Source organism: Enterobacter sichuanensis, assembly GCF_002939185.1.
GTDB lineage: Bacteria > Pseudomonadota > Gammaproteobacteria > Enterobacterales > Enterobacteriaceae > Enterobacter > Enterobacter sichuanensis.
In genome coordinates this window covers 1-49,503 of record NZ_POVL01000039.1, presented here as the reverse complement: position 1 = coordinate 49,503, position 49,503 = coordinate 1, and the positions used below count along the sequence as shown (strand labels likewise).

Sequence of the window (49,503 nt, the reverse complement as noted above, 5' to 3'; positions counted from 1 at the left end):
ATTTTGAACCCCGCTTCGGCGGGGTTTTTTGTTTTCTGCCACTTTTCTTCCCTGTAGTGATTCCCCGACAGCACTCCATCTTATTGTCGCGATTCAGCGACATTCAACATATTGAAAATAAAGTGTTTTCCAGGATATGTGTTTTGCTGTCTCCTCCTGGCGACATATTTCTGTATTGAACGATATGTTGTCGGGCTTAAGACGACGCTCAACAGCATAATTTCCTTTTATCTTAAAATGTTGCGCCATGTAAAACTTCCTGGTGTCATGTTGGCACGTTACATGCAATAATATGCGTGTAGATGCTCATTCCATCTCTTATGTTCGCCTTAGTGCCTCATAAACTCAGGAATGACGCAGAGCCATTTACGGTGCTTATCGTCCACTGACAGATGTCGCTTCGGCCTCATCAAACACCATGGACACAACGTTGAGTGAAGCACCAAATATGTTGTCTTACAGACCTGTTTTAACGCCTGCTTTTATAGCAGGCGTTTTTTTATGCCTTATTCCCGATACCGGCGCATGATCAGGGCCACCAACAGCAGGGCGGCTGACGAGACCATATAAAGCGCCTGCACTGAGCCAAACCCAACTGCCACCATTGCGGCAATGCCGGTGAAAAGAGAGGCGCTGAGCGTTTGCCAGCGCCAGGCTTTACCGCTGGCTGAAGCGGTTTGTGCAAAATGAAAACTACTGAGAATGCCGAACGTGCCAGCCGCGAAGAGAACATTCGAGGCCAGATGTGCGATAAAGATCATCCCCGGCGCATATACCACCCACCCGGACAACAACGGCAGTATTCCATAAGCGGCCAAAAAGATGCCGAGACAAACGATGAGTCGCGGTGTGTGAACCACAAAGCGGGTAAGACTCTCTTTTTTTAACAGCAGGGGGCCGCAAAGTTGCCCCATGCTCCTCGCGAAAAGCAGAGGCAGGGCAAGGCCCGCCGCATCCTGAGGGTGGAGTTGCTGCGCCAGTGCCGGAAGAAGCGCCATGGCCGGTGAGCCGACGGCTGCCAGCGCCGGCAGAATGAGCAGGCTGCGTTTTTGTCGAACGGTCAATGTCCCCCAGCGTAACGCCACCGGTACCTCCTTTTTGCCGGAGATCGGCAGCGCTGGCGCAGATAACCGGCGTCCAGCTAGCCACAGCAAAAACAGGGACCCGACAAAGCTGGCGGCATCAATCGCCAGCAAGGTAAACACGGATATCTTCTGGAACAACACTACGCCGAGTCCGGTGCCTAACAACACCTGCGAGGCAAAAATCACATTTTCCAGACAGGTTGCCGCAGGCAGTTCCGCTTCACTAAGGCCGCGCTTAAAAAGCAACGTCAACGCGGGCCAGCTCATCCCGCTGAGCAGCGCTTCGGTGGACTGCACGGCGAGTAGCGCGGCAATGCTGTGATAACCCACGCCAAGCAAGGGAAAGAGCAGGGCGAGCAAGCCCAGTGCTTCGGTCAGTATCAGCAGGGACAGGGGAGAATAGCGTGAGCATAGCTTTTCGCCGATCAGGCTGCCGATAAATCCCGGGATCGTAGCAAAAAGAAAAGCGAGGGTGAGCAGAGCGGGCGGGGCTGACCACGCTAACAGCAACCCGAAGACCACCACCTGGGTTAACCCATTCCCCAGCGAAGAAAAAATAAAGGCACAGGCAAGCAGGCGCAGCCAGCGATGGCAGCGTAGCGCTTCAATAAGCGCATACATAAGCGAGTTCATGACGATTTCCTTTCAAAAACGATTTAATCCACGCTGCAGAAAATGCGCGTGTGTGAAAAAAGGTTAATGAAAAGACATCGTTACATTGGCGGGTTCGTTTGCGGATTAGGGTGTAAAGAATGTAGCAGGAGAAAGGCGATAAAAAAAGGAGGCCGTCTGGCCTCCTTTTTATTTATTGCTGGCTGCCGTTATTTCGCAGCGTCAGCAATAACCCATCGCGGCGCATCGCTGCCGCCTCTTCCGGCTTATGCTGCTTGTCCAGCGTATCGGCAAGCCACGCATAGTCGAAGGCATCCGGACGCTGTTTCAGCGCCGCGCGGAAGGCAAGGCTCGCCTCCTGCCATTCGCCGTGCTTCATCAACGACTGACCGAGCGTACTCCACAGCAGCGGGCGATCGCCGACGGTTTTAATCTGCTGACGCAGCACTTTCTCGACTTGCTCAGGATTGTTGGTTTTCAGGCGCGGGATCACCATCACCAGACGATCGTCGTACTGACGCTTAAGACCGTCGAGGAGGATCTCCTGGGCGGTGTCATGATCGTCACATTCAATCAGATGTTCCGCCATTGCCACCTGCAGTGGAACCTGCTGGCGCGTTTTACGGCTCTGGTTCTTCCACCACGTTTTCAGACCGTCGCTGCCGAGATCGGCGCGCGCCTGGTCCATCAGGCCAATCCACGCCAGACGCTGAAGCTCATCACGGTGCTCATCATCGCCAACATCGGCCTTCGCCATCGACGGAATGATGTCCAGCAGCGAGCCCCACGCACCGGTACGGATATAGGCCTGCTCGGCAAGACGCAGCACTTCCGGATGACGTGGCGCGACTTCCAGCAGGCGGTCGATACCGTGGCGGGCCGCGTGGTTCTCATTGCGTGCCAGCTGCAGACGTACGCGCGTAATTTCCACCGGAATCGGGTCGCCATGCGCCAGCTCAGCCGCCCGTTCCAGGTGCTGATTGGCGCGGGCTTCATCACCGCGCTGCTGCGCCGCTTCGGCAGCAAGCAGGTAGTTCACCACCGGCTGCTCGGCATGGTCGGCATTTTTCGACATCAGCTTTTCAACCTGCTGATAGTCACCTTCTGCGAGCTTAAGCAGCGCCTGTTCGGTCTGCTTACGGGCGCGGCGGCGCTTACGGCCAACGAACCAGCCGCGCGTGTGGGCACCGGTGCGGAAAAGACGGCGCAGGATCCATTCGAGCGCAAACAGCACCACTACGCCGAGGATCAGAATGATCGTCAGGCCCGTTACGCTGGTTTCGATGTTGTAGTTATCGGTCTGGATCAGGACGTAGCCCTGATGGCCGGCAAGCATCGGCCCCAGCACGATCCCGGCGATCAGCAGAACGAAGAGTAAGAGGACTTTTAGCATCATTACTCTCCTTGCGGCGCGCTTTCAGGCGCCGGTGCGGAAGCAGGAGCGGGTGCCGCTCCGCCCGTCTGCTCTGCCGGTACGCCCGGCTGCGCCAGAAGATTGCGTACGCGCGTCTGCATCAGTTTTTCCAGAATCGGCTGGCTGGCCAGCTTGTCCGGCACGTTCATGGTGATGTTCTGCTGGCTCAGTTTATCAATGTCTTCAAGGAAGGCGGTGGTCGTCGCATCATCGGTGTTGTAGTAAGCGCGTACCCACGTTGAGACGTTATCCAGCGCCTGTTTGTAAGTCTCTTCCTGATGACGCGGCACGGCCTGAGCGGCCACCAGCAGGCGGGAACGAATATTTTCGCGCAGATAGACATCCTGGTTCGGCGCCAGCAGCGGGACCGCGGTTTCGTCGCGGCGGCGAATCGTGATAAAGCTGTCCATAAAGTTCTGCCAGCTTTTTTGCAGGTTCACGCGCCATTCGCTCAGGGAGCTGGAAAGCTCGGTCCCGTCGGAATCCATCGGGGAGTCGTCGTCGTTGTTATCCGCCAGCTGCAGGTTATCAATCTGATTCGAAAGCTGATTCACTTTAAGGATAATGCCGTCATAATCCACCTGCGAGACGGCAGAGAGGCTGGCGATGTCTTCGGTGATCGCGCGACGTGCGGTGATAAGGCTTGGATCGTTCATGTCTGCCAGGCTTGCATCGGCGCTTTTCAGCAGCGCAGCGGCAGTGGTGACGTCCTGATCGCTCCAGAGCTTACGTCCGGCGAGCTTCACCAGGAAGTCAGCCTGCGAGAGCAACCAGGTTTTGGCATCGGTACCGGAGATCGTGGCGACCTTCTGCTGCACTTCGCCCAGCTGTTTGGTCAGTTCTTCCTGTTTGCTGTTCGCTTCGGCAAGCGCGGCGGCCTGCTGTTTAATCACCGATTCCAGTTCAGTTTTCTGTGTCTCCTGCGCTTTTTGCAGGGCGCTGAGCTGATTCACCAGCGCATCGCTGGTAGAAGTCTGGTTAGCGCTCTGTTGTTTTACCAGACCGTACAGACCCACCCCGGCTGCCAGCGCAATGGCGATGGCAATCGCGCTCAGCGTGAGGCTCGTTTTGTTGCTGCCGTTTTTCTTCTCAGCGGTTTTCTCAGTCGTCTCTGGCTGTGGTGTTGTCTCCACAGTCTCCCTGGTCTCTTCAACCACGGCGGAGGATTTATCGTGTTCCGTCATTATGGCTTCCCATTTGAGAGTTATTGTAATGCGCGCAGCAGCGCATCGTTGTCGGCGTTATCAGCGATCCGAATATCATGCCAGCCCAGCTCCCGGGCCTGGTTCGCCAGACGCTCACTGACGACCAGAAGCCGACAGTGGAGTAACCAGTTTTCACGATACCATTGCGGCACAAGTGACCAGAGCTGCTGCAGCATTTCACCGCTGGTCACGACCAGTGTATTAATGCCGCGCGTATGCCAGCGCATCGCCTCTTCTGCACCGTCATAATGTTTTGCACAACGCTGGTAGCATTCGCAGAACGTCACGTTAGCCCCGCGCTCCTGCAACGTTTCACCTATCAGTTCGCGTCCGCCGTTACCGCGTAATATCAGCGCACGTTTTCCAGCAATAGTTTGTAATTCAGGTAATTGTAGCAAGACTTCACTGATTTCCCGATCTAACGGGTAACGAACGTCCGCGCCGCTTACGGTATGCAGCGCCAGTGCTGTTGTGCGGCCAATCGCGAAATAGCGGGGGGCAGTTGGCCAGGGCAGACCCTGCTGTTGCAGCTGCGCGTGGGCAAATTCCACGGCATGTTGCGATAACGCAAACAGCAGGTCACCGTCCTGAAGGGTATTCATCTGGTCGGCGAGCGCAGAGAGCTCCCGACCCGGGGAGAATTCAATCAGCGGAAAACTCCAGGCCACCTGCCCCAGTGCGCGCAGACGGCTCACTAATTGCTCTCCTGCGGGAGAAGGGCGGGTGACAAGAATACTCATGCAGGGGGTTCTCCATTATAAACGTCAGCCAGGATTTCGCGGGCGCCGTTATCCAGTAACTCTTCTGCCAGCGAGACGCCAAGCTGTTCGGCATCCTGCGCGTTGCCACGACGTTCACCGCGCACCATCTGCGAACCGTCCGGCGCGCCGACCAGCGCGCGCAGCCACAGTTCACCATTCGTCAATTCAGCATAGCTGCCAATCGGCACCTGACACCCCCCTTCGAGGCGGGTATTCATCGCACGCTCGGCTTTTACGCGGATAGCGGTCTCGTCATGGTTCAGCGGGGCAAGGAACTCGCGGGTACGCGCATCGTCCAGACGGCACTCAATGCCGACGGCACCCTGGCCAACAGCCGGCAGCGACAGTTCTGGCGGCAGTGCCACGCGAATGCGTTCTTCCAGCCCCAGACGCTTCAGCCCGGCAACGGCGAGAATAATGGCATCGTAATCACCGTTATCCAGTTTGCCCAGACGCGTGCCGACGTTACCGCGCAGCGAGCGAATGATCAGATCGGGACGACGCGCCGCCAGCTGACACTGGCGACGTAAACTGGACGTGCCAACCACGCTTCCCTCAGGCAGCGCATCGAGCGAGTCGTAGCGGTTAGAGACAAACGCATCACGCGGATCTTCGCGCTCGCAGATGGTCACCAGCCCCAGCCCTTCCGGGAACTCGACGGGCACGTCTTTCATCGAATGTACGGCGATATCGGCGCGGTTCTCAAGCAATGCCAGTTCCAGTTCTTTGACAAACAGGCCCTTGCCGCCCACTTTCGCCAGTGGCGTATCCAGGATCACATCACCGCGCGTGACCATCGGCACCAGCTCGACGCGCAATCCACTGTGGCAGGCTTCAAGGCGCTGCTTAACATAATGTGCCTGCCAGAGCGCGAGAGGGCTTTGGCGTGTGGCAATTCTCAAAACATTGTCTAACATGCTTGTTACCGTCATTATCAATCGCCAACCATCCTAACATTGTTGACTCTGGGATGGCAGTTTTACGGTTGATGAAGAGTGAGAGGGACAAGGCGGCGTATTCGTCAGCCACAGCCGTATTAAGGAATTTACACGTACAGAACGGTGCTACACTTTGTATGTAGCGCAACTTTCTTTACGGTCAATCGGCAAGGTGTTAAATTGATCACGTTTTAGACCATTTTTTCGTCGGTACCAGCATAATGATAAGGCGAAAAAGGGTAACGGTTATCTTTTTGAAATACTGCGGGGCCCGCTGTTATTCGTGTTTTGAATAGCATGCGATACCCGGAAACATCAGGCGATACGTCTTGTACCTCTATATTGAGACTCTGAAACAGAGACTGGATGCCATAAATCAACTGCGTGTGGATCGCGCGCTTGCTGCTATGGGACCTGCTTTCCAGCAGGTTTACAGTCTGCTGCCGACATTATTGCACTATCACCATCCGCTAATGCCTGGCTACCTTGACGGTAACGTTCCCAAGGGCATTTGCCTCTTCACGCCTGATGAAACCCAACAGCATTATCTCAACGAACTGGAACTCTACCGCGGCATGCCGCCACAGGAGTCTCCGAAGGGTGAACTGCCGATTACCGGGGTTTACTCGATGGGGAGTACCTCATCGGTAGGGCAAAGCTGTTCGTCAGACCTCGACATCTGGGTCTGTCATCAATCCTGGCTCGATAACGAAGAGCGTCAGCTGCTGCAGCGTAAATGCAGCCTGCTGGAGAGCTGGGCGGCGTCGCTCGGCGTGGAAGTGAGCTTCTTCCTGATTGATGAAAACCGTTTCCGCCATAACGAAAGCGGCAGTTTGGGTGGTGAGGACTGCGGCTCGACCCAGCACATCCTGTTGCTGGATGAATTTTACCGTACTGCTGTGCGCCTGGCCGGGAAGCGTATTCTGTGGAATATGGTCCCGTGCGAAGAAGAAGAGCATTACGACGATTACGTCATGTCGCTTTATGCGCAGGGCGTACTGACGCCAAACGAATGGCTGGACCTCGGCGGCCTGAGCTCGCTGTCAGCCGAAGAGTACTTTGGCGCAAGCCTCTGGCAGCTCTATAAGAGCATCGACTCACCGTACAAAGCGGTGCTGAAAACGCTGCTGCTTGAAGCCTATTCCTGGGAATACCCCACGCCACGCCTGCTGGCGAAAGATATCAAGCAGCGTCTGCACGACGGGGAAATTGTCTCCTTCGGGCTGGACGCTTACTGCATGATGCTGGAGCGCGTGACCGAATACCTGAAAGCTATTGATGACACCACGCGTCTCGACCTGGTGCGTCGATGTTTCTATCTCAAAGTGTGTGAGAAATTGAGCCGCGAGCGCGCCTGCGTCGGCTGGCGTCGTGAAGTGGTCACGCAGTTAGTGAAAGAGTGGGGATGGGGCGAAGAGCGTCTCTCCATGCTCGACAACCGGGCCAACTGGAAAATCGATCAGGTGCGTGAAGCGCACAACGAACTGCTCGATGCGATGATGCAAAGCTACCGTAATCTGATCCGCTTTGCGCGCCGTAACAACCTCAGCGTTTCCGCCAGCCCGCAGGACATCGGGGTATTGACCCGTAAACTGTACGCCGCGTTTGAAGCGCTGCCGGGTAAAGTGACCCTGGTTAACCCACAGATTTCGCCTGACCTGTCAGAACCGAACCTGACCTTTATCTATGTTCCGCCGGGCCGCGCGAACCGCACCGGGTGGTATCTGTATAACCGTGCCCCCAGCATGGACTCGATCATCAGCCATCAGCCGCTGGAGTATAACCGCTACCTGAACAAGCTGGTGGCCTGGGCCTGGTTTAACGGCCTGTTGACCTCACGCACGCGCCTGTTCATCAAAGGCAACGAGGTGGTCGATCTCGCTAAACTGCAGGAGATGGTGGCGGATGTCTCCCACCACTTCCCGCTGCGCCTGCCGGCACCCACGCCGAAAGCGCTCTACAGCCCGTGCGAGATCCGCCATCTGGCGATCATCGTTAACCTGGAATACGACCCGACGGCGGCCTTCCGCAATCAGGTGGTTCATTTCGACTTCCGCAAGCTGGACGTCTTTAGCTTTGGCGAGCAGCAAAACTGCCTGGTGGGTAGCGTGGATCTGCTGTACCGCAACTCGTGGAACGAAGTGCGTACCCTGCACTTCAACGGCGAGCAGGCGATGATCGAAGCGCTGAAAACCATTCTCGGCAAGATGCACCAGGATGCCGCGCCGCCGGACAGCGTGGAAGTGTTCTGCTACAGCCAGCATCTGCGTGGGTTGATTCGTACCCGCGTGCAGCAGCTGGTCTCGGAATGTATTGAGCTGCGTCTCTCCAGTACCCGTCAGGAAACCGGCCGCTTTAAAGCGCTGCGCGTTTCCGGCCAGACCTGGGGCCTGTTCTTCGAACGTCTCAATGTGTCAGTACAGAAGCTGGAAAACGCCATCGAGTTCTATGGGGCGATTTCGCACAACAAACTGCATGGTCTGTCGGTGCAGGTGGAAACCAACCACGTTAAGCTGCCGCAGGTGGTGGATGGTTTTGCCAGTGAAGGGATTATTCAGTTCTTCTTTGAAGAGTCGGGCGATGATGCCGGTTTCAACATCTACATTCTGGATGAGACCAACCGCGCCGAGGTTTATCACCACTGTGAAGGCAGTAAAGAGGAGCTGGTGCGCGACGTCAGCCGCTTCTACTCCTCTTCGCATGACCGGTTCACCTACGGCTCAAGCTTTATCAACTTTAACCTGCCGCAGTTCTACCAGATTGTGAACGTTGATGGCCGTGCGCAGGTGATTCCGTTCCGGACTCAGACCGTAACGCCTGCTGCCCCTGCCAATCAGGACACCGCGCCGCTGTTGCAGCAGTACTTCTCTTGACTCTTTTCGCCGGGTGGCGCTGCGCTTACCCGGCCTACAGTTCTAGTTGTTGTAGGCCCGGTAAGGCGTAGCCGCCACCGGGCAACAAAATTATCTGAAACTGACTTCCTCGCCCGCCTGCGCGGTCGCCGCCTGTTCCAGCAGATCCCAGAACGGTACGCCGCTGCGGTCGCAAACCCACTCCCCGTCTTTCAGATCGAAATGATAGCCGCCCTGTCTGGCCGCCAGCCATACCTGGTGAAGCGGCTCCTGGCGGTTAATAATAATTTTGCTGCCATTTTCGAAGCTCAGGGTCAGAATACCGCCGTTGATTTCACAATCGATATCGCTGTCGCCGTCCCAGTCGTCAAGACGCTCTTCAATGGTCATCCACAGGGTGTCGGCAAGGCGATGGAATTCACTGTCGTTCATGGTTTTGTTCCTGTTTTTCGTGATGCCGGCAGTATAACCCTAAATAAATCCCGTTGCAGGAAAGCGGCAAACTCTTGCTTTTGTGTCTTCTCCTGCGATGATAGAAACAGATTTGAACTTACGGGCAACTTTATAATGAAAAACGCTTTCCGAACGCTTGCCGTTCTCATCACGCTGTTTAGCCTGACTGGCTGCGGACTGAAGGGACCGCTGTACTTCCCGCCAGCGGATAAAACCGCACCACCGCCGACGAAACCGGTCAACAGCGGTATTGAGTCTTCTACGCCAGATACTAACGATCGTGGCAACAACGGCGGCCCGACTCAGGTTAATCTCTGACGACAACGTTCTGTACCCGCGCAATGGAGCAAATGATGCAGTTCTCTAAAATGCATGGCCTTGGCAACGATTTTATGGTCGTCGACGCGGTAACGCAGAATGTGTTTTTCTCCCCGGAATTGATCCGCCGCCTGGCGGATCGGCATCTGGGCGTGGGGTTCGATCAGCTGCTGGTGGTTGAACCACCGTACGATCCCGACCTCGATTTCCACTACCGTATTTTTAACGCGGATGGCAGCGAAGTGAATCAGTGCGGCAACGGCGCGCGCTGTTTTGCCCGCTTTGTCCGCCTGAAAGGGCTGACCAACAAGCGTGATATTCGCGTCAGTACGGCCAATGGTCGTATGGTGCTCAGCGTCACCGATGATGAGCTGGTGCGGGTGAACATGGGCGAGCCAAACTTCGAGCCTTCCGTCGTGCCGTTTCGCGCAAACAAAGCGGAAAAGACCTATATTATGCGTGCGGCCGAGCAGACAGTATTGTGCGGCGTCGTCTCAATGGGTAACCCGCACTGCGTGATTCAGGTTGATGATGTGGAAACGGCCGCCGTCGAAACCCTCGGCCCGGTGCTGGAGAGCCACGAACGTTTCCCGGAGCGCGCGAACATCGGTTTTATGCAGGTGGTGAAACGCGAGCACATCCGTCTGCGGGTTTACGAGCGCGGCGCGGGCGAGACGCAGGCCTGTGGAAGCGGCGCCTGTGCGGCGGTGGCCGTGGGCATCTCTCAGGGGTTACTGGCAGAAGAGGTGCGCGTGGAGTTACCAGGCGGTCGGCTTGATATCGCCTGGAAAGGACCGGGTCATCCACTGTATATGACTGGCCCGGCGGCACATGTCTATGACGGGTTTATCCATCTATGAAACAACCAGGGGAAGAACTGCAGGAAACAGTGACGGAACTGGACGACAGGGCTGTTGTTGATTATCTGCTGCGCAATCCTGAGTTTTTTATTCGCAATGCACGCGTCGTCGAAGAGATGCGCGTGCCACATCCGGTTCGCGGAACCGTGTCGCTGGTCGAATGGCATATGGCGCGCTCGCGCAACCACATCAGTCAGCTTGAAGAGAACATGACGCTGCTGATGGAACAGGCGAGTACAAACGAAAGTCTGTTCTACCGTCTGCTCCATCTGCAGGCGCGTCTGGCGTCGGCGCACAGCCTCGAAGAGTTCCTCAGCCGCTTTCATCGTTGGGCGCGCGAGCTTGGGCTGGCGGGCGCAACGATCCGTCTTTTCCCTGACCGCTGGCGCATTGGCGCGCCGTCGGGATTTACCCATCTGGCACTTAGCCGTCAGGCGTTTGAACCGCTGCGCATTCAGCGTCTGGGCCATGAGCATCACTATCTGGGACCGCTGAACGGACCCGAACTGCTGGTGGTATTGCCGGAGGCCAAAGCGATTGGTTCGGTAGCGATGTCTCTGATGGGGCGCGATGGCGATCTGGGGGTCATCTTATTTACCAGCCGCGACGCGCATCACTACGAGCGCGGGCAGGCCACGCACCTGCTGCAGGAGATTGCCCTGATGCTGCCTGAGCTGCTGGAGCGCTGGATTGAGCGCGTATGATGGACGGATTGCTCGCCACAGACGTCTCCCGCTTTCTGCGCTATCTGGGCGTGGAGCGTCAGCTTAGCCCTATTACCCTGCTCAACTATCAGCGTCAGCTTGATGCCATCATGCAGATTGCCGACGAAATCGGCCTGAAAAGCTGGCAACAATGTGATGCTGCGACGGTACGCGGGTTCGTTGTGCGTAGCCGTAAAAAAAATCTCAGTCCCGCAAGTCTGGCGTTGAGGCTCTCCGCCCTGCGCAGTTTCTTCGACTGGCTGGTCAGCCAGGGAGGCTTAAAAGCCAATCCGGCAAAAGGGATCGCCACGCCGAAAGCCCCGCGCCATCTGCCGAAAAATATCGACGTTGACGACGTCAACCGCCTGCTGGATATCGATCTGAACGATCCGCTGGCCGTGCGCGACCGCGCGATGCTGGAGGTGATGTACGGTGCCGGGCTACGTCTCTCGGAGCTGGTTAACCTTGATGTAAAACATCTCGACCTGGAGACCGGCGAAGTGTGGGTGATGGGCAAGGGCAGCAAAGAGCGCCGCCTGCCGATTGGCCGCAATGCGGTCTCCTGGATTGAGCACTGGCTGGATCTGCGCGGGCTGTTTGGCGCAGAAGAGGATGCGCTGTTCCTGTCGAAACTCGGCAAGCGGATCTCGGCGCGTAACGTGCAGAAGCGCTTTGCGGAGTGGGGCATTAAGCAGGGGCTTAACAGCCACGTTCACCCGCACAAGCTGCGCCACTCCTTTGCGACACACATGCTTGAGTCGAGCGGCGATCTGCGCGGCGTGCAGGAACTGCTCGGCCACGCGAATCTGTCGACCACTCAAATTTATACCCACTTAGACTTTCAACACCTTGCCTCGGTGTACGACGCGGCGCATCCACGCGCCAAACGGGGGAAATAATGCGTTTTTACCGCCCACTCGGTCAGATCTCCGCCCTGACGTTTGACCTTGATGACACCCTTTATGACAACCGCGACGTGATTCTGCGTACCGAGCAGGAGTCGCTGGCGTTTGTCCAGAACTACCATCCGGCGCTGAAGACGATACAGAACAAGGACTTCCAGAAGCTGCGTCAGTCCCTGCGGGAGACCGAGCCGGAGATTTACCACGACGTGACCGAATGGCGTCGCCGCGCGGTTGAGCAGGCGATGCTCAACGCAGGGCTCAGCGTACAGGATGCAGCCATTGGGGCTGAAGCGGCAATGGAACACTTCGCCAAATGGCGCAGCCGTATCGACGTGCCGCAGGAGACCCACGACACGCTGACTGCCCTTGCCGAAAAATGGCCGCTGGTGGCGATCACCAACGGCAATGCCCAGCCGGAGCTGTTTGGCCTGAGTGATTACTTTGAATTTGTGCTGCGTGCGGGCCCCCACGGGCGCGCGAAGCCGTTTAACGATATGTACCATCTGGCGGCGGAAAAGCTGAACCTGCCGCTGGGTCAGATCCTGCACGTGGGGGATGACCTGACCACAGACGTGGCCGGAGCCATCCGCTGCGGCATGCAGGCCTGCTGGATCAAGCCGGAAAACGCCGACCTGATGATCGCCTCCGATAGCCGTCTTCTGCCACACCTGGAAATTTCGCGGTTGGCATCCCTCACGACGCTGATATAATCATCAATTGTTCTGTATAAATTAACAGGGTTTTGGCGAATGCTATTCGCCTGCCCGACATGACGTGACGGTGCCAATGGACGTTTCTTACCTGCTCGACAGCCTTAATGACAAACAGCGTGACGCGGTTGCCGCCTCGCGCACCAACCTGCTGGTGCTGGCGGGGGCGGGCAGTGGTAAGACACGCGTGTTGGTTCACCGTATCGCCTGGCTGCAGAGCGTGGAGAACTGCTCGCCGTACTCCATCATGGCGGTCACGTTTACCAACAAGGCGGCGGCGGAGATGCGCCACCGTATCGCCCAGCTGATGGGCACCAGCCAGGGCGGCATGTGGGTCGGCACCTTCCACGGCCTGGCGCACCGTCTGCTGCGCGCGCACCATATGGATGCCAATCTGCCGCAGGATTTCCAGATCCTCGACAGCGAAGACCAGCTCCGTCTTCTCAAACGCCTGATTAAGGCGATGAACCTTGACGAGAAGCAGTGGCCACCGCGTCAGGCGATGTGGTACATCAACGGCCAGAAAGACGAAGGCTTGCGCCCGCACCACATTCAGAGCTTCGGCAACCCGGTCGAGCAGACCTGGCAGAACGTCTACAAGGCCTATCAGGAAGCGTGCGATCGCGCCGGCCTGGTGGATTTCGCCGAGCTGCTGCTGCGCGCCCACGAGCTGTGGCTCAACAAACCGCATATCCTGCAGCACTACCGCGAACGCTTCACCAATATTCTGGTGGACGAATTCCAGGATACCAACAACATCCAGTACGCGTGGATCCGCCTGCTGGCCGGCGATACCGGCAAGGTAATGATCGTGGGTGATGACGACCAGTCAATCTACGGCTGGCGCGGGGCGCAGGTAGAGAATATCCAGCGCTTCCTCAATGACTTCCCGGGCGCACAGACCATCCGTCTGGAGCAGAACTACCGCTCAACCAGCAATATCCTGAGCGCGGCCAACGCCCTGATTGAAAACAACAACGGGCGTCTGGGGAAAAAACTGTGGACCGACGGCGTCGACGGCGAACCGATTTCGATTTACTGCGCCTTCAACGAACTCGATGAAGCCCGCTTCGTGGTGAACCGCATTAAAACCTGGCAGGACAACGGTGGCGCGCTGGAACAGTGTGCCATTCTCTATCGCAGCAACGCCCAGTCGCGCGTGCTGGAAGAGGCGCTGCTGCAGGTGGGGATGCCATACCGCATTTACGGCGGTATGCGCTTCTTCGAACGTCAGGAAATCAAAGACGCGCTCTCGTATTTGCGCCTGATTGCCAACCGTAACGACGACGCGGCGTTTGAGCGCGTGGTCAACACGCCAACCCGTGGCATTGGTGACCGCACGCTGGACGTGGTGCGCCAGGCCTCGCGCGATCGCCAGCTGACGCTGTGGCAGGCGTGCCGCGAGTTGTTGCAGGAAAAAGCCCTTGCCGGCCGCGCTGCCAGCGCCCTGCAGCGTTTCCTCGAGCTGATTGACGCGCTGGCGCAGGAAACGGCCGACATGCCGCTGCACGTGCAGACCGACCGGGTGATCAAAGACTCCGGCCTGCGCACCATGTACGAGCAGGAAAAAGGCGAGAAAGGCCAGACCCGTATTGAGAACTTAGAAGAGCTGGTGACGGCAACGCGCCAGTTCAGTTACAACGAAGAAGATGAAGACCTGATGCCGCTGCAGGCGTTCCTCTCTCACGCTGCGCTGGAAGCGGGCGAAGGGCAGGCGGACACCTGGCAGGATGCGGTTCAGCTGATGACCCTGCACTCCGCCAAAGGTCTGGAGTTCCCGCAGGTGTTTATCGTCGGTATGGAAGAGGGAATGTTCCCGAGCCAGATGTCGCTGGATGAAGGCGGACGCCTGGAAGAGGAGCGTCGTCTGGCCTATGTCGGCGTGACGCGAGCGATGCAAAAGCTGACGCTGACCTACGCCGAAACCCGCCGCCTGTATGGTAAAGAGGTCTATCACCGCCCGTCGCGCTTTATCGGTGAGCTGCCGGAGGAGTGCGTGGAAGAGGTGCGTCTGCGTGCCAGCATCAGCCGTCCGGTCAGTCATCAGCGGATGGGAGCGCCGATGGCGGAAACCGACACCGGCTACAAGCTGGGCCAACGTGTGCGCCATTCTAAGTTTGGCGAAGGGACCATTGTGAATCTGGAAGGCAGCGGTGAGCACAGCCGCCTGCAGGTGGCGTTCCAGGGGCAGGGAATCAAATGGCTGGTGGCAGCCTACGCGAAGCTGGAAACGGTGTAAGATTCAGAAAAATATCATTATTTTGTAATAATCTGCTAACCTTATACGTTGAAGGTCAATTAATGCCCTTCAGCGTTCCGTTGCGTGTTGACGCCACAGTTATAGCTGGCGTAACATGCGCGCACGATTACGCTAAGAGGACATTCGCCTTGGACACACCCAGTAGATACTGGCTCAATTCCCTGTCATCCAGGAACAACTCCTAAGGCTATCTCCTCTTGCTGATGGCCTTAGTGGTTGTCAGCGACTGCATTATTCCCGTCGCGCTGAGTCAGGCTGTTTAATGGTCTGAAACCCAATTTGTTTCTGTGTGCCCACCGAACTGTCCGATTTTTTTTGCATTGGGAGTCCCGGTCATGTTGAGCGCATTTCAACTCGAAAATAACCGACTGACGCGGCTTGAAGCCGAAGAGTCACAGCCCCTCATTGATGCCGTATGGGTGGATCTGGTCGAGCCGGACGACGATGAACGCCTTCGCGTACAATCTGAGCTGGGACAAAGCCTGGCGACACGCCCGGAACTGGAAGACATCGAAGCATCTGCGCGTTTTTTTGAAGACGAAGACGGTTTGCACATTCACTCTTTCTTCTTCTTTGAAGATGCCGAAGACCACGCGGGAAACTCCACCGTGGCGTTTACCATTCGTGATGGCCGCCTGTTTACCCTGCGCGAGCGTGAGCTGCCGGCATTCCGTCTCTACCGCATGCGCGCCCGCAGCCAGCCATTAAATGACGGTAATGCCTGGGAGCTGCTGCTCGACCTGTTCGAGACCAAAATTGAACAGCTGGCGGACGAGATTGAAAACATCTACAGCGATCTGGAAAAGCTGAGCCGTGTCATCATGGAAGGCCATCAGGGCGATGAGTACGACGAAGCGCTCTCCACCCTGGCGGAGCTGGAAGATATCGGCTGGAAAGTGCGTTTGTGTCTGATGGATACCCAGCGCGCGCTGAACTTCCTGGTGCGCAAGGCGCGTCTGCCGGGCGGCCAGCTGGAGCAGGCGCGGGAGATCCTGCGCGATATCGAATCTCTGCTGCCGCACAACGAATCCCTGTTCCAGAAGGTCAACTTCCTGATGCAGGCGGCGATGGGCTTTATCAACATCGAGCAGAACCGCATCATCAAGATCTTCTCGGTGGTATCCGTGGTGTTCCTGCCGCCGACGCTGGTGGCCTCCAGCTACGGGATGAACTTTGAGTTTATGCCGGAGCTGAAGTGGAGCTTTGGTTACCCGGGGGCGATTATCTTTATGATCCTCGCCGGGCTAGCGCCGTATCTGTACTTTAAGCGTCGTAACTGGCTGTAAACATCTGGCGGGTAGCGCTGCGCTTACCCGCCCTACAAAACACCTACATTCCTTTGCGGGCCCTGCGCTGGGTGTAAATCGCATCGGCGACAAAAATCGCCAGCGCCACCCAGATAAAAGCGAACGTCACCATTTTATCCGCACCCGGCACTTCACCGTAAAACACCACCGCCAGCAGGAACATCAGCGTCGGGCCAATATACTGGAAGAAGCCCAGGGTAGAGAGACGCAGGCGCGTCGCCGCACCGGTGAAGCACAGCAGTGGGATCGTCGTTACCACACCTGCCGCCATCAGCATCAGATTCAGCGACCACGGGTTGCTGCCCATATGGCTGGTCGGGCTGTCGGCGATGCCGAAAAGATAAATCGCCGCAACCGGCAGCAGCCACAGGGTTTCAAACAGCATGCCGGTTTGTGCTTCGACAGCTATCTTTTTACGCACCAGGCCATAAAAGGCAAAGCTGAACGCCAGGCCGAGGGCAATAATCGGCAACGAGCCGAAGGTCCAGAGCTGTACCATCACGCCGCAGAAGGCCAGAATGACGGCCACCCACTGCATACGTCGGAAGCGCTCGCCGAGGAAAATCATCCCCAGCACAATATTCACCAGCGGGTTAATGAAGTACCCCAGACTCGCTTCGAGCATGTGGTGGTTATTCACTGCCCAGATAAACAGCAGCCAGTTACCGCCGATCAGCACGGCAGAGAGCGCCAGCAGGAAAATCTTCTTCGGGGTTTGCAGCAGCGTTTTGACGCCTGACCACTGACGGCTGAGGCTCATCAGCGCAATCATAAAGAAGAACGACCAGATGACGCGGTGAGTCAGGATCTCATCGGCCGGAACGTCGGCGATAAGCTTGAAATACGCCGGGGCGATACCCCAAATAAAATAAGCGGCAAGGGCGAGTAAAACGCCCTGCCGCGTCTGTTTAGCATCCATCGGGAAAATCCGTTACAAAAAAGTGAAATAATTTTACCCGATTTTGCAGCCTCAACCCACCATATAAGTGGCAGTTGCGCTGGCGATATAGACCTGTTCCTCGTTGTGTAATTCAACGCGTGCCACGGCAACTTTGTTGCCCGCGCGCAGCAGGCTGCTGGTACAGGTAAAGCGATTTCCGCGCCCCGGGCGAAGATAGTCAACGCGTAAGTCGATAGTGCCCATGCGTGCCAGACGCTGGCGAAGTTCGTCTTCGTTGATGGTGTCATGGCGGGTCAGCGTGCTGCCCACACAGACCAGGCCTGCCGCGACGTCCAGCGCGGAGGCAATCACCCCGCCGTGTAAAATACTTTGCGCCCAGTTACCCACCATCATCGGCTGGTTGTTGAAACTCAGCTGGGCAAAGTCCTTTTCATAACGCTCCAGCTCCAGTCCCAGCGCACGGTTAAACGGCATATGGTAAACAAAAATCTCGCCCACGAGTTTTAACACTTCATCGGCGGTAAGCATGGCTGACATGAGGCATCACATCCTTATTGTTAATGAAATGTTGATTTTATGCCTCAGCAATAAGGAATTCCACTTTCAGAAACGAGGATGCAGCAGTTGTCGCAGAAGTCTGTAGAATGACTGCCACATAACTATTCAACGAAATTTACTCTTTTGCAGGAGAACACCACCGATGCGGACGTATCTGGCCTGGTTACTGGCGGCGGTTTCGCTGCCCCTCACAGCGTATGCGCAGGAAGCGACGATCAAAGAGGTGCATGACAAACCTGCCGTTCACGGCAGCATTATCGCCAACCTACTTCAGGAGCATGACAATCCGTTCACGCTCTATCCGTATGACGCCAACTACGTGATTTACACCCAGACCAGCGACCTCAACAAAGAGGCGATAAGCTCCTATAACTGGTCTGATAATGCGCGTAAAGATGAGGTGAAGTTCCAGCTCAGCCTGGCCTTCCCGTTCTGGCGCGGCATTCTGGGGCCGAACTCGGTGCTGGGCGCGTCTTACACGCAGAAATCCTGGTGGCAGCTCTCTAACAGCGGAGAGTCCTCCCCGTTCCGTGAAACCAACTATGAGCCACAGCTGTTCCTCGGTTTTGCAACGGATTATGAGTTTGCGGGCTGGACACTGCGTGACGTCGAAGTGGGCTTTAACCATGATTCTAATGGCCGTTCCGACCCGACTTCCCGTAGCTGGAACCGCGCCTATACGCGCCTGATGGCGCAGAACGGCAACTGGATGGTGGAGGTGAAGCCGTGGTATGTGGTGGGCGAAACCGATGACAACCCGGACATCACCAAATACATGGGCTACTACCAGCTTAAAGTCGGCTATCAGCTGGGCGATGCCGTGCTGAGCGCGAAGGGCCAGTATAACTGGAACACCGGTTACGGCGGTGCGGAAGTGGGCTTAAGCTACCCAATGACGAAGCACGTGCGTATCTATACGCAGGTCTACAGCGGTTACGGCGAGTCGCTTATCGACTATAACTTCAACCAGACCCGTGTCGGCGTGGGCGTGATGCTGAACGACATTCTCTAGGCAGCTCGAATGTTTTTGCGTTAAACGTTGAAGTTTCTCTCTCAGGCGCTGAAAATAGCGCCTGTTTTATTTTTCGCAGATGGGGTTAATGTGGCGCAGGCGGAAGTATTGAATCAGGAGTCGCTGGCTAAACAGGTTTTGCATGAAACCTTTGGCTACCAGCAGTTCCGCCCTGGCCAGGAAACCATCATTGAAACGGTGCTGGAAGGCCGCGACTGCCTGGTGGTGATGCCAACCGGCGGCGGTAAATCGCTCTGTTATCAGGTGCCCGCGCTGGTGCTTAACGGCCTGACGGTGGTGGTATCGCCCCTGATTTCGCTGATGAAAGACCAGGTGGACCAGCTGCTCGCTAACGGCGTGGCGGCGGCCTGCCTTAACTCCACGCAATCCCGCGAGCAGCAGCAGGAAGTGATGGCCGGGTGCCGCACCGGGCAGATCCGCCTGCTGTATATCGCGCCCGAACGCCTGATGCTGGATAACTTCCTCGACCATCTCGCGCACTGGAACCCGGTGCTGCTGGCGGTGGATGAAGCGCACTGTATCTCCCAGTGGGGACACGATTTCCGTCCGGAATACGCCGCACTCGGTCAGCTGCGTCAGCGCTTCCCCGAGCTGCCGTTTATGGCGCTTACCGCCACGGCAGATGACACTACCCGTCTGGATATTGTTCGCCTGCTGGGGCTGAACGACCCCTATATTCAGGTCAGCAGCTTCGACCGCCCCAACATCCGCTATATGCTGATGGAAAAATTCAAGCCGCTGGATCAGCTTTTACGCTACGTGCAGGAGCAGCGCGGCAAGTCCGGCATCATCTACTGCAACAGCCGTGCGAAGGTGGAGGACACCGCCGCGCGCCTGCAAAACCGCGGCTTTAGCGCGGCGGCTTACCATGCCGGGCTGGAAAACCACATCCGCGCCGACGTGCAGGAAAAATTCCAGCGCGACGACCTGCAGATTGTGGTGGCGACGGTGGCGTTCGGCATGGGGATCAACAAGCCAAACGTGCGCTTTGTGGTGCACTTCGACATTCCACGCAATATCGAATCCTACTATCAGGAAACCGGTCGCGCCGGGCGTGACGGTCTGCCTGCGGAAGCGATGCTGTTCTACGATCCGGCTGATATGGCGTGGCTGCGCCGCTGCCTGGAAGAGAAGCCGCAGGGACAGCTGCAGGATATCGAACGGCACAAGCTCAACGCGATGGGCGCGTTTGCCGAAGCGCAAACCTGCCGTCGCCTGGTGCTGCTCAACTACTTTGGTGAAGGGCGACAGGAGCCGTGTGGCAACTGCGATATTTGCCTCGATCCGCCGAAACAGTACGATGGTCTGATGGACGCGCGTAAGGCGCTCTCGACCATTTATCGTGTGAATCAGCGCTTCGGGATGGGCTACGTGGTGGAAGTGCTGCGTGGTGCCAATAACCAGCGTATCCGAGATATGGGCCACGACAAGCTGCCGGTCTACGGTATTGGCAAGGATCAGAGTCACGAGCACTGGGTCAGCATTATTCGTCAGCTGATTCACCTCGGTTTTGCCACACAGAACATCGCCCAGCACTCCGCGCTTCAGCTCACCGAAGCCGCGCGCCCGGTGCTGAGGGGGGACGTTGAACTGAAGCTTGCCGTGCCGCGCGTTATCGCCCTGAAGCCGCGAGTGATGCAAAAATCGTACGGCGGCAACTACGACCGCAAGCTGTTTGCCAAACTGCGCAAGCTGCGTAAAGCCATCGCCGATGAAGAAAACATCCCGCCTTACGTGGTGTTCAACGACGCGACGCTGATCGAGATGGCCGAACAGATGCCGCTGAGCGCCAGCGAAATGCTCAGCGTTAACGGCGTTGGCACGCGCAAGCTGGAGCGTTTTGGTAAGGAGTTTATGGCGCTTATCCGTTCCCATGCTGACGGTGATGATGAGGAGTAGTCAGCCGGGCGAAAAAGTGCCAGGATGGTGACTCACTGAATTATTTCCCCGCGAGCGAATTATGTTAATGCTATTTCTCACCGTGGCGTTAGTGCACATCGTTGCGCTGATGAGCCCGGGCCCTGACTTCTTCTTCGTATCACAAACCGCGGTCAGCCGCTCCCGCAAAGAGGCGATGATGGGCGTGCTGGGTATCACCATGGGCGTTATGGTCTGGGCGGCGGTGGCGCTGCTTGGCCTGAACCTGATTCTGGCGAAAATGGCCTGGCTGCATAACATCATTATGGTTGGCGGTGGCCTGTATCTGTGCTGGATGGGCTACCAGATGCTGCGCGGGGCGCTGAAGAAAGAAGAGAAAAAACCGCAAGAGCCAAAGATTGAGCTGGCAACGGGCGGCCGCAGTTTTGTAAAAGGTCTGCTGACCAACCTGGCGAACCCGAAAGCGATTATCTATTTCGGCTCTGTCTTCTCGCTCTTTGTCGGCGACAGCGTTGGCGCGGGCGCACGCTGGGGGATCTTCCTGCTGATCGTGGTTGAGACGTTTGCCTGGTTCACCATCGTGGCGAGCCTGTTTGCCTTACCGGCGATGCGCCGTGGCTACCAGCGCATCGCGAAGTGGATTGACGGCTTCGCCGGCGCGCTGTTCGCCGGCTTCGGTATTCATCTCATCATTTCTCGCTAAGCGTGACGCGCTGACGCAAGCAGCGCGCCAACCAGCATGAACAGCGAACCAAACACCTTATTCAGGGCCTTCATCTGTTTAGGCCCTTTAATCCATGCCGCAATTCGCTGCGCCAGCGTCGCGTAACCAATCATCACGATGATATCAACGATAATGGTGGTCGCGCCCAGCACCACGTACTGCATCACCTGGGGCTGATGCGGCACGATAAACTGCGGGAACAGCGCGGCGAGGAAGACGATGCTTTTCGGGTTGGTCAGGTTAACGAACACCGCACGCTTAAACAGATGGCCACGATTTTGCGTCTGCGCGAGCGTGTTCAGGTTGATGGAGCCCGCCGCGCGCCACTGCTGAATACCCAGCCAGATCAGATACGCTGCCCCGGCCCATTTCAGTACTTCAAACGCCAGCACCGAGCGGGAGAACAGGGTGCCCAGACCAATCCCGACCAGCACGATGTGAATGCCCAGTCCGGCCTGCAAACCAGCAATCGACGCCGCCGCACCGCGATAGCCGTGATTAATGGAGGTGGTCATGGTGTTAATGGCGCCCGAGCCTGGTGAAAGGCTAAGGATGATGGATGTCAGCAGGTAAGCGAACCACCACTCGAAGGTCATTTGAAACTCCCGAATCGTCTGTTTTTATGCCACAATACGCTATTGTTGAGTCATTTTGTGACCGGTGACGAAAAAACGATATTCCTTGGCTTAGGTGAGTAGAAACCCGATGTTTCAGCAGAAAAAGGACTGGGAAACACGAGAAAACGCATTTGCTGCTTTCTCCATGGGGCCGCTGACCGATTTCTGGCGCCAGCGTGAGGAAGATGAGTTTACGGGTGTCGGTGATATTCCGGTACGCTTTGTGCGTTTTCGCGATAAGAAAAATGACCGGGTCATTGTGGTCTGCCCCGGGCGTATCGAGAGCTACGTCAAATACGCCGAACTGGCCTATGACCTGTTCCATCTTGGCTTCGATGTGTTGATTATCGACCATCGCGGGCAGGGGCTTTCCGGCCGCCTGTTATCGGACACGCATCGCGGCCATGTGGATAACTTCAGTGATTACGTCGACGATCTCGCCGCGTTCTGGCAGCAGGAGGTCGAGCCTGGCCCCTGGCGGAAGCGCTATATCCTGGCACACTCGATGGGCGGTGCGATTTCAACGCTGTTCTTACAGCGCCACCCGCATCAGTGCGACGCCATTGCGCTCACCGCGCCGATGTATGGCATCGTCATGCGTTTTCCTGACTGGATGGTACGTCATATTCTCGACTGGGCTGAGGGCCATCAGCGCATTCGGGAAGGCTATGCCATCGGAACGGGGCGCTGGCGAGCATTGCCCTTTGCGATGAACGTCCTGACGCACAGCCGACAGCGCTATCGTCGTAACCTGCGTTTTTATGCCGATGAGCCGCGCCTGCGCGTGGGCGGCCCGACATATCACTGGGTACGTGAAGGGATCCTTGCCGGTGAGCAGGTTCTGGCAGGCGTCGCGAATGATGACACGCCAACCCTCCTGATTCAGGCTGAAGAAGAGCGTGTGGTGGATAACCGCATGCATGACCGCTTTTGTGAACTCCGCGCTGCCGCCGGCCACCCTTGTGAAGGGGGAAAACCGTTGGTTATCAACGGCGCGTACCATGAGATCCTTTTTGAAAAGGACGCTATGCGCTCAGTCGCGCTTAACGCCATCGTCGAGTTTTTCGACCGGCATAACTGATTGTCTATTGAGGTTAAATTTTCCTATGTACCAGGTTGTTGCATCTGATTTAGATGGCACGCTGCTCTCCCCCGACCACACCCTGTCGCCTTACGCGAAAGAGACCTTAAAGCTGCTGACTGCCCGGGGCGTGAACTTTGTGTTTGCCACCGGCCGCCACCACGTAGACGTGGGGCAGATCCGCGATAATCTTGAGATCAAATCGTACATGATCACCTCCAACGGTGCGCGCGTACATGATACCGACGGCAATCTGATCTTTACGCACAACCTGGATCGCGATATTGCTGCCGATCTGTTCGGTGTGGTGCACAATAATCCGGCTATCGTCACTAACGTTTATCGCGATGACGACTGGTTCATGAACCGCCATCGCCCGGATGAAATGCGTTTCTTCAAAGAAGCGGTATTCAACTACTCCCTGTATGAACCAGGCCTGCTGGAGCCGGATGGCATCAGTAAAGTGTTCTTCACCTGCGACAGCCATGAAGAGCTGCTCCCGCTGGAGCAGGCGATCAACGCCCGCTGGGGCGATCGCGTTAATGTCAGCTTCTCAACGCTGACCTGTCTGGAAGTGATGGCGGGAGGTGTCTCCAAAGGCCACGCCCTGGAAGCGGTCGCGAAACGTCTGGGCTTTGGGCTGAAAGATTGTATCGCCTTTGGTGACGGCATGAACGATGCCGAAATGCTATCAATGGCAGGTAAGGGCTGTATCATGCAGAACGCGCACCAGCGTCTGAAAGATCTGCACCCGGAACTGGAAGTGATTGGTTCTAACGCTGATAACGCGGTACCGAAGTATCTGCGCAAACTGTTCCTTGAATAATCTTCATTCGGTTATTTATTGCTCAGTTGTCAACTAAAGAGTTCGCTACAATGCCTCTCCTTATTTCTGAGAGACAAGCATTGTGGCGCTACTCATTATCACCACTATCCTGTGGGCCTTCTCCTTTAGCCTGATTGGCGAATACCTTGCCGGTTCGGTCGACAGCTACTTCTCGGTGCTGATGCGCGTGGGGCTGGCGGCGCTGGTGTTCCTGCCGTTTCTGCGTACGCGCGGGCAATCGTTGAAAACGATCGTGCTGTATATGCTGGTGGGGGCGATGCAGCTCGGCATCATGTATCTGTTTAGCTTCCGGGCTTACGTCTACCTGTCCGTCTCTGAATTCCTGCTGTTCACCGTGCTTACGCCGCTCTATATCACGCTGATCTACGATTTGCTCAGCAAGCGCCGCCTGCGCTGGGGATACCTGCTGAGCGCGGCACTGGCGGTGATTGGCGCGGCGATTATTCGCTACGACAAAGTGAGCGATCACTTCTGGACCGGGCTGATGTTCGTCCAGCTCGCCAACATCAGTTTCGCCATCGGCATGGTGGGCTACAAGCGTCTGATGGAAACCCGTCCGATGCCGCAGCATAACGCGTTCGCCTGGTTCTATATGGGGGCTGCGATTGTTGCGGTGGCGGCGTGGTTTATGCTCGGTAATCCGCAAAAACTGCCAACCACGAACGTGCAGTGGGGCGTTCTGGTCTGGCTGGGCGTGGTGGCTTCAGGGCTGGGATACTTCATGTGGAACTACGGCGCGACCCAGGTCGACGCCGGTACACTGGGGATCATGAACAACGTGCATGTCCCGGCGGGGCTGCTGGTTAACCTCGCCATCTGGCAGCAACAGCCGCACTGGCCGAGCTTCCTTATTGGGGGAACGGTGATCCTGGCTTCGCTGTGGGTCCATCGCCGCTGGGTCGCTCCGCGCTCCGCACAAACGGAAGATGGTCGCACGCGTGGTTCCGCGCTGAGCGAATAAACGCCTCTGTAATCGGCTGTCGCTGCTCGCCATCGCGCACGGCGGCGTACAGCCGGCTCCACAGTCCTTCACCCAGGGTTTTAGTGACCACCAGGCCCTGGCGTTCAAAACTCTCCACCACCCAGTGCGGCAGCGCTGCGATACCCATTCTGGCCGCCACCATCTGAATCAACAGCAGGGTGTTATCCACGCTTTTCAACTGCGGGCTAATGCCTGCCGGCTGCAGGAAGTGACGCCAGATATCCAGACGACTGCGCTGAACCGGATAAATTAGCAGCGTTTCTGTCGCCAGGTCTTCCGGCGTGATGCGCGTTTTGGCCGCCAGCGGATGGTCCGGCGCCAGCACCAGGCGCACTTCATAATCAAACATCGGTGAATAGTGCAGGCCACTGCGCGGCAGAATATCGGACGTCATCACCAGATCCAGCTCGCCCTGCTGCAACGAGGGCTGCGGGTCGAACGTCACGCCGGATTTAAAGTCCATCTCCACCTGTGGCCACTTCTGGCGGAAGTTCTCAAGCGCGGGGGTCAGCCACTGGATACAGCTGTGGCACTCAATGGCGATACGCAGTGTGGTCTGCTGCGGTTCGTTACACGCCTGCAGCGCGCTGGCGATCTGCGGCAGGACCTGATTCGCCAGCTGCAACAGGATCTCGCCCTGCGGTGTAAAGCGCAGCGGCTGGCTCTTACGCACAAAAAGACGAAAGCCGAGGCGTTGTTCCAGATCGCTGAACTGGTGAGAAAGGGCGGACTGGGTCTGGTGCAGCGTGGCCGCCGCTGCCGCGAGCGAGCCGCAGTTCCGTAACGCCTGGAGCGTTTTCAGGTGTTTTATCTCGATCATGAAAGTCCTTCACTTCGGCATGAACATTTTGCGCTTGAGGAATATACAGTAACCGCCAATTATAGAAGTGTAAACATCTGGACGTCTAAAATCCTTCGTCTTTTAAATTTATGGTGCGTTGGCTGCGTTTACTCACCCCGGTCACTTACTCATGTAAGCTCCCGGGGATGAGCAAACTTGCCGCCTTCCCTGAATTCAAAATCCAAAGGATTTACAATTAATTAGAGGAAGAACACATGACTATCCGCAATCACACTCTCGGTTTCCCTCGCGTTGGCCTGCGTCGCGAGCTGAAAAAAGCGCAAGAAAGCTACTGGGCGGGAAACGCCACCCGTGAAGAGCTGCTGGCAGTGGGACGCGAGCTGCGCGCCCGTCACTGGGATCAGCAAAAACAGGCGGGCATTGACCTGCTGCCGGTGGGCGATTTCGCCTGGTACGACCATGTTCTGACGACCAGCCTGCTGCTTGGCAACGTGCCGGCTCGTCATCAGAACAGCGATGGATCGGTAGATATCGATACCCTGTTCCGCATCGGCCGTGGCCGTGCGCCAACGGGTGAGCCAGCGGCAGCGGCGGAAATGACCAAGTGGTTTAACACCAACTATCACTATATGGTGCCGGAGTTCGTAAAAGGTCAGCAGTTCAAACTGACCTGGACGCAGCTTCTTGATGAAGTGGACGAAGCGCTGGCGTTGGGTCACCAGGTGAAGCCCGTATTGCTGGGGCCGGTAACCTACCTGTGGCTGGGTAAAGTGAAAGGGGAGCAGTTCGATCGTCTGAGCCTGCTCAACGATATTCTGCCGGTCTACAAACAGGTCCTGATTGAGCTGGGCAAGCGCGGCATTCAGTGGGTGCAGATCGACGAACCTGCGCTGGTGCTGGAGCTGCCGCAGGCATGGCTCTCTGCCTTCAAACCGGCATATGACGCGCTTGCGGGGCAGGTGAAGCTCCTGCTGACCACCTATTTCGAAGGCGTGACGCCAAACCTGAAGACGATTACCGCGCTGCCGGTGCAGGGTCTGCACGTCGACCTCGTACACGGTAACGATGATGTGGCAGAGCTGCACAAACGGCTGCCAGCGGACTGGCTACTCTCTGCCGGCCTCGTGAACGGGCGTAACGTCTGGCGCGCCGATCTGACGGAGAAATATGCGCAGATTAAAGACATCGCAGACAAACGTGAACTGTGGATCGCCTCTTCCTGCTCCCTGCTGCACAGCCCGATTGATCTCAGCGTAGAAACCCGTCTGGATGCGGAAGTGAAGAGCTGGTTCGCCTTTGCCCTGCAAAAGTGTGAGGAGCTGGCCCTGCTGCGTGATGCCCTGAACAGCGGTGACACGACGGCGATTAGCGAATGGAGCGCACCCATCCAGGCGCGCCGTCACTCGGCCCGCGTGCATAATCCGGCGGTGGAGAAACGTCTGGCGGCCATCACCGCCCAGGACAGCCAGCGTCAGAGCCCGTATGAGGTGCGTGCCGAAGCGCAGCGCGCGCGCTTCAACCTGCCTGCGTGGCCGACCACCACGATTGGTTCTTTCCCGCAGACCACCGAGATCCGCGGCCTGCGCCTGGACTTCAAAAAAGGCAACCTGGACGCGAATCACTACCGTACCGGTATCGCCGAACACATCAAACAGGCGATTGTGGAGCAGGAGCGCTTAGGTCTGGACGTGCTGGTGCACGGAGAGGCCGAGCGTAACGACATGGTGGAATACTTCGGTGAGCATCTGGACGGTTTCGTGTTCACCCAGAATGGCTGGGTGCAGAGCTACGGCTCCCGCTGCGTGAAGCCGCCGGTGGTCATCGGTGATATCAGCCGCCCGGAACCCATCACCGTGGAGTGGGCGAAATACGCCCAGTCCCTGACCGACAAGCCCGTGAAAGGAATGTTGACCGGCCCGGTGACCATTCTTTGCTGGTCCTTCCCGCGTGAAGATGTGTCCCGTGAAACCATCGCGAAGCAAATCGCGCTGGCGCTGCGTGATGAAGTGGCGGATCTCGAAGCCGCAGGCATTGGCATCATCCAGATTGACGAACCGGCCCTGCGTGAAGGTCTGCCGCTGCGCCGCAGCGACTGGGAGGCCTACCTGAAGTGGGGCGTGGAGGCGTTTCGCATCAACGCCGCGGTGGCGAAGGACGACACCCAGATCCACACCCACATGTGTTACTGCGAATTTAACGACATCATGGATTCGATCGCCGCGCTGGACGCTGACGTGATCACCATCGAGACCTCGCGTTCAGATATGGAACTGCTGGAGTCGTTTGAAGAGTTCGACTACCCGAACGAAATCGGACCGGGCGTGTACGACATCCACTCCCCGAACGTGCCGAGCGTGGAGTGGATCGAAGCCCTGCTGAAGAAAGCCGCCCAGCGCATTCCGGCTGAGCGCCTGTGGGTAAACCCGGACTGCGGCCTGAAAACCCGCGGCTGGCCGGAAACCCGCGCGGCGCTGGCGAATATGGTGAAGGCGGCACAGAATTTGCGTCAGGCGTAGCCACGACGCGCGATGGCCGGGCGTCTGCCCGGCCTGCGCATACTTAGCTCAGGTCTGCGCCGTTACTGGCAATCACTTTTTGGTACCACCAGAAGGAGTCTTTTTTCAGCCGTTTTAACGTGCCGTTGCCTTCGTCGTCCTGATCGACATAGATAAAGCCATAGCGCTTGGACATCTGCGAGGTGCCTGCGCTAATAATGTCGATACACCCCCATGTGGTGAACCCCATTACCTCCACGCCTTCATTAATCGCCGCCAGCGTTTGTTCAAAGTGGGCGCGGAAATAGTCGATGCGGTAGCTATCATGGATCTTGCCGTTTTCGACCACATCCTTCGCACCCAAACCGTTTTCAACGATAAACAGCGGTTTTCGGTAACGGTCATACAGCTCCAGCAGCGAGATTTTCAACCCAAGCGGATCAATCTGCCAGCCCCATTCCGACGCAGGCAGATAAGGGTTTTTCACACCGAGCACGGTATTGCCGGGAATGCGTTCAGCGTCTGGCTGAGTGGATTCGGTCATCGACATATAGTAACTAAAGGAGACGAAATTGACGGTATGCTCCTTTAAAATACGCCGATCGTCAGGGTGCATTTCAATATGGATATTTTGTCTTTCCAGATCGCGCAGGATCAGCGGCGGGTAGTCGCCAAATACCTGCACGTCGGCATAAAAATAATTCTCCAGGTTTTTCTTCAGCGTAGCTTCAACGTCTTCCGGGCGGCAGCTGTGCGGATAAGTGGTCAGTTTTGTCAGCATGCAACCGACCTGGCTGCCGGGAATTTTGGCGTGGCAGTCGCGCGTCACCAGTGCTGAGGCGACAAACTGATGATGTAGCCCCTGGTAAATATCCTGCTTTGCCTGACCCGGTGCACTCTTCTCTTCGCGAATACCCGCCGTGGTAAACGGATGACGGTGAATACTGTCTATTTCGTTAAAGGTCAGCCAGTAACGCACCAGATCTTTATAGCGGTCGAAACAAACATTGCTGAAGCGGACAAAGGCATCCACCACGTTGCGATGTACCCAGCCGTTATATTTTTCGCTCAGCGCCAGCGGCATTTCATAGTGGGAGAGGGTGACCAGCGGCTCGATGTGATGACGACGCAGCTCGCGGAACATCTCTTCATAAAACTGCAGCCCGGCCTCGTTGGGCTTAGCGTCCTCTCCGGTCGGGAAAATGCGCGACCAGGCAATGGAGACGCGCAGCACCTTAAAACCCATCTCAGCAAACAGGGCGATGTCGTCTTTATAGTGGTGATAAAAATCGATGCCGCGGCGCTTCGGGTAGCGCGCGTCATGGTTGCCTTCAAACGCATCACGAATGTTCTCGTCCGTCAGGGCCATATGACCCCTGTAATCTTTTACGGACAGGTTGGGTTTCCAGGCGACGGCGTCTGCCACGGACGGCCCTTTGCCGTCCACGTTCCATGCCCCTTCAGCCTGGTTGGCGGCAATGGCGCCGCCCCAGAGAAAACCGCGTGGAAACGAGAGGGATTGCTCCATAACACGCACTCCTTATGCGTCATGACAATGGGAAAGGCTTAGCCTTTTTTACCACCGTACTGACGGAACCATGTAAGCATCCGCTGCCATCCATCCTTAGCCGATTCCGCGTGATAGCTCGGGCGATAATCAGCGTTAAAGGCATGTCCGGCATCCGGATAGACCACAATCTCGGCCTTCGCATTGGCCGCACGGAGCGCATGGCGCATGGTCTCTACCGAATCAAGGGAGATACCGGTGTCCTGACCGCCATACAGTCCTAATACGGGGGCATTCAGCTCCGTGGCGATATCCACGGGATGTTTCGGTGAATTCAGCGTTTTTTCGCCCACCAGTTTGCCGTACCAGGCGACTGCGGCTTTCAGCTGAGGGTTATGCGCGGCATATAGCCAACTGATGCGTCCACCCCAGCAGAAACCGGTGACCAGCAGCCGGTGCGGATCGCCCCCGTTGCGCGCCGCCCAGCTGGCAACGTGGTCGAGATCGGCCATGACCTGCGCGTCCGGGACTTTGCTCACCAGATTGCTGAGCAATGTAGGGATGTCGCTGTAGTCGTCGGGATCGCCCTGCCGGAAGTAGAGTTCAGGCGCAACGGCCAGGTAACCCTCCAGCGCCAGTCGGCGGCAGAGGTCGCGAATATGTTCATGAACGCCGAAAATTTCCTGAACCACGATCACGATGGGTAGCGGGCCATCTGCTGATTTTGGTCGCGCGTGGTAAGCAGGCATATTCTCTCCCTGCGAGGGAATAGAGGTCTCACCCGCCGTGATGGCCTCTTCAGACGTAGAGACGATGGTTGAGGCATGCGGGGCCGCAGCAGGTGCAAAACCGGTTTTTTCAGTCATGGCATTCTCCGTACCAATGAGTTAGCGCAAAGGTAAATATAGACACCAGGTTAACAACTCACAGTGCCTTAAACGGTCTATCTTTTGTGCAGCGGCCAACGATATAACTTGTTAATGTGATGTAAATCACTATTTTATGGAAATTAACTGCAATCATTTTCAGTCATGGTGAGTTGTGTCACGAAATTATGCGTATTGCTTCTGTAAAGTACCGTTTTACTTCTTCTGACTAACCGACCCACAGAGGAGTCACCTATGTCTAAGTCTGATGTTTTTCATCTCGGCCTCACCAAAAACGATTTACAAGGGGCTACGCTCGCGATCGTCCCGGGCGATCCTGAGCGTGTGGAAAAGATCGCCGCGCTGATGGATAAGCCGGTTAAGCTGGCAGCCCATCGTGAATTCACCACCTGGCGTGCAGAGCTGGATGGTAAAGCCGTGATCGTCTGTTCTACCGGTATCGGTGGCCCGTCTACTTCTATTGCCGTTGAAGAGCTGGCGCAGCTGGGCATTCGTACTTTCCTGCGTATCGGTACCACTGGCGCTATTCAGCCGCATATCAACGTCGGCGACGTGCTGGTCACGACAGCATCCGTGCGCCTGGACGGTGCAAGCCTGCACTTTGCGCCAATGGAGTTCCCGGCAGTGGCTGACTTCGAATGTACTACTGCGCTGGTTGAGGCCGCGAAATCTGTGGGGGCCACCACGCATGTGGGCGTAACCGCCTCTTCCGATACCTTCTACCCAGGCCAGGAGCGTTACGACACCTTCTCTGGCCGCGTGGTAAGCCGTTTCAAAGGCTCAATGGAAGAGTGGCAGTCCATGGGCGTGATGAACTACGAAATGGAATCCGCAACGCTGCTGACCATGTGCGCAAGCCAGGGTCTGCGTGCCGGTATGGTGGCGGGCGTTATCGTCAACCGTACCCAGCAGGAGATCCCGAACGCTGAAACCATGAAGCAGACCGAAAGCCATGCGGTGAAAATCGTGGTTGAAGCCGCGCGTCGCCTGATCTAATCCTCTCCCTTCGAAATCAAAGGCCGACACGTTCGGCCTTTGTTTTTTTGCGTAGCGCCTCGCAGGAAAACCCTTTCAAACTGGACGTTTATACAGCACAATCTTATTTTGTGCGGGTAATACGTTGATGCAGGGGGCATTGTGGATATCTCAGTCCTGATTTATGCGGTGATTGCGCTGGCGGGCGTGGCGATAGGCTGGCTTATTTCCAGCTATCAGCATGCGCAGCAGAAGGCCGATCAGCTGGCAGAGCGTGAAGAGATAGTCGCCGAATTAAGTGCGGCAAAGCAGCAGCTTGCGCTGAGTGACCACTGGCGAGAGGAGTGCGAGTTACTCAATAACGAGCTGCGCAACCTGCGTGATATCAACACCTCGCTGGAGGCCGATCTCCGCGAAGTGACCACCCGTCTGGAATCCACGCAACTGCATGCGGAAGACAAAATCCGACAGATGCTCAACAGCGAGCAGCGCCTCAGCGAACAGTTTGAGAACCTCGCTAACCGTATTTTCGAGCACAGCAACCGCCGCGTTGATGAACAGAACCGCCAGAGCCTGAATAGCCTGCTGACGCCCCTGCGCGAACAGCTGGACGGTTTTCGCCGCCAGGTGCAGGACAGCTTTGGTCAGGAGGCCCGCGAGCGGCACACGCTGGCGCATGAGATCCGCAATCTTCAGCAGCTGAATGCGCAAATGGCGCAGGAGGCGGTCAACCTCACCCGTGCGCTTAAAGGGGATAACAAAACCCAGGGCAACTGGGGAGAAGTGGTGCTGACCCGCGTCCTGGAAGCCTCGGGCCTGCGGGAAGGGTATGAATACGAAACGCAGGTGAGTATCGAAAACGATGCCCGCTCGCGCATGCAGCCGGATGTCATCGTAAGACTGCCGCAGGGTAAAGATGTGGTAATTGACGCCAAGATGACGCTGGTGGCGTATGAGCGTTACTTCAATGCGGAGGATGACTACACGCGCGAGTCTGCCCTGCAGGAGCACATTGCATCCGTGCGTAATCACATTCGCCTGCTAGGCAGAAAAGACTACCAGCAGCTGCCCGGCCTGCGCTCACTGGACTATGTCCTGATGTTTATCCCGGTAGAGCCCGCGTTTCTGCTGGCGCTCGACAGACAGCCGGAACTGATCACCGAAGCGCTCAAAAATAACATTATGCTGGTCAGCCCCACCACGCTGCTGGTGGCCTTACGCACCATTGCTAACCTGTGGCGGTATGAGCACCAGAGCCGCAATGCGCAGCAGATAGCCGATCGCGCCAGCAAGCTATACGACAAAATGCGCCTCTTCGTGGACGATATGTCTTCGGTCGGGCAGAGCCTGGACCGCGCGCAGGATAACTACCGCCAGGCGATGAAAAAACTCGCCTCCGGGCGAGGTAATCTGCTGGCGCAGGCCGAAGCCTTCCGCGGCCTTGGGGTGGAGGTGAAACGCGAGATTAATCCGGAATTGGTTGAACAGGCTACCGCGCAGGACGAAGAGTTTCGCCTGCGCGAAGGGGCGGATGAACAAAAGACACGCAGTGAAGACAACGCGTTAGCAGCGACGCACTCACCCGACGCGCAGCCAGCGCGTTTCTTCCGCGGTGGTTGAAACGTAGGGCAATCGCGCCCAATCTGTTACACTTCACGGACATTTTACTGATAAGCAGGCTCTGAGATGGTTGACGATTCACAAGACACAACGCACTTTGGCTTTCAGACTGTCGCCAAAGCGCAGAAAGCTGACATGGTGGCCCACGTATTTCATTCCGTGGCGGCGAAGTACGATGTGATGAATGACCTGATGTCGTTCGGCATTCATCGCTTGTGGAAGCGCTTCACCATTGACTGTAGCGGTGTGCGTCGTGGACAAACGGTGCTGGATCTCGCCGGCGGAACGGGCGATTTAACCGCAAAATTCTCCCGTCTGGTGGGCGAAACCGGGCGTGTTGTTCTGGCCGACATCAATGACTCTATGCTGAAAATGGGACGCGAGAAGCTGCGTAACATTGGCGTGGTGGGGAATGTGGAGTATGTGCAGGCGAACGCCGAAGCGCTGCCGTTCCCGGATAATACCTTTGACTGCATCACAATCTCCTTCGGTCTGCGTAACGTCACCGACAAAGAAAAAGCGCTGCGCTCCATGTACCGCGTGCTGAAGCCGGGTGGACGTCTGCTGGTGCTTGAGTTCTCCAAACCGGTTATCGAGCCCCTGAGCAAAGCTTACGACGCCTATTCCTTCCACGTTCTGCCGCGTATTGGTGAACTGGTCGCAAACGACGCCGAAAGCTACCGCTATCTGGCAGAATCCATTCGTATGCACCCGGATCAGGACACCTTAAAAGCCATGATGCAGGATGCAGCGTTTGAAAACGTTGAGTATTTCAACATGACGGCAGGTGTCGTCGCACTGCATCGCGGTTACAAGTTCTGAGTGGAGGTGTCCCGTGCCCTTTAAACCCTTAGTCACCGCAGGCATCGAGAACGTACTGAATGCCTTTCTCTATCGCGCGCCGGCGCTAAAAGCCGCACGCCAGCGGCTTAACGGGAAGGTATTACGCATTGTTTTAAAAGAGTTCTCGACGCCGCTTGTGCTGGTCTTCAGCGAACGCCAGCTTGACGTCCTGGGGGAGTGGGAAGGTGAAGCCGACTGTTCGGTCATTACGCACATGAGCGTGTTGCCTAAACTGCGCGACCGTCAGCAATTAACGGCGCTGATCCGCAGCGGTGAGCTGGAAGTGGAAGGCGACATTCAGGTTGTCCAGAGCTTCGTGGCGCTCACCGATCTGGCGGAGTTCGATCCGGCAGAGCTGCTCGCACCGTTTATTGGTGACATTGCCGCTGAAGGGATCGGTAAAGCCCTGCATGGCGGAACGGCATTCCTGCGTAAAAGCCTGCAACGACAGCAACGCTATGCGGCGGAAGTGCTGACGGAGGAGTGGCGAATGGCGCCCGGGCCACTGGAAGTGGCGTGGTTTGCGGAAGAGACCGCTGCTGTTGAACGTGCGGTTGATGCGTTAACCAAACGGCTGGAAAAACTGGAGGACAAATGACGCCTGGTGAAATTCGGCGCCTCTACTTCATCATTCGCACCTTTTTGAGCTACGGGCTCGACGAGCTTATCCCCAAAATGCGCATTACGCTGCCGCTGCGTATCTGGCGGCGGATGCTGTTCTGGATGCCCAATCGCCATAAAGGTCAGCCGCTGGGTGAGCGTCTGCGTCTGGCGCTGCAGGAGCTCGGCCCGGTATGGATTAAATTTGGTCAGATGCTATCGACCCGCCGCGATCTCTTCCCGCCGCTCATTGCTGATGAACTCGCGCTGCTGCAGGATCGCGTTGCGCCGTTTGACGGTGCGCGCGCGAAAAAGCAAATTGAAGAGGCGATGGGCAATATTCCTGTCGAGACCTGGTTTGACGATTTCGATATACATCCCCTGGCGTCAGCCTCTATCGCGCAGGTGCACACTGCGCGTCTGAAAGAAAACGGCAAAGAAGTGGTGATTAAGGTGATTCGCCCGGACATCCTGCCGATCATCAAAGCAGACATGAAGCTGATTTACCGTCTGGCGCGCTGGGTACCGCGTTTGCTTCCGGACGGGCGTCGTCTGCGTCCGATGGAGGTGGTACGGGAGTATGAAAAAACCCTGATTGATGAGCTTAACCTGCTGCGCGAATCAGCAAACGCCATTCAGCTGCGCCGCAACTTTGAAAACAGCCCGATGCTCTATGTACCCGAAGTCTACTCTGACTACTGCAGCCAGAATATGATGGTGATGGAGCGAATCTACGGGATCCCCGTTTCGGATGTGGTGGCCCTGGAGAAACAGGGAACGAACATGAAGCTGCTGGCCGAGCGTGGTGTGCAGGTCTTCTTTACCCAGGTATTCCGCGACAGCTTTTTCCACGCAGACATGCACCCGGGCAATATCTTCGTCAGCTACGAGCATCCTGAAGATCCGCAGTACATCGGCATTGACTGCGGGATTGTAGGCTCGCTGAACAAAGGAGATAAACGCTATCTGGCTGAAAACTTTATTGCCTTCTTTAATCGCGATTATCGTAAAGTGGCCGAACTGCACGTTGATTCCGGATGGGTTCCGCCGGACACCAACGTCGAAGAGTTTGAGTTTGCTATCCGTACCGTCTGCGAACCGATTTTTGAAAAACCGCTGGCGGAAATCTCTTTCGGCCACGTGCTGCTGAATCTGTTTAACACCGCTCGTCGCTTCAACATGGAAGTGCAGCCACAGCTTGTTTTACTTCAGAAAACATTACTTTACGTTGAAGGTGTAGGTCGACAGCTCTATCCTCAGTTAGACTTGTGGAAGACGGCGAAACCGTTCCTTGAATCCTGGATTAAAGATCAGGTCGGCATTCCGGCTCTGGTGCGGGCATTCAAAGAGAAAGCACCGTTCTGGGTTGAGAAGATGCCGGAGCTTCCGGAACTGGTCTATGACAGTTTGCGTCAGAGCAAGAACCTTCAGCTCAGCATGGATAAAATCGCCCACGAGCTTCAGTCAAACCGGGTTCGTCAGGGCCAGTCTCGCTATCTGTTTGGCGTAGGCGCAACCCTGCTGTTAAGCGGTACGTTGCTGTTAATCAACCGTCCGGACTGGCAGATGATGCCCGCCTGGCTGATGGCCGCCGGGATCGTGGTCTGGTTCGTTGGCTGGAGAAAGACGCGCTGAGCAGGCGTCGCTATCACCAGGCCGCATACGTATAATGCGGCCTGACTCCTTAATCATCTATCACTGAGGAATATGTATGGGTGGTATCAGTATCTGGCAATTGTTGATCATTGCCGTCATCGTCGTGCTGCTGTTTGGCACCAAAAAGCTCGGTTCCATTGGATCCGATCTGGGCGCGTCTATCAAAGGCTTCAAAAAAGCGATGAGCGATGATGAGAACAAGCAGGATAAATCCAGCCAGGACGCTGATTTTACTGCTAAGTCCATCTCCGACAAGCAGGATGATGCGAAAAAGGAAGACGCTAAACGCCACGATAAAGAGCAGGTGTAAGTCGTGTTCGACATTGGTTTTGGTGAGCTGCTGCTGGTCTTCGTGATTGGCCTGATTGTGTTGGGTCCACAGCGTTTACCCGTTGCAGTAAAAACGGTTGCGGGGTGGGTGCGTGCGCTTCGTTCGCTGGCGTCCACCGTACAGAACGAGCTGGCGCAGGAACTTAAGCTGCAGGAATTCCAGGAAAGCCTGAAAAAGGTCGAGAAGGCGAGCATGGATAACCTGACGCCGGAACTGAAAGCCTCAATGGATGAACTGCGCGAAGCGGCAGAGTCCATGAAGCGCTCGTACAGCGTCAACGACCCTGAAAAAGCGAGCGATGAAGCCAACACCATTCATAACCCGGTGGTGAAGGGCAGCGAGGCGCAGCGTGAGGGCGTCACGCCAGCCAGCGCTGAGCATCAGGTTGACGCCCCAGAACAGACGCCGCAGGAAGCCGAAGTGAAAAAACAGGCGCAATCAGTAGAGCCCGCGGTTAAAGCGGCTGAAGCGAAGCCCGTCGCACCTGTTTCCGAATCATCCCCCTCGTCGAGTGATAAAGCGTAAACATGGCAGTAGATGATACTCAACCGCTCATTACGCACCTCATTGAGCTGCGTAAGCGCCTGTTAAACTGCATTATTGCGGTTTTCGTGATTTTTTTATGCCTGGTCTATTTCGCCAATGATATCTACCAGGTTGTCTCTGCACCGTTGATCAAGCAGATGCCGCTGGGCGCAACGATGATTGCGACGGACGTGGCTTCTCCGTTCTTTACCCCCATCAAGCTCACCTTCTGGGTATCGTTGATCGCCTCTGCGCCAGTCATTCTGTATCAGGTCTGGGCGTTTGTGGCGCCGGCCTTGTATAAGCATGAACGCAAGCTGGTGATCCCGCTGCTGATCTCCAGTTCTCTGCTGTTCTATATCGGCATGGCGTTTGCCTATTTCGTCGTCTTCCCGCTGGCTTTCGGGTTCCTGACGCACACCGCGCCGGAAGGGGTTCAGGTGTCGACGGATATCGCCAGCTACCTCAGCTTTGTGATGGCGCTGTTTATGGCGTTTGGCGTGGCCTTCGAAGTACCGGTGGCCATCGTGCTGCTGTGCTGGGTTGGGGTCACGACGCCGGATGACCTGCGTAAGAAGCGTCCCTATATCCTGGTTGGCGCATTCGTGGTTGGCATGCTGCTGACTCCGCCGGATGTTTTCTCCCAGACCCTGCTGGCCATACCGATGTACTGTCTGTTTGAGGTCGGCGTCTTCTTCTCGCGTTTCTACGTGGGAAAAGGTCGTCGCGCGGATGACGAAGACGATACGTCGGACAAGACCACTGAAGAGTAAAACCAGCCGCCCGTCAGGGCGGTTGTTACATGGGGATTTGCATGTTTGATATCGGACTTAACCTGACCAGTTCGCAGTTTGCGAAAGATCGTGATGAGGTGGTTGCGCGCGCGTTTGCCGCCGGGGTGAACGGATTGCTGCTGACGGGCACCAACCTGCATGAAAGCGAGCAGGCGCAGCAGCTGGCGCAACGCTACGAGCGCTGCTGGTCTACTGCCGGGATGCATCCTCACGACAGTAGCCAGTGGACGCCGCAGAGCGCTGAAATCATTCACCGGCTGGCGAAAACGCCTGAGGTGGTGGCCATTGGAGAATGCGGACTCGATTTCAACCGTAACTTTTCCACTCCAGCCGAACAGGAAAAAGCCTTTACCGCCCAGCTTGCGCTGGCGGCCGAGCTTGAAATGCCGGTGTTTATGCACTGTCGCGACGCGCATGAGCGTTTCCTCGCTCTGCTGGATCCGTGGCTGGATAAACTGCCTGGCGCGGTGCTGCACTGTTTTACCGGTTCACGCCAGGAGGCGCTTGAGTGTCTGGATCGCGGGCTTTTTCTGGGCATTACCGGCTGGGTTTGCGATGAACGTCGCGGGCTGGCGCTTCGTGAGCTGTTACCGGCGATCCCGGTCGACCGGCTGCTTCTGGAAACCGATGCACCTTATTTGCTCCCGCGCGATATGCAACCCAAACCGGCTTCGCGGCGAAATGAGCCCGCTTACCTGGGACACATTGTTGAGCGTGTAGCGACGTGGCGCGGAGAGGATCCGGCCGAGCTTTCCGCGCAAACGGATGACAACGTGCGTACGCTGTTCGGGATACGTTTTTAAACTTTGCGGAAGTCGGTGTTTTTCACGCTCTGCAGCACCTGCTTGTTCAGCAGATTGAGCAACAGCATGGAGCGCGCTTCGCCGTCCGGCTCGGCAAAAATTGCCTGCAGGCCTTCAAAAGCCCCTTCCGTAATAACGACGCTGTCTCCCGCGTACGGAGTTTCCGGGTCGGTGATGCCTTCAGGTTGTTGATAAACCGAAAGCTGGTGAATGACCGTCGACGGAACCGTTGCCGGGTGAGCGCCAAAACGAACGAAGTGGCTGACGCCACGCGTGGCGCTGATGGTGGTGGTGTGGATCACCTCCGGGTCGAACTCAACGAACAGATAGTTCGGGAACAGAGGTTCACTGACGGTTGTGCGCTTCCCGCGCTGCATTTTTTCAAGCGTGATCACGGGCGTCAGGCAATTTACAGACTGACGTTCAAGATGTTCCTGCGCGCGCTGAAGTTGCCCGCGTTTGCAATACAGTAAATACCAGGCCTGCATAATCACTCTTTCCCTTAGTTCGGGGCGCAAGCATATCAAAACCCTGGCGGGATCGCTAAGCTGATTATAATGGGGGAAATGGGAACAGAACGCATAAGTTCACGCTTGTTTAACAAAATTACAGCATCACGCAGGCTAACGCCGTATAATGAAGCGCTTACAGAGAGGCCATGATTAACTGCATGAAATACCACGATCTCCGCGACTTCCTGACGCTGCTGGAAAAGCAGGGTGAACTCAAACGCATTACACTTCCTGTTGATCCGTATCTGGAGATGACAGAAATTGCTGACCGCACCCTGCGTGCCGGTGGCCCTGCATTACTGTTTGAAAATCCGAAGGGTTACTCAATGCCGGTGCTGTGCAACCTGTTTGGTACGCCGCGTCGTGTCGCACTGGGAATGGGGCAGGAGGACGTCACGGCGCTGCGTGAAGTGGGTAAGCTGCTGGCGTTTCTGAAAGAGCCGGAGCCACCAAAAGGTTTCCGCGACCTGTTCGACAAACTGCCGCAGTTTAAGCAGGTGCTGAACATGCCCACCAAACGCCTTCGCGGCGCGCCATGCCAGCAGAAAGTGCTGGAAGGTGATGCAGTTGATTTGACCAAAATCCCGATCATGCAGTGCTGGCCTGAAGACGCTGCGCCGCTCATCACCTGGGGGCTGACCGTCACGCGTGGGCCGCATAAAGAGCGGCAAAATCTGGGTATTTACCGCCAGCAGTTGATTGGCAAGAATAAGCTCATCATGCGCTGGCTGTCGCATCGCGGCGGCGCGCTGGATTTCCAGGAGTGGTGTGCTGCGCATCCGGGTGAACGTTTCCCGGTTTCTGTTGCGCTCGGCGCTGACCCGGCCACCATTCTGGGCGCGGTAACGCCGGTGCCGGATACGCTGTCTGAATATGCCTTCGCAGGCCTGCTGCGCGGGACCAAAACCGAAGTCGTGAAGTGTATTTCTAACGATCTTGAAGTCCCGGCCAGTGCGGAAATTGTGCTGGAAGGTTACATTGAGCAGGGTGAACTGGCACCGGAAGGTCCTTACGGCGACCACACTGGCTATTACAACGAAGTGGATAACTTCCCGGTGTTTACCGTGACGCACATAACCCAGCGTGAAGATGCGATTTACCACTCCACGTATACCGGACGTCCACCGGATGAACCTGCAGTGCTGGGCGTGGCGTTGAATGAAGTGTTTGTGCCGATCCTGCAAAAGCAGTTCCCGGAAATTGTTGATTTCTATCTGCCGCCTGAAGGATGCTCGTATCGCCTGGCAGTGGTCACGATGAAGAAGCAGTATCCTGGTCACGCTAAACGCGTGATGATGGGCGTATGGTCATTCCTGCGCCAGTTTATGTATACCAAATTTGTTATTGTCTGCGATGATGACGTTAACGCCCGCGACTGGAATGACGTAATCTGGGCCATTACCACGCGAATGGACCCGGCGCGCGATACGGTGTTAGTCGAAAACACGCCGATAGATTACCTGGATTTTGCCTCGCCGGTTTCCGGCCTTGGCTCAAAAATGGGACTGGATGCCACAAATAAATGGCCTGGCGAAACCGACCGTGAATGGGGTCGCCCGATCAAAAAAGATCCTGCTGTGACCGCGCGAATTGACGCGATCTGGGACGAACTGGCCATAATGAATAACGGTAAACCCTGAGCTGACCGTTAAGCCCTTTAGACTTCCCGACAGAGAGAGCGAATGACAACCTTAAGCTGTAAAGTGACCTCGGTAGATGCCATCACCGACACCGTATATCGCGTCCGTTTAGTGCCAGAAGCGCCATTCTCTTTCCGCGCGGGTCAGTACCTGATGGTCGTGATGGATGAACGTGATAAGCGTCCTTTCTCTATGGCCTCAACGCCAGCGGAGCAGGAATTTATTGAGCTTCATATCGGTGCGTCAGAGCTTAACCTGTATGCGATGGCCGTCATGGACCGCATTCTTAAAGAGCGTGAGATCGTGGTGGACATCCCACACGGTGACGCGTGGCTGCGTGATGACGAAGACCGTCCGCTGATCCTGATCGCCGGAGGGACAGGCTTCTCCTACGTACGTTCTATTCTGCTGACTGCCCTCGCGCGTAACCCGGACCGTGATATCACCATCTACTGGGGTGGCCGTGAAGAGAAACATCTCTACGACCTGTCTGAACTGGAAGCGCTGAGCGTCACCCATCCTAACCTGCGTGTTGAGCCGGTGGTTGAACAGCCGGAAGAGGGCTGGCGTGGGCGTAGCGGTACAGTGCTGACGGCAGTACTGCAGGATCACGGCACGCTGGCAGGGCATGATATCTACATCGCTGGCCGTTTTGAGATGGCGAAAATTGCCCGCGATCTGTTCTGTAATGAACGTGACGCGCGTGAAGACCGCCTGTTTGGCGATGCGTTTGCGTTTATCTAAATAAAAAACCCGCCCCTGACAGGCGGGAAGAACGGCAACTAAACTGTCTCTCTTCGCCAGTGACGTCACTGGCGGCGAGGTACCTCTCGTAGGCCGGGAAAGCACAGCGCCTCCCGGCAAAAGCCCGATGGCGCGATGCTTATCGGGCCTACGTTAAAGCCTTACACTCTCTCAAACACTGTCGCGATACCTTGACCCAGCCCGATACACATCGTTGCCAGACCAAACTGGGCATCTTTGCGTTCCATCAGGTTGATAAGCGTGGTGCTGATGCGCGCCCCGGAGCAGCCCAGCGGGTGACCGAGGGCGATCGCGCCGCCGTTGAGGTTGATCTTCTCGTCTATCTGCTCTATCAGCCCCAGATCTTTAATGCACGGCAGGATCTGCGCGGCGAAGGCTTCATTCATCTCAAACAGGTCGATATCGCTGGTGGTTAATCCTGCTTTTTTCAGCGCCAGCTTCGAGGCCGGAACCGGACCGTAACCCATAATCGAAGGATCGCAGCCCACGACTGCCATCGAGCGCACGCGGGCGCGAGGCGTTAGCCCCAGCTCGCGGGCGCGGCTTTCGCTCATCACCAGCATCGCGGCCGCGCCATCGGACAGCGCCGACGAGGTACCGGCTGTTACCGTACCGGTGACCGGATCAAACGCCGGGCGCAGCGTGGAAAGGGCTTCCACGGTGGTTTCCGGGCGGATCACCTCGTCGTAACTGAACTGCTTCAGAACGCCGTCAGCATCGTGGCCGCCGGTTGGGATGATCTCATTTTTGAATGCGCCGGACTGCGTTGCGGCCCATGCGCGAGCGTGAGAGCGCGCGGCAAAGGTATCCTGCATTTCACGGCTGATGCCGTGCAGGCGGGAGAGCATCTCAGCGGTGAGGCCCATCATCCCCGCGGCTTTCGCCACGTTACGGCTCATGCCCGGGTGGAAATCGACCCCGTGGCTCATCGGTACGTGACCCATATGTTCCACGCCGCCGACCAGGCAGGCCTGGGCATCGCCGGTCATGATCATACGTGCCGCATCGTGCAGCGCCTGCATGGACGAACCACACAGACGGTTAACGGTGACGGCCGGAACGGAATGCGGGATCTCCGCCAGCAGGGAGGCATTACGGGCGATGTTGAAGCCCTGCTCCAGGGTCTGCTGCACGCAGCCCCAGTAGATATCGTCGAGTGCAGCCGGATCCAGTGCCGGGTTACGCGCCAGCAGGCTACGCATCAGGTGCGCGGAGAGGTCTTCCGCACGCACGTTGCGGAATGCGCCGCCTTTTGAACGGCCCATCGGGGTGCGAATCGCATCAACAATGACAACCTTTTCCATTGTGACTCCTTAAGCCGTTTTCAGCTCGCCAACCGGACGGGCTGGCTCAACTGCTGGATAGTAGGGTTCGTTATGGCGCGCTTTGTTGCGCAGCCCTTCCGGCACCTCATACAGCGGGCCGAGGTGCTGATACTGCTGGGCCATATCGAGATAGCGGGCGCTGCCGAGCGTGTCCAGCCAGCGGAACGCGCCACCGTGGAACGGCGGGAAGCCCAGGCCGTATACCAGCGCCATATCGGCTTCTGCCGGGCTGGCGATGATGCCTTCTTCGAGGCAACGCACCACTTCGTTGATCATCGGAATCATCATCCGGGCGATGATCTCATCGTCGGTGAAGTCGCGTTTCGGCTGACTGACATCGGCCAGCAGGCTATCCACCGCCGCGTCTTCTTCTTTCTTCGGTTTGCCTTTGCTGTCTTCTTTATAGCGCCAGAAGCCCAGGCCGTTTTTCTGACCAAAGCGGTTGGCGTCGAACAGGGCGTCAATGGCGTCGCGATAATCTTTCTGCATGCGCTGCGGGAAGCCCGCCGCCATGACTGCCTGAGCGTGATGTGCCGTATCAATGCCGACCACATCCAGCAGATATGCCGGGCCCATCGGCCAGCCGAACTGTTTTTCCATTACTTTGTCTATCTTGCGGAAATCCGCGCCGTCGCGCAGCAGCTGGCTGAAACCGGCGAAGTAAGGGAACAGAACGCGGTTGACGAAGAAGCCCGGGCAGTCGTTAACAACGATCGGCGTTTTACCCATCTTGCTTGCCCACGCCACCACTTTGGCAATGGTGTCGTCAGAGGTTTTTTCCCCGCGGATCACCTCGACCAGCGGCATACGGTGTACCGGGTTGAAGAAGTGCATCCCGCAGAAGTTCTCCGGACGCTTCAGCACGCTCGCCAGCTCGCTAATTGGGATCGTTGAGGTGTTAGACGCCAGGACGGTATCCGGGCGAACCTTCTCTTCCGTTTCCGCCAGTACCGCTTTTTTCACTTTCGGGTTTTCTACGACCGCCTCAACTACCACGTCCACGCGGTCGAAACCGGTGTATTCCAGCGTTGGCTGGATAGTCGAGATCACACCGGAGAGCTTAAGTCCGTCAATTTTGCCGCGTTCCAGCTGTTTATTCAGCAGCTTGGCCGCTTCGCTCATCCCCAGCGTCAGGGATTTCTCACTGATGTCTTTCATCACCACCGGCACGCCTTTCCAGGCAGACTGGTAAGCGATACCGCCACCCATAATGCCAGCACCGAGTACGGCCGCATGTTTTGGCGTCTCAACGTTTTTGGTCAGCTGTTTGGCTTTACCCTTCACGAACTGATCGTTGAGGAAGATGCCAACCAGCGCGCGGGCTTCGTTGGTATGCGCCAGCGGGACAAAGCTTTGGTTTTCCAGCTTCAGGGCTTCATCGCGGCCAAGGCGGGCGGCGGCTTCAATGGTTTTCACCGCTGTGATCGGCGCCGGATAGTGTTTACCCGCGGTCTGCATCACCATGCCTTTGGCGATGGTGAAGCTCATCGTGGCTTCAATCTTGCTGAGTTTTAACGGCTCCAGCTTCGGCTGGCGTTTGGCTTTCCAGTCGAGATCGCCGTTAATTGCCTGACGCAGAATGGCGAGGGAACCTTCAATCAGTTTTTCTGGCTTCACGACACCGTCGACCAGGCCGATTTTCTGCGCCTGTTCTGCACCGACATCTTTACCTGCGGCAATGATCTCAAGCGCGCTGTCGGCACCCAGCATGCGCGGCATGCGCACGGAGCCGCCAAAGCCCGGCATGATACCCAGCTTCGTTTCCGGAAGGCCAATACGCAGGTCCGGCGTAGCCAGACGGTAATCAGTCGCTAACACGCATTCACAGCCACCGCCCAGCGCGTAGCCGTTGACGGCGGAGATCGTCGGAACAGGCAGATCTTCCAGACGATTAAAGACGCTATTGGCAAAATGCAGCCACTGGCTCAGCTGCTCTTCAGGCACCAGGAAGAGCGAGAGGAATTCGGTGATATCGGCGCCGACAATAAAGGCCGCTTTGTTCGAGCGCAGCAGCAGCCCTTTTAATTCAGATTGTTTTTCAAGAACATCCAGCGCCTGGCCAAGACTGGCCACCGTCGCGGTATCAAGCTTATTTACTGAGCCGGGGGCATCGAACACCAGTTCGGCAATGCCATCTTCCAGCCAGTTGAGGTACAGGGTGTCGCCTTTGTAAAGCATGTCAGTCTCCTGAATCCAGCAAGTGGATCTGGTCATACCAGATGAGTCGGAGTGTGGGATTTATGTTAATAAAATGCAAATTACTCATTAAGAAATTGCTGCATTGATCACGGTCGGCGGAAATCACGCAGCCGGAGAGAGGTGTGCTAAGATGCGATGACTTGAGGTCAAAAAAACGAAAGGAAGAATGATGGACTCACTGGCTTCGCTTTATAAAAATCATATCGTTACCCTACAGGAACGTACCCGCGATGTACTGGCCCGCTTTAAGCTGGATGCGCTGTTGATCCACTCCGGCGAGCTGATGAATACCTTTCTCGACGACCACGCTTACCCGTTTAAGGTGAACCCACAGTTTAAAGCCTGGGTGCCGGTGACTCAGGTTCCAAATTGCTGGCTGCTGGTGGATGGCGTGAACAAGCCGAAACTGTGGTTCTACCTGCCGGTCGATTACTGGCACAACGTGGAACCGCTGCCGACCAGCTTCTGGACAGAAGAAGTGGAGGTCATCGCCTTACCAAAAGCCGACGGCATTGGCAGCCAGCTGCCTGCCGCGCGCGGCAATATCGCCTATATTGGTCCGGTACCGGAACGTGCGCTGGGCCTGGACATTCCGGCCGACAAGCTCAACCCGAAAGGGGTGCTGGATTACCTGCACTATTATCGCTCGTATAAAACCGACTACGAACTTTACTGTATGCGTGAAGCGCAAAAAACGGCGGTGAATGGCCACCGTGCGGCGCACGAAGCGTTCCAGTCGGGCATGAGCGAGTTCGATATCAACCAGGCCTATCTGACCGCGACAGGCCACCGTGATACCGATGTGCCGTACAGCAATATCGTCGCGCTCAACGAGCATGCGTCTGTGCTTCACTACACCAAACTGGATCATCAGGTTCCATCGGAAATACGCAGCTTCCTGCTTGATGCGGGTGCCGAGTACAACGGTTATGCGGCGGACCTGACCCGAACCTGGGCGGCCAACGCGGACACCGATTTCGCACAGCTGATTAAAGACGTTAACGATGAACAGCTGGCGCTTATTGGCACCATGAAAGCGGGTACCCGCTATGTGGATTACCACATCCAGTTCCATCAGCGCATTGCGAAACTGCTGCGTAAGCATCAGATTGTGAAAGACATGAGCGAAGAGGCGATGGTCGAGAACGATCTGACCGGGCCATTCATGCCGCACGGTATTGGTCACCCGCTGGGTCTGCAGGTTCACGACGTTGCCGGCTTCATGCAGGACGATACCGGTACGCACCTGGCGGCACCGTCTAAATACCCTTACCTGCGCTGCACCCGCATTCTTGAGCCGCGTATGGTGTTGACCATCGAGCCGGGGATCTACTTTATCGAATCCCTGCTGGCACCGTGGCGTGAAGGCCAGTTCAGCAAACACTTCAACTGGGAAAAAATTGACGCGCTGAAGCCGTTTGGTGGTATTCGCATCGAAGATAACGTTGTGGTTCACGAAAATGGTATCGAGAACATGACGCGAGACCTGAAGCTGGCCTGATGGAAAGCTGGCTGATACCGGCTGAACCGGTCACCTTTGTTGAGGAAATCAAGAAAAGCCGCTTTATTACGCTGCTGGCGCATACCGACGGCGTGGACGCGGCAAAAGCGTTTGTCGAGTCCGTTCGGGTCGCACATCCTGACGCGCGTCACCACTGCGTGGCGTGGGTGGCAGGGCCGCCGGACGATTCACAGCAGCTGGGGTTTTCCGACGACGGTGAACCGGCGGGCACGGCCGGTAAACCCATGCTTTCGCAGCTGATGGGCAGCGGCGTGGGTGAAATTACCGCCGTGGTGGTGCGCTATTACGGCGGCATTTTGTTAGGTACCGGTGGGCTGGTTAAAGCCTATGGCGGGGGCGTGCAGCAGGCGCTTAATATGCTGGTCACTACCCGCAAAACGCCGCTCACCGAATATACTTTGTTATGCGATTACGCCCAGCTCTCGGGTATTGAAGCGCTGCTGAAGCAGTTCAATGGTGTCATCGCACACAGTGAATATCAGGCAATGGTGCAATTACGCGTGGCGCTTCCTCAGGCGGAACTGGCTGCTTTTTCAGCAAAACTGGCTGATTTTAGTCGTGGTTCGTTGCAATTGCTGCCGATTGAAGAATAATCCCCACCTCACTTTTGAATACCAAAGGAAGCGGCAGAGATGCATTTTCGTGCCATAACCCGAATCGTTGGACTGCTGGTCATACTCTTTTCCGGGACGATGATCCTCCCAGGACTGGTGGCGCTTATCTACCGGGACGGCGCAGGGCGGGCGTTTACTCAGACTTTCTTTGTCGCGCTGGCGATTGGCTCGCTGCTGTGGTGGCCAAACCGTCGTCAGAAAGGTGAGCTGAAATCTCGCGAAGGATTTCTGATTGTGGTTCTGTTCTGGACGGTGCTGGGAAGCGTCGGTTCGCTCCCCTTTATCTTCTCAGAACAGCCTAACCTGAGCATCACGGATGCCTTTTTTGAATCCTTCTCCGGCTTAACGACAACCGGGGCGACGACGCTGGTGGGGCTGGATTCACTCCCGCACGCTATTCTCTTTTATCGCCAGATGCTGCAGTGGTTCGGGGGGATGGGGATCATTGTCCTGGCCGTCGCCATTCTGCCTATTCTGGGCGTCGGTGGGATGCAGCTCTATCGCGCCGAAATGCCCGGGCCGCTGAAAGACAACAAAATGCGGCCTCGTATTGCCGAGACGGCGAAAACCTTGTGGCTGATTTATGTTCTGCTGACTGTCGCCTGTGCGCTGGCGCTATGGTTTGCCGGGATGCCTGCTTTCGATGCTATCGGACACAGTTTTGCGACGATTGCCATCGGCGGGTTCTCCACCCACGATGCCAGCGTGGGCTACTTCGACAGCCCAACGATCAATACTATCATTGCGATTTTCCTGCTGATCTCCGGTTGTAACTATGGCCTGCACTTCTCTTTACTGAGCGGGCGCAGCCTGAAGGTGTACTGGCGCGATCCTGAGTTTCGCATGTTCATTGGTGTCCAGCTTACGCTGGTCATCATCTGTACTCTGGTGCTCTGGTTCCATGATGTCTATAACTCGGCGTTGACGACCCTGAATCAGGCGTTCTTCCAGGTGGTATCGATGGCGACGACCGCCGGGTTTACCACGGACAGCATTGCGCGCTGGCCGCTGTTCCTGCCGGTACTTCTGCTGTGCTCCGCCTTTATTGGCGGCTGCGCGGGGTCGACGGGCGGGGGGCTGAAGGTGATTCGTATTCTGCTGCTGTTCAAGCAGGGCAACCGTGAGCTGAAACGTCTGGTCCACCCGAACGCGGTCTACAGCATCAAACTGGGGAACCGTGCGCTGCCGGAGCGTATCCTCGAAGCGGTGTGGGGGTTCTTCTCAGCATATGCTCTGGTCTTTATCGTCAGTATGCTGGCGATAATCGCGACGGGAGTGGATGATTTCTCCGCCTTTGCGTCCGTCGTCGCAACATTGAATAACCTGGGGCCCGGACTTGGGGTTGTGGCGGATAACTTTGCCAGCATGAACCCGGTCGCGAAATGGATCCTCATCGCCAATATGCTGTTTGGTCGTCTTGAGGTCTTTACGCTGCTGGTGCTGTTCACCCCTACCTTCTGGCGCGAGTAAGGAGCCGTTGATGAAAACACTGATTCTTTTCTCTACGCGAGACGGGCAAACGCGTGAGATTGCCGCGTATCTGGCGTCGGAATTAAAAGAGCTGGGTATATACTCGGATGTGGTGAACCTGAACCGTGCGGAGCAGATTGCCTGGCAGGATTACGACCGCGTGGTGATTGGCGCGTCAATTCGTTACGGGCATTTCCATCCGGCGCTGGATCGTTTTGTGAAAAAGCACACGGCGGTGCTCAACAAATTGCCCGGTGCGTTTTACTCGGTCAATCTGGTCGCGCGTAAAGCGGAAAAGCGTACGCCGCAGACCAACAGCTACACGCGCAAGTTTTTACTCAGCTCGCCGTGGCAGCCAGATCTGTGTGCCGTTTTTGCCGGCGCGCTGCGCTACCCTCGCTACCGCTGGTATGACCGCTTTATGATCCGCCTGATCATGAAAATGACGGGGGGCGAAACGGATACGCGTAAAGAAGTGGTTTATACCGACTGGTCGCAGGTGGCCAGTTTTGCACGGGAAATCGCGCATTTAACGGGCAATTCGCGACTTAAATAAGCGTTGAGTTTGAAAAGTGAGCGAACGAAAAGTTTTTTGTATTTAGTGCTTGTCACA

46 protein-coding genes are annotated in these 49,503 nt (G+C 56.5%); 31 read left to right on the top strand and 15 right to left on the bottom strand.

Features of this window, described 5'->3' with window-relative positions; translation table 11 throughout:
- Window positions 1-506: 506 nt before the first annotated feature.
- From C5687_RS16935 to hemC, 5 genes are all read right to left on the bottom strand, one after another.
- A complete protein-coding gene (locus tag C5687_RS16935) occupies window positions 507-1,718 on the bottom strand; it encodes an MFS transporter (RefSeq protein WP_104557421.1) in 1,212 nt (403 codons plus the stop codon).
- A 172-nt stretch (window positions 1,719-1,890) separates the two neighbouring features.
- Window positions 1,891-3,090: a protoheme IX biogenesis protein HemY gene (gene hemY / locus C5687_RS16930; RefSeq protein WP_047959695.1), complete on the bottom strand. Its 1,200-nt coding sequence runs from the start codon at window positions 3,088-3,090 to the stop codon at window positions 1,891-1,893.
- Window positions 3,091-3,092: 2 nt separating this feature from the next.
- Window positions 3,093-4,295, bottom strand: a complete 1,203-nt coding sequence (gene hemX / locus C5687_RS16925; RefSeq protein ID WP_025757560.1) for a uroporphyrinogen-III C-methyltransferase — start codon at window positions 4,293-4,295, stop codon at window positions 3,093-3,095.
- A 20-nt stretch (window positions 4,296-4,315) separates the two neighbouring features.
- Window positions 4,316-5,056, bottom strand: a complete 741-nt coding sequence (gene hemD, locus C5687_RS16920; protein WP_104557420.1) for a uroporphyrinogen-III synthase — start codon at window positions 5,054-5,056, stop codon at window positions 4,316-4,318.
- The gene (gene hemC, locus C5687_RS16915) at window positions 5,053-5,994 is read right to left on the bottom strand and encodes a hydroxymethylbilane synthase (protein ID WP_146086290.1); all 942 of its coding nucleotides are present in this window, start codon (window positions 5,992-5,994) and stop codon (window positions 5,053-5,055) included. The genes hemD and hemC overlap by 4 nt, the downstream gene beginning before the upstream one ends.
- A 350-nt stretch (window positions 5,995-6,344) precedes the next feature.
- Here hemC and cyaA point away from each other — a divergent pair, with 350 nt between their 5' ends.
- Window positions 6,345-8,888, top strand: coding sequence for a class I adenylate cyclase (cyaA, locus tag C5687_RS16905; protein ID WP_025757556.1), 2,544 nt, complete (start codon window positions 6,345-6,347; stop codon window positions 8,886-8,888).
- Window positions 8,889-8,978: 90 nt separating this feature from the next.
- Here the strand turns inward: cyaA and cyaY are convergent, their stop codons facing one another.
- Window positions 8,979-9,299, bottom strand: a complete 321-nt coding sequence (cyaY, locus tag C5687_RS16900) for an iron donor protein CyaY (RefSeq protein ID WP_104557418.1) — start codon at window positions 9,297-9,299, stop codon at window positions 8,979-8,981.
- Between the two features lie 135 nt (window positions 9,300-9,434).
- Between cyaY and lptM the strand changes: the two genes are divergently transcribed.
- The 8 genes from lptM (at window position 9,435) to corA (ending at window position 16,363) form a co-directional block, all read left to right on the top strand.
- Complete coding sequence (gene lptM, locus C5687_RS16895) at window positions 9,435-9,638, top strand: LPS translocon maturation chaperone LptM (RefSeq protein ID WP_013099260.1); 204 nt, start codon at window positions 9,435-9,437, stop codon at window positions 9,636-9,638.
- 35 nt (window positions 9,639-9,673) lie between these two features.
- Entirely contained in the window at window positions 9,674-10,498 is an 825-nt protein-coding gene (dapF, locus tag C5687_RS16890) for a diaminopimelate epimerase (protein WP_008501545.1), read from the top strand.
- Window positions 10,495-11,202, top strand: coding sequence for a DUF484 domain-containing protein (locus C5687_RS16885; protein ID WP_059385453.1), 708 nt, complete (start codon window positions 10,495-10,497; stop codon window positions 11,200-11,202). Before dapF ends, C5687_RS16885 begins: the two co-directional genes overlap by 4 nt.
- Complete coding sequence (gene xerC / locus C5687_RS16880) at window positions 11,199-12,101, top strand: tyrosine recombinase XerC (protein WP_025757550.1); 903 nt, start codon at window positions 11,199-11,201, stop codon at window positions 12,099-12,101. Before C5687_RS16885 ends, xerC begins: the two co-directional genes overlap by 4 nt.
- On the top strand, window positions 12,101-12,817 hold the full coding sequence (gene yigB / locus C5687_RS16875; RefSeq protein WP_025757549.1) for a 5-amino-6-(5-phospho-D-ribitylamino)uracil phosphatase YigB: 717 nt from the start codon (window positions 12,101-12,103) through the stop codon (window positions 12,815-12,817). Before xerC ends, yigB begins: the two co-directional genes overlap by 1 nt.
- A gap of 76 nt (window positions 12,818-12,893) precedes the next feature.
- The gene (gene uvrD, locus C5687_RS16870; protein ID WP_104557417.1) at window positions 12,894-15,056 is read left to right on the top strand and encodes a DNA helicase II; all 2,163 of its coding nucleotides are present in this window, start codon (window positions 12,894-12,896) and stop codon (window positions 15,054-15,056) included.
- A 149-nt stretch (window positions 15,057-15,205) separates the two neighbouring features.
- Entirely contained in the window at window positions 15,206-15,262 is a 57-nt protein-coding gene (gene ysgD / locus C5687_RS25095; RefSeq protein WP_212743980.1) for a YsgD/CorL family protein, read from the top strand.
- 150 nt (window positions 15,263-15,412) lie between these two features.
- Window positions 15,413-16,363, top strand: a complete 951-nt coding sequence (gene corA, locus C5687_RS16860; protein ID WP_025757547.1) for a magnesium/cobalt transporter CorA — start codon at window positions 15,413-15,415, stop codon at window positions 16,361-16,363.
- Between the two features lie 43 nt (window positions 16,364-16,406).
- On the opposite strand, the gene rarD is transcribed toward corA, so the two are convergent.
- Together rarD and yigI are read right to left on the bottom strand one after the other, a co-directional pair.
- A complete protein-coding gene (gene rarD, locus C5687_RS16855; protein ID WP_045285580.1) occupies window positions 16,407-17,303 on the bottom strand; it encodes an EamA family transporter RarD in 897 nt (298 codons plus the stop codon).
- Between the two features lie 51 nt (window positions 17,304-17,354).
- Window positions 17,355-17,822 carry an acyl-CoA thioesterase YigI gene (gene yigI / locus C5687_RS16850; protein WP_025757543.1) on the bottom strand — a complete coding sequence of 156 codons (468 nt, stop codon included), beginning with the start codon at window positions 17,820-17,822 and terminating at the stop codon, window positions 17,355-17,357.
- Window positions 17,823-17,985: 163 nt separating this feature from the next.
- Here yigI and pldA point away from each other — a divergent pair, with 163 nt between their 5' ends.
- The 3 genes from pldA to rhtC all read left to right on the top strand — a co-directional run bounded on the left by pldA (window position 17,986) and on the right by rhtC (window position 21,457).
- A complete protein-coding gene (gene pldA, locus C5687_RS16845) occupies window positions 17,986-18,855 on the top strand; it encodes a phospholipase A (RefSeq protein WP_104557416.1) in 870 nt (289 codons plus the stop codon).
- 90 nt (window positions 18,856-18,945) lie between these two features.
- The gene (gene recQ / locus C5687_RS16840) at window positions 18,946-20,775 is read left to right on the top strand and encodes an ATP-dependent DNA helicase RecQ (protein WP_104557415.1); all 1,830 of its coding nucleotides are present in this window, start codon (window positions 18,946-18,948) and stop codon (window positions 20,773-20,775) included.
- A 61-nt stretch (window positions 20,776-20,836) separates the two neighbouring features.
- Window positions 20,837-21,457, top strand: a complete 621-nt coding sequence (gene rhtC, locus C5687_RS16835) for a threonine export protein RhtC (RefSeq protein WP_104557414.1) — start codon at window positions 20,837-20,839, stop codon at window positions 21,455-21,457.
- Here the strand turns inward: rhtC and rhtB are convergent.
- The gene (gene rhtB / locus C5687_RS16830) at window positions 21,454-22,074 is read right to left on the bottom strand and encodes a homoserine/homoserine lactone efflux protein (protein ID WP_047959687.1); all 621 of its coding nucleotides are present in this window, start codon (window positions 22,072-22,074) and stop codon (window positions 21,454-21,456) included. The genes rhtC and rhtB overlap by 4 nt on opposite strands.
- A gap of 109 nt (window positions 22,075-22,183) precedes the next feature.
- On the opposite strand from rhtB, the gene pldB reads away from it, so the two are divergent.
- From pldB to C5687_RS16815, 3 genes are all read left to right on the top strand, one after another.
- Window positions 22,184-23,176: a lysophospholipase L2 gene (gene pldB, locus C5687_RS16825; protein WP_104557413.1), complete on the top strand. Its 993-nt coding sequence runs from the start codon at window positions 22,184-22,186 to the stop codon at window positions 23,174-23,176.
- Between the two features lie 25 nt (window positions 23,177-23,201).
- Window positions 23,202-24,002, top strand: coding sequence for a sugar/pyridoxal phosphate phosphatase YigL (gene yigL / locus C5687_RS16820; RefSeq protein ID WP_025757535.1), 801 nt, complete (start codon window positions 23,202-23,204; stop codon window positions 24,000-24,002).
- Between the two features lie 82 nt (window positions 24,003-24,084).
- Window positions 24,085-24,984 carry a carboxylate/amino acid/amine transporter gene (locus C5687_RS16815; RefSeq protein ID WP_032672477.1) on the top strand — a complete coding sequence of 300 codons (900 nt, stop codon included), beginning with the start codon at window positions 24,085-24,087 and terminating at the stop codon, window positions 24,982-24,984.
- Here C5687_RS16815 and metR read toward each other — a convergent pair.
- Complete coding sequence (metR, locus tag C5687_RS16810; RefSeq protein WP_025757533.1) at window positions 24,872-25,825, bottom strand: HTH-type transcriptional regulator MetR; 954 nt, start codon at window positions 25,823-25,825, stop codon at window positions 24,872-24,874. The genes C5687_RS16815 and metR overlap by 113 nt on opposite strands.
- Window positions 25,826-26,061: 236 nt before the next feature.
- Here metR and metE point away from each other — a divergent pair, with 236 nt between their 5' ends.
- Window positions 26,062-28,323 carry a 5-methyltetrahydropteroyltriglutamate--homocysteine S-methyltransferase gene (metE, locus tag C5687_RS16805; RefSeq protein WP_104557412.1) on the top strand — a complete coding sequence of 754 codons (2,262 nt, stop codon included), beginning with the start codon at window positions 26,062-26,064 and terminating at the stop codon, window positions 28,321-28,323.
- A 43-nt stretch (window positions 28,324-28,366) separates the two neighbouring features.
- Here metE and C5687_RS16800 read toward each other — a convergent pair whose 3' ends face one another.
- The gene (locus C5687_RS16800) at window positions 28,367-29,830 is read right to left on the bottom strand and encodes a glycoside hydrolase family 1 protein (RefSeq protein ID WP_104557411.1); all 1,464 of its coding nucleotides are present in this window, start codon (window positions 29,828-29,830) and stop codon (window positions 28,367-28,369) included.
- A gap of 38 nt (window positions 29,831-29,868) precedes the next feature.
- Complete coding sequence (locus C5687_RS16795; protein ID WP_025757528.1) at window positions 29,869-30,675, bottom strand: dienelactone hydrolase family protein; 807 nt, start codon at window positions 30,673-30,675, stop codon at window positions 29,869-29,871.
- Window positions 30,676-30,930: 255 nt separating this feature from the next.
- Here C5687_RS16795 and udp point away from each other — a divergent pair, with 255 nt between their 5' ends.
- From udp to tatD, 9 genes are all read left to right on the top strand, one after another.
- Window positions 30,931-31,692, top strand: coding sequence for a uridine phosphorylase (udp, locus tag C5687_RS16790; RefSeq protein ID WP_003860792.1), 762 nt, complete (start codon window positions 30,931-30,933; stop codon window positions 31,690-31,692).
- 141 nt (window positions 31,693-31,833) lie between these two features.
- A complete protein-coding gene (gene rmuC / locus C5687_RS16785) occupies window positions 31,834-33,291 on the top strand; it encodes a DNA recombination protein RmuC (RefSeq protein WP_025757526.1) in 1,458 nt (485 codons plus the stop codon).
- 66 nt (window positions 33,292-33,357) lie between these two features.
- Window positions 33,358-34,113 (top strand): bifunctional demethylmenaquinone methyltransferase/2-methoxy-6-polyprenyl-1,4-benzoquinol methylase UbiE, encoded by a 756-nt coding sequence (gene ubiE, locus C5687_RS16780; RefSeq protein ID WP_025757525.1) that lies wholly within the window; start codon window positions 33,358-33,360, stop codon window positions 34,111-34,113.
- A 13-nt stretch (window positions 34,114-34,126) separates the two neighbouring features.
- Window positions 34,127-34,732: a ubiquinone biosynthesis protein UbiJ gene (gene ubiJ, locus C5687_RS16775; RefSeq protein ID WP_104557410.1), complete on the top strand. Its 606-nt coding sequence runs from the start codon at window positions 34,127-34,129 to the stop codon at window positions 34,730-34,732.
- On the top strand, window positions 34,729-36,369 hold the full coding sequence (gene ubiB / locus C5687_RS16770) for a ubiquinone biosynthesis regulatory protein kinase UbiB (protein WP_104557409.1): 1,641 nt from the start codon (window positions 34,729-34,731) through the stop codon (window positions 36,367-36,369). The genes ubiJ and ubiB overlap by 4 nt, the downstream gene beginning before the upstream one ends.
- Window positions 36,370-36,445: 76 nt before the next feature.
- Window positions 36,446-36,700: a Sec-independent protein translocase subunit TatA gene (gene tatA, locus C5687_RS16765; protein ID WP_025757521.1), complete on the top strand. Its 255-nt coding sequence runs from the start codon at window positions 36,446-36,448 to the stop codon at window positions 36,698-36,700.
- 3 nt (window positions 36,701-36,703) lie between these two features.
- The gene (gene tatB, locus C5687_RS16760) at window positions 36,704-37,246 is read left to right on the top strand and encodes a Sec-independent protein translocase protein TatB (RefSeq protein WP_045285588.1); all 543 of its coding nucleotides are present in this window, start codon (window positions 36,704-36,706) and stop codon (window positions 37,244-37,246) included.
- A gap of 2 nt (window positions 37,247-37,248) precedes the next feature.
- Entirely contained in the window at window positions 37,249-38,019 is a 771-nt protein-coding gene (gene tatC, locus C5687_RS16755; protein ID WP_025757519.1) for a Sec-independent protein translocase subunit TatC, read from the top strand.
- A gap of 41 nt (window positions 38,020-38,060) precedes the next feature.
- Entirely contained in the window at window positions 38,061-38,843 is a 783-nt protein-coding gene (tatD, locus tag C5687_RS16750; RefSeq protein WP_047959678.1) for a 3'-5' ssDNA/RNA exonuclease TatD, read from the top strand.
- Here the strand turns inward: tatD and rfaH are convergent.
- Window positions 38,840-39,331, bottom strand: a complete 492-nt coding sequence (gene rfaH, locus C5687_RS16745; RefSeq protein ID WP_020882871.1) for a transcription/translation regulatory transformer protein RfaH — start codon at window positions 39,329-39,331, stop codon at window positions 38,840-38,842. The two genes, tatD and rfaH, sit on opposite strands and share 4 nt — an antisense overlap.
- Window positions 39,332-39,504: 173 nt before the next feature.
- Here rfaH and ubiD point away from each other — a divergent pair, with 173 nt between their 5' ends.
- A complete protein-coding gene (gene ubiD / locus C5687_RS16740) occupies window positions 39,505-40,995 on the top strand; it encodes a 4-hydroxy-3-polyprenylbenzoate decarboxylase (protein WP_162185039.1) in 1,491 nt (496 codons plus the stop codon).
- A 42-nt stretch (window positions 40,996-41,037) separates the two neighbouring features.
- Window positions 41,038-41,739, top strand: coding sequence for an NAD(P)H-flavin reductase (gene fre, locus C5687_RS16735; RefSeq protein ID WP_045285590.1), 702 nt, complete (start codon window positions 41,038-41,040; stop codon window positions 41,737-41,739).
- A 161-nt stretch (window positions 41,740-41,900) separates the two neighbouring features.
- Here fre and fadA read toward each other — a convergent pair whose 3' ends face one another.
- Both fadA and fadB read right to left on the bottom strand, forming a co-directional pair.
- Window positions 41,901-43,064: an acetyl-CoA C-acyltransferase FadA gene (gene fadA, locus C5687_RS16730; RefSeq protein ID WP_104557408.1), complete on the bottom strand. Its 1,164-nt coding sequence runs from the start codon at window positions 43,062-43,064 to the stop codon at window positions 41,901-41,903.
- A 9-nt stretch (window positions 43,065-43,073) separates the two neighbouring features.
- Entirely contained in the window at window positions 43,074-45,263 is a 2,190-nt protein-coding gene (gene fadB, locus C5687_RS16725) for a fatty acid oxidation complex subunit alpha FadB (protein ID WP_104557407.1), read from the bottom strand.
- 190 nt (window positions 45,264-45,453) lie between these two features.
- Here fadB and pepQ point away from each other — a divergent pair, with 190 nt between their 5' ends.
- The 4 genes from pepQ to hemG are packed head-to-tail and all read left to right on the top strand — an operon-like array spanning window position 45,454 to window position 49,446.
- Complete coding sequence (pepQ, locus tag C5687_RS16715) at window positions 45,454-46,785, top strand: Xaa-Pro dipeptidase (protein ID WP_104557406.1); 1,332 nt, start codon at window positions 45,454-45,456, stop codon at window positions 46,783-46,785.
- Window positions 46,785-47,399: an IMPACT family protein gene (locus C5687_RS16710; protein ID WP_059385437.1), complete on the top strand. Its 615-nt coding sequence runs from the start codon at window positions 46,785-46,787 to the stop codon at window positions 47,397-47,399. Before pepQ ends, C5687_RS16710 begins: the two co-directional genes overlap by 1 nt.
- A 39-nt stretch (window positions 47,400-47,438) precedes the next feature.
- The gene (trkH, locus tag C5687_RS16705; RefSeq protein ID WP_023309600.1) at window positions 47,439-48,890 is read left to right on the top strand and encodes a Trk system potassium transporter TrkH; all 1,452 of its coding nucleotides are present in this window, start codon (window positions 47,439-47,441) and stop codon (window positions 48,888-48,890) included.
- 10 nt (window positions 48,891-48,900) lie between these two features.
- A complete protein-coding gene (gene hemG, locus C5687_RS16700; protein WP_059385436.1) occupies window positions 48,901-49,446 on the top strand; it encodes a menaquinone-dependent protoporphyrinogen IX dehydrogenase in 546 nt (181 codons plus the stop codon).
- Window positions 49,447-49,503: the final 57 nt, after the last annotated feature.

Excerpts from the sequence above, each read along its gene's own strand:
- corA (WP_025757547.1), top strand. The coding sequence starts at position 15,413 with ATGTTGAGCGCATTTCAACTCGAAAATAACCGACTGACGCGGCTTGAA.
- tatA (WP_025757521.1), top strand. The coding sequence starts at position 36,446 with ATGGGTGGTATCAGTATCTGGCAATTGTTGATCATTGCCGTCATCGTC.
- pepQ (WP_104557406.1), top strand. The coding sequence starts at position 45,454 with ATGGACTCACTGGCTTCGCTTTATAAAAATCATATCGTTACCCTACAG.
- rarD (WP_045285580.1), bottom strand. The coding sequence starts at position 17,303 with ATGGATGCTAAACAGACGCGGCAGGGCGTTTTACTCGCCCTTGCCGCT.
- C5687_RS16885 (WP_059385453.1), top strand. The coding sequence starts at position 10,495 with ATGAAACAACCAGGGGAAGAACTGCAGGAAACAGTGACGGAACTGGAC.
- yigL (WP_025757535.1), top strand. The coding sequence starts at position 23,202 with ATGTACCAGGTTGTTGCATCTGATTTAGATGGCACGCTGCTCTCCCCC.
- pldB (WP_104557413.1), top strand. The coding sequence starts at position 22,184 with ATGTTTCAGCAGAAAAAGGACTGGGAAACACGAGAAAACGCATTTGCT.
- yigI (WP_025757543.1), bottom strand. The coding sequence starts at position 17,822 with ATGTCAGCCATGCTTACCGCCGATGAAGTGTTAAAACTCGTGGGCGAG.
- C5687_RS16800 (WP_104557411.1), bottom strand. The coding sequence starts at position 29,830 with ATGGAGCAATCCCTCTCGTTTCCACGCGGTTTTCTCTGGGGCGGCGCC.
- hemY (WP_047959695.1), bottom strand. The coding sequence starts at position 3,090 with ATGCTAAAAGTCCTCTTACTCTTCGTTCTGCTGATCGCCGGGATCGTG.
- trkH (WP_023309600.1), top strand. The coding sequence starts at position 47,439 with ATGCATTTTCGTGCCATAACCCGAATCGTTGGACTGCTGGTCATACTC.
- fadB (WP_104557407.1), bottom strand. The coding sequence starts at position 45,263 with ATGCTTTACAAAGGCGACACCCTGTACCTCAACTGGCTGGAAGATGGC.
- metR (WP_025757533.1), bottom strand. The coding sequence starts at position 25,825 with ATGATCGAGATAAAACACCTGAAAACGCTCCAGGCGTTACGGAACTGC.
- tatD (WP_047959678.1), top strand. The coding sequence starts at position 38,061 with ATGTTTGATATCGGACTTAACCTGACCAGTTCGCAGTTTGCGAAAGAT.
- dapF (WP_008501545.1), top strand. The coding sequence starts at position 9,674 with ATGCAGTTCTCTAAAATGCATGGCCTTGGCAACGATTTTATGGTCGTC.
- C5687_RS16710 (WP_059385437.1), top strand. The coding sequence starts at position 46,785 with ATGGAAAGCTGGCTGATACCGGCTGAACCGGTCACCTTTGTTGAGGAA.
- fre (WP_045285590.1), top strand. The coding sequence starts at position 41,038 with ATGACAACCTTAAGCTGTAAAGTGACCTCGGTAGATGCCATCACCGAC.
- hemD (WP_104557420.1), bottom strand. The coding sequence starts at position 5,056 with ATGAGTATTCTTGTCACCCGCCCTTCTCCCGCAGGAGAGCAATTAGTG.
- C5687_RS16795 (WP_025757528.1), bottom strand. The coding sequence starts at position 30,675 with ATGACTGAAAAAACCGGTTTTGCACCTGCTGCGGCCCCGCATGCCTCA.
- hemX (WP_025757560.1), bottom strand. The coding sequence starts at position 4,295 with ATGACGGAACACGATAAATCCTCCGCCGTGGTTGAAGAGACCAGGGAG.
- tatC (WP_025757519.1), top strand. The coding sequence starts at position 37,249 with ATGGCAGTAGATGATACTCAACCGCTCATTACGCACCTCATTGAGCTG.
- ubiE (WP_025757525.1), top strand. The coding sequence starts at position 33,358 with ATGGTTGACGATTCACAAGACACAACGCACTTTGGCTTTCAGACTGTC.
- fadA (WP_104557408.1), bottom strand. The coding sequence starts at position 43,064 with ATGGAAAAGGTTGTCATTGTTGATGCGATTCGCACCCCGATGGGCCGT.
- metE (WP_104557412.1), top strand. The coding sequence starts at position 26,062 with ATGACTATCCGCAATCACACTCTCGGTTTCCCTCGCGTTGGCCTGCGT.
- rhtC (WP_104557414.1), top strand. The coding sequence starts at position 20,837 with ATGTTAATGCTATTTCTCACCGTGGCGTTAGTGCACATCGTTGCGCTG.
- lptM (WP_013099260.1), top strand. The coding sequence starts at position 9,435 with ATGAAAAACGCTTTCCGAACGCTTGCCGTTCTCATCACGCTGTTTAGC.
- yigB (WP_025757549.1), top strand. The coding sequence starts at position 12,101 with ATGCGTTTTTACCGCCCACTCGGTCAGATCTCCGCCCTGACGTTTGAC.
- xerC (WP_025757550.1), top strand. The coding sequence starts at position 11,199 with ATGATGGACGGATTGCTCGCCACAGACGTCTCCCGCTTTCTGCGCTAT.
- uvrD (WP_104557417.1), top strand. The coding sequence starts at position 12,894 with ATGGACGTTTCTTACCTGCTCGACAGCCTTAATGACAAACAGCGTGAC.
- pldA (WP_104557416.1), top strand. The coding sequence starts at position 17,986 with ATGCGGACGTATCTGGCCTGGTTACTGGCGGCGGTTTCGCTGCCCCTC.
- C5687_RS16935 (WP_104557421.1), bottom strand. The coding sequence starts at position 1,718 with ATGAACTCGCTTATGTATGCGCTTATTGAAGCGCTACGCTGCCATCGC.
- udp (WP_003860792.1), top strand. The coding sequence starts at position 30,931 with ATGTCTAAGTCTGATGTTTTTCATCTCGGCCTCACCAAAAACGATTTA.
- cyaY (WP_104557418.1), bottom strand. The coding sequence starts at position 9,299 with ATGAACGACAGTGAATTCCATCGCCTTGCCGACACCCTGTGGATGACC.
- rhtB (WP_047959687.1), bottom strand. The coding sequence starts at position 22,074 with ATGACCTTCGAGTGGTGGTTCGCTTACCTGCTGACATCCATCATCCTT.
- hemC (WP_146086290.1), bottom strand. The coding sequence starts at position 5,994 with ATGTTAGACAATGTTTTGAGAATTGCCACACGCCAAAGCCCTCTCGCG.
- ubiB (WP_104557409.1), top strand. The coding sequence starts at position 34,729 with ATGACGCCTGGTGAAATTCGGCGCCTCTACTTCATCATTCGCACCTTT.
- hemG (WP_059385436.1), top strand. The coding sequence starts at position 48,901 with ATGAAAACACTGATTCTTTTCTCTACGCGAGACGGGCAAACGCGTGAG.
- rfaH (WP_020882871.1), bottom strand. The coding sequence starts at position 39,331 with ATGCAGGCCTGGTATTTACTGTATTGCAAACGCGGGCAACTTCAGCGC.